This window comes from Mesorhizobium sp. CNPSo 4684 (assembly GCF_057784315.1).
In genome coordinates this window covers 165,697-219,971 of the sequence record NZ_JBWLUX010000003.1, presented here as the reverse complement: position 1 = coordinate 219,971, position 54,275 = coordinate 165,697, and the positions used below count along the sequence as shown (strand labels likewise).

The 54,275-nt window shown below is 62.0% G+C and carries 56 protein-coding genes (2 of these 56 only partly in view); 36 read left to right on the top strand and 20 right to left on the bottom strand.

Going from position 1 to position 54,275, the window contains the following annotated elements:
* The 5 genes from AC04SG_RS04160 to AC04SG_RS04140 all read left to right on the top strand — a co-directional run.
* Positions 1 to 974 carry the 3' portion of an RluA family pseudouridine synthase gene (locus AC04SG_RS04160; RefSeq protein ID WP_488550044.1) on the top strand. 7 nt of this gene lie to the left of the window's left edge, so only the last 974 of its 981 coding nucleotides appear in the window; its start codon lies beyond the left edge, outside the window; the stop codon is at positions 972 to 974.
* Positions 975 to 1,175 (top strand): hypothetical protein, encoded by a 201-nt coding sequence (locus AC04SG_RS04155; RefSeq protein WP_488550043.1) that lies wholly within the window; start codon positions 975 to 977, stop codon positions 1,173 to 1,175.
* Positions 1,172 to 2,095 (top strand): DMT family transporter, encoded by a 924-nt coding sequence (locus tag AC04SG_RS04150; RefSeq protein WP_488550042.1) that lies wholly within the window; start codon positions 1,172 to 1,174, stop codon positions 2,093 to 2,095. Before AC04SG_RS04155 ends, AC04SG_RS04150 begins: the two co-directional genes overlap by 4 nt.
* A gap of 60 nt (positions 2,096 to 2,155) precedes the next feature.
* Positions 2,156 to 2,947, top strand: coding sequence for an ATP12 family chaperone protein (locus tag AC04SG_RS04145; RefSeq protein WP_488550041.1), 792 nt, complete (start codon positions 2,156 to 2,158; stop codon positions 2,945 to 2,947).
* A gap of 180 nt (positions 2,948 to 3,127) precedes the next feature.
* Complete coding sequence (locus AC04SG_RS04140; RefSeq protein WP_488550040.1) at positions 3,128 to 5,014, top strand: MFS transporter; 1,887 nt, start codon at positions 3,128 to 3,130, stop codon at positions 5,012 to 5,014.
* Positions 5,015 to 5,112: 98 nt separating this feature from the next.
* On the opposite strand, the gene AC04SG_RS04135 is transcribed toward AC04SG_RS04140, so the two are convergent.
* Positions 5,113 to 5,310 carry a DUF2735 domain-containing protein gene (locus AC04SG_RS04135; protein WP_192254258.1) on the bottom strand — a complete coding sequence of 66 codons (198 nt, stop codon included), beginning with the start codon at positions 5,308 to 5,310 and terminating at the stop codon, positions 5,113 to 5,115.
* Between the two features lie 318 nt (positions 5,311 to 5,628).
* Between AC04SG_RS04135 and AC04SG_RS04130 the strand changes: the two genes are divergently transcribed.
* The gene (locus AC04SG_RS04130) at positions 5,629 to 6,669 is read left to right on the top strand and encodes a glutamine synthetase beta-grasp domain-containing protein (protein ID WP_192254256.1); all 1,041 of its coding nucleotides are present in this window, start codon (positions 5,629 to 5,631) and stop codon (positions 6,667 to 6,669) included.
* A gap of 133 nt (positions 6,670 to 6,802) precedes the next feature.
* Here AC04SG_RS04130 and glnA read toward each other — a convergent pair whose 3' ends face one another.
* Together glnA and AC04SG_RS04120 are read right to left on the bottom strand one after the other, a co-directional pair.
* Complete coding sequence (gene glnA, locus AC04SG_RS04125) at positions 6,803 to 8,212, bottom strand: type I glutamate--ammonia ligase (protein WP_112562341.1); 1,410 nt, start codon at positions 8,210 to 8,212, stop codon at positions 6,803 to 6,805.
* Positions 8,213 to 8,270: 58 nt separating this feature from the next.
* On the bottom strand, positions 8,271 to 8,609 hold the full coding sequence (locus tag AC04SG_RS04120) for a P-II family nitrogen regulator (protein WP_006205430.1): 339 nt from the start codon (positions 8,607 to 8,609) through the stop codon (positions 8,271 to 8,273).
* Positions 8,610 to 8,989: 380 nt separating this feature from the next.
* Between AC04SG_RS04120 and AC04SG_RS04115 the strand changes: the two genes are divergently transcribed.
* Together AC04SG_RS04115 and AC04SG_RS04110 are read left to right on the top strand one after the other, a co-directional pair.
* Positions 8,990 to 10,513 (top strand): NAD(P)H-hydrate dehydratase, encoded by a 1,524-nt coding sequence (locus AC04SG_RS04115; RefSeq protein WP_488550039.1) that lies wholly within the window; start codon positions 8,990 to 8,992, stop codon positions 10,511 to 10,513.
* Positions 10,510 to 12,510, top strand: a complete 2,001-nt coding sequence (locus tag AC04SG_RS04110; protein WP_488550038.1) for a hypothetical protein — start codon at positions 10,510 to 10,512, stop codon at positions 12,508 to 12,510. Before AC04SG_RS04115 ends, AC04SG_RS04110 begins: the two co-directional genes overlap by 4 nt.
* Before the next feature lie 26 nt (positions 12,511 to 12,536).
* Here AC04SG_RS04110 and AC04SG_RS04105 read toward each other — a convergent pair whose 3' ends face one another.
* Positions 12,537 to 14,069 (bottom strand): acyl-CoA carboxylase subunit beta, encoded by a 1,533-nt coding sequence (locus AC04SG_RS04105; protein ID WP_488550037.1) that lies wholly within the window; start codon positions 14,067 to 14,069, stop codon positions 12,537 to 12,539.
* 406 nt (positions 14,070 to 14,475) lie between these two features.
* On the opposite strand from AC04SG_RS04105, the gene AC04SG_RS04100 reads away from it, so the two are divergent.
* Positions 14,476 to 15,894, top strand: coding sequence for a DEAD/DEAH box helicase (locus AC04SG_RS04100; RefSeq protein WP_376775066.1), 1,419 nt, complete (start codon positions 14,476 to 14,478; stop codon positions 15,892 to 15,894).
* Positions 15,895 to 15,992: 98 nt separating this feature from the next.
* Here AC04SG_RS04100 and AC04SG_RS04095 read toward each other — a convergent pair whose 3' ends face one another.
* Positions 15,993 to 16,967: an alpha/beta hydrolase gene (locus AC04SG_RS04095; RefSeq protein WP_488550036.1), complete on the bottom strand. Its 975-nt coding sequence runs from the start codon at positions 16,965 to 16,967 to the stop codon at positions 15,993 to 15,995.
* 169 nt (positions 16,968 to 17,136) lie between these two features.
* Positions 17,137 to 17,958: an SDR family oxidoreductase gene (locus AC04SG_RS04090; RefSeq protein ID WP_488550035.1), complete on the bottom strand. Its 822-nt coding sequence runs from the start codon at positions 17,956 to 17,958 to the stop codon at positions 17,137 to 17,139.
* A 216-nt stretch (positions 17,959 to 18,174) separates the two neighbouring features.
* Here AC04SG_RS04090 and AC04SG_RS04085 point away from each other — a divergent pair, with 216 nt between their 5' ends.
* Together AC04SG_RS04085 and AC04SG_RS04080 are read left to right on the top strand one after the other, a co-directional pair.
* Positions 18,175 to 19,209 (top strand): cysteine synthase A, encoded by a 1,035-nt coding sequence (locus AC04SG_RS04085; RefSeq protein ID WP_488550034.1) that lies wholly within the window; start codon positions 18,175 to 18,177, stop codon positions 19,207 to 19,209.
* Entirely contained in the window at positions 19,209 to 19,952 is a 744-nt protein-coding gene (locus AC04SG_RS04080; RefSeq protein ID WP_488550033.1) for an alanyl-tRNA editing protein, read from the top strand. Before AC04SG_RS04085 ends, AC04SG_RS04080 begins: the two co-directional genes overlap by 1 nt.
* Positions 19,953 to 20,006: 54 nt before the next feature.
* On the opposite strand, the gene AC04SG_RS04075 is transcribed toward AC04SG_RS04080, so the two are convergent.
* Both AC04SG_RS04075 and AC04SG_RS04070 read right to left on the bottom strand, forming a co-directional pair.
* Complete coding sequence (locus AC04SG_RS04075) at positions 20,007 to 20,846, bottom strand: alpha/beta fold hydrolase (RefSeq protein WP_488550032.1); 840 nt, start codon at positions 20,844 to 20,846, stop codon at positions 20,007 to 20,009.
* A 34-nt stretch (positions 20,847 to 20,880) separates the two neighbouring features.
* On the bottom strand, positions 20,881 to 21,765 hold the full coding sequence (locus AC04SG_RS04070; RefSeq protein ID WP_488550031.1) for an Lpg1974 family pore-forming outer membrane protein: 885 nt from the start codon (positions 21,763 to 21,765) through the stop codon (positions 20,881 to 20,883).
* A 222-nt stretch (positions 21,766 to 21,987) separates the two neighbouring features.
* Here AC04SG_RS04070 and AC04SG_RS04065 point away from each other — a divergent pair, with 222 nt between their 5' ends.
* Positions 21,988 to 23,190 (top strand): cytochrome P450, encoded by a 1,203-nt coding sequence (locus tag AC04SG_RS04065; RefSeq protein ID WP_488550030.1) that lies wholly within the window; start codon positions 21,988 to 21,990, stop codon positions 23,188 to 23,190.
* Between the two features lie 7 nt (positions 23,191 to 23,197).
* Here AC04SG_RS04065 and AC04SG_RS04060 read toward each other — a convergent pair whose 3' ends face one another.
* Genes AC04SG_RS04060 through AC04SG_RS04050 form a run of 3 tightly spaced genes read right to left on the bottom strand, consistent with a single transcriptional unit; the run spans position 23,198 to position 25,318 of the window.
* Positions 23,198 to 23,986 carry a Stf0 family sulfotransferase gene (locus tag AC04SG_RS04060; RefSeq protein ID WP_488550029.1) on the bottom strand — a complete coding sequence of 263 codons (789 nt, stop codon included), beginning with the start codon at positions 23,984 to 23,986 and terminating at the stop codon, positions 23,198 to 23,200.
* Between the two features lie 34 nt (positions 23,987 to 24,020).
* Complete coding sequence (locus tag AC04SG_RS04055; RefSeq protein ID WP_488550028.1) at positions 24,021 to 24,887, bottom strand: alpha/beta hydrolase; 867 nt, start codon at positions 24,885 to 24,887, stop codon at positions 24,021 to 24,023.
* Complete coding sequence (locus AC04SG_RS04050) at positions 24,887 to 25,318, bottom strand: hypothetical protein (protein WP_488550027.1); 432 nt, start codon at positions 25,316 to 25,318, stop codon at positions 24,887 to 24,889. Before AC04SG_RS04050 ends, AC04SG_RS04055 begins: the two co-directional genes overlap by 1 nt.
* Positions 25,319 to 25,507: 189 nt before the next feature.
* Here AC04SG_RS04050 and sseA point away from each other — a divergent pair, with 189 nt between their 5' ends.
* The 4 genes from sseA (at position 25,508) to AC04SG_RS04030 (ending at position 28,203) form a co-directional block, all read left to right on the top strand.
* Complete coding sequence (gene sseA / locus AC04SG_RS04045) at positions 25,508 to 26,359, top strand: 3-mercaptopyruvate sulfurtransferase (protein WP_488550026.1); 852 nt, start codon at positions 25,508 to 25,510, stop codon at positions 26,357 to 26,359.
* A gap of 5 nt (positions 26,360 to 26,364) precedes the next feature.
* Positions 26,365 to 26,928, top strand: a complete 564-nt coding sequence (locus tag AC04SG_RS04040) for a GNAT family N-acetyltransferase (protein WP_352558829.1) — start codon at positions 26,365 to 26,367, stop codon at positions 26,926 to 26,928.
* A gap of 96 nt (positions 26,929 to 27,024) precedes the next feature.
* A complete protein-coding gene (locus AC04SG_RS04035; protein WP_488550025.1) occupies positions 27,025 to 27,594 on the top strand; it encodes an OmpA family protein in 570 nt (189 codons plus the stop codon).
* A 141-nt stretch (positions 27,595 to 27,735) separates the two neighbouring features.
* Positions 27,736 to 28,203: a DUF1203 domain-containing protein gene (locus AC04SG_RS04030; RefSeq protein ID WP_488550024.1), complete on the top strand. Its 468-nt coding sequence runs from the start codon at positions 27,736 to 27,738 to the stop codon at positions 28,201 to 28,203.
* Between the two features lie 442 nt (positions 28,204 to 28,645).
* On the opposite strand, the gene ald is transcribed toward AC04SG_RS04030, so the two are convergent.
* Entirely contained in the window at positions 28,646 to 29,761 is a 1,116-nt protein-coding gene (gene ald / locus AC04SG_RS04025) for an alanine dehydrogenase (protein WP_436260054.1), read from the bottom strand.
* A 156-nt stretch (positions 29,762 to 29,917) separates the two neighbouring features.
* Here ald and AC04SG_RS04020 point away from each other — a divergent pair, with 156 nt between their 5' ends.
* The gene (locus AC04SG_RS04020; protein ID WP_056588675.1) at positions 29,918 to 30,391 is read left to right on the top strand and encodes an Lrp/AsnC family transcriptional regulator; all 474 of its coding nucleotides are present in this window, start codon (positions 29,918 to 29,920) and stop codon (positions 30,389 to 30,391) included.
* On the opposite strand, the gene AC04SG_RS04015 is transcribed toward AC04SG_RS04020, so the two are convergent.
* Positions 30,388 to 31,056 carry a 5-formyltetrahydrofolate cyclo-ligase gene (locus tag AC04SG_RS04015; protein WP_488550023.1) on the bottom strand — a complete coding sequence of 223 codons (669 nt, stop codon included), beginning with the start codon at positions 31,054 to 31,056 and terminating at the stop codon, positions 30,388 to 30,390. The two genes, AC04SG_RS04020 and AC04SG_RS04015, sit on opposite strands and share 4 nt — an antisense overlap.
* Positions 31,057 to 31,238: 182 nt before the next feature.
* Here AC04SG_RS04015 and AC04SG_RS04010 point away from each other — a divergent pair, with 182 nt between their 5' ends.
* Positions 31,239 to 32,504 carry an NAD(P)/FAD-dependent oxidoreductase gene (locus AC04SG_RS04010; protein WP_488550022.1) on the top strand — a complete coding sequence of 422 codons (1,266 nt, stop codon included), beginning with the start codon at positions 31,239 to 31,241 and terminating at the stop codon, positions 32,502 to 32,504.
* A gap of 137 nt (positions 32,505 to 32,641) precedes the next feature.
* Entirely contained in the window at positions 32,642 to 34,621 is a 1,980-nt protein-coding gene (locus tag AC04SG_RS04005) for a bifunctional 2',3'-cyclic-nucleotide 2'-phosphodiesterase/3'-nucleotidase (protein WP_488550021.1), read from the top strand.
* Between the two features lie 29 nt (positions 34,622 to 34,650).
* On the opposite strand, the gene AC04SG_RS04000 is transcribed toward AC04SG_RS04005, so the two are convergent.
* A complete protein-coding gene (locus tag AC04SG_RS04000) occupies positions 34,651 to 35,901 on the bottom strand; it encodes a class I SAM-dependent methyltransferase (RefSeq protein ID WP_488550020.1) in 1,251 nt (416 codons plus the stop codon).
* Positions 35,902 to 36,177: 276 nt separating this feature from the next.
* Here AC04SG_RS04000 and AC04SG_RS03995 point away from each other — a divergent pair, with 276 nt between their 5' ends.
* The 6 genes from AC04SG_RS03995 to AC04SG_RS03970 all read left to right on the top strand — a co-directional run bounded on the left by AC04SG_RS03995 (position 36,178) and on the right by AC04SG_RS03970 (position 39,494).
* Positions 36,178 to 36,312 (top strand): hypothetical protein, encoded by a 135-nt coding sequence (locus AC04SG_RS03995; protein ID WP_281401903.1) that lies wholly within the window; start codon positions 36,178 to 36,180, stop codon positions 36,310 to 36,312.
* Between the two features lie 113 nt (positions 36,313 to 36,425).
* Positions 36,426 to 36,716: a Dabb family protein gene (locus tag AC04SG_RS03990; RefSeq protein WP_192254207.1), complete on the top strand. Its 291-nt coding sequence runs from the start codon at positions 36,426 to 36,428 to the stop codon at positions 36,714 to 36,716.
* Positions 36,717 to 36,962: 246 nt separating this feature from the next.
* The gene (locus AC04SG_RS03985; RefSeq protein ID WP_488550019.1) at positions 36,963 to 37,835 is read left to right on the top strand and encodes a VOC family protein; all 873 of its coding nucleotides are present in this window, start codon (positions 36,963 to 36,965) and stop codon (positions 37,833 to 37,835) included.
* On the top strand, positions 37,832 to 38,695 hold the full coding sequence (gene kdsA, locus AC04SG_RS03980; RefSeq protein WP_488550018.1) for a 3-deoxy-8-phosphooctulonate synthase: 864 nt from the start codon (positions 37,832 to 37,834) through the stop codon (positions 38,693 to 38,695). Before AC04SG_RS03985 ends, kdsA begins: the two co-directional genes overlap by 4 nt.
* Before the next feature lie 86 nt (positions 38,696 to 38,781).
* Positions 38,782 to 38,985: a dodecin family protein gene (locus tag AC04SG_RS03975; protein WP_352558853.1), complete on the top strand. Its 204-nt coding sequence runs from the start codon at positions 38,782 to 38,784 to the stop codon at positions 38,983 to 38,985.
* A gap of 143 nt (positions 38,986 to 39,128) precedes the next feature.
* A complete protein-coding gene (locus AC04SG_RS03970) occupies positions 39,129 to 39,494 on the top strand; it encodes a PRC-barrel domain-containing protein (RefSeq protein ID WP_192254199.1) in 366 nt (121 codons plus the stop codon).
* Positions 39,495 to 39,558: 64 nt separating this feature from the next.
* Here the strand turns inward: AC04SG_RS03970 and AC04SG_RS03965 are convergent, their stop codons facing one another.
* The gene (locus AC04SG_RS03965; RefSeq protein ID WP_488550017.1) at positions 39,559 to 39,681 is read right to left on the bottom strand and encodes a hypothetical protein; all 123 of its coding nucleotides are present in this window, start codon (positions 39,679 to 39,681) and stop codon (positions 39,559 to 39,561) included.
* Positions 39,682 to 39,789: 108 nt separating this feature from the next.
* Positions 39,790 to 40,938 (bottom strand): glycoside hydrolase family 19 protein, encoded by a 1,149-nt coding sequence (locus AC04SG_RS03960; RefSeq protein WP_488550016.1) that lies wholly within the window; start codon positions 40,936 to 40,938, stop codon positions 39,790 to 39,792.
* 517 nt (positions 40,939 to 41,455) lie between these two features.
* Here AC04SG_RS03960 and eno point away from each other — a divergent pair.
* The gene (gene eno, locus AC04SG_RS03955; RefSeq protein ID WP_488550015.1) at positions 41,456 to 42,730 is read left to right on the top strand and encodes a phosphopyruvate hydratase; all 1,275 of its coding nucleotides are present in this window, start codon (positions 41,456 to 41,458) and stop codon (positions 42,728 to 42,730) included.
* A gap of 93 nt (positions 42,731 to 42,823) precedes the next feature.
* On the opposite strand, the gene AC04SG_RS03950 is transcribed toward eno, so the two are convergent.
* Positions 42,824 to 43,420 carry a gamma carbonic anhydrase family protein gene (locus AC04SG_RS03950; RefSeq protein ID WP_488550014.1) on the bottom strand — a complete coding sequence of 199 codons (597 nt, stop codon included), beginning with the start codon at positions 43,418 to 43,420 and terminating at the stop codon, positions 42,824 to 42,826.
* Positions 43,417 to 43,935 (bottom strand): MarR family winged helix-turn-helix transcriptional regulator, encoded by a 519-nt coding sequence (locus AC04SG_RS03945; RefSeq protein WP_488550013.1) that lies wholly within the window; start codon positions 43,933 to 43,935, stop codon positions 43,417 to 43,419. Before AC04SG_RS03945 ends, AC04SG_RS03950 begins: the two co-directional genes overlap by 4 nt.
* Positions 43,936 to 44,134: 199 nt before the next feature.
* Between AC04SG_RS03945 and AC04SG_RS03940 the strand changes: the two genes are divergently transcribed.
* The 10 genes from AC04SG_RS03940 to AC04SG_RS03895 all read left to right on the top strand — a co-directional run bounded on the left by AC04SG_RS03940 (position 44,135) and on the right by AC04SG_RS03895 (position 53,257).
* Positions 44,135 to 44,458, top strand: coding sequence for an FtsB family cell division protein (locus AC04SG_RS03940; RefSeq protein ID WP_112561783.1), 324 nt, complete (start codon positions 44,135 to 44,137; stop codon positions 44,456 to 44,458).
* A 196-nt stretch (positions 44,459 to 44,654) separates the two neighbouring features.
* Positions 44,655 to 45,701: a pyruvate dehydrogenase (acetyl-transferring) E1 component subunit alpha gene (gene pdhA / locus AC04SG_RS03935; protein WP_112561782.1), complete on the top strand. Its 1,047-nt coding sequence runs from the start codon at positions 44,655 to 44,657 to the stop codon at positions 45,699 to 45,701.
* A 15-nt stretch (positions 45,702 to 45,716) separates the two neighbouring features.
* On the top strand, positions 45,717 to 47,102 hold the full coding sequence (locus tag AC04SG_RS03930) for a pyruvate dehydrogenase complex E1 component subunit beta (protein WP_488550012.1): 1,386 nt from the start codon (positions 45,717 to 45,719) through the stop codon (positions 47,100 to 47,102).
* Between the two features lie 18 nt (positions 47,103 to 47,120).
* Complete coding sequence (locus AC04SG_RS03925; RefSeq protein WP_488550011.1) at positions 47,121 to 48,494, top strand: pyruvate dehydrogenase complex dihydrolipoamide acetyltransferase; 1,374 nt, start codon at positions 47,121 to 47,123, stop codon at positions 48,492 to 48,494.
* A gap of 15 nt (positions 48,495 to 48,509) precedes the next feature.
* Complete coding sequence (locus AC04SG_RS03920; protein WP_488550010.1) at positions 48,510 to 48,923, top strand: hypothetical protein; 414 nt, start codon at positions 48,510 to 48,512, stop codon at positions 48,921 to 48,923.
* On the top strand, positions 48,920 to 49,561 hold the full coding sequence (locus AC04SG_RS03915) for an SGNH/GDSL hydrolase family protein (protein WP_488550009.1): 642 nt from the start codon (positions 48,920 to 48,922) through the stop codon (positions 49,559 to 49,561). The genes AC04SG_RS03920 and AC04SG_RS03915 overlap by 4 nt, the downstream gene beginning before the upstream one ends.
* A gap of 191 nt (positions 49,562 to 49,752) precedes the next feature.
* Complete coding sequence (gene lpdA, locus AC04SG_RS03910; RefSeq protein WP_488550008.1) at positions 49,753 to 51,201, top strand: dihydrolipoyl dehydrogenase; 1,449 nt, start codon at positions 49,753 to 49,755, stop codon at positions 51,199 to 51,201.
* A gap of 102 nt (positions 51,202 to 51,303) precedes the next feature.
* The gene (locus tag AC04SG_RS03905; RefSeq protein WP_192254179.1) at positions 51,304 to 51,561 is read left to right on the top strand and encodes a GlsB/YeaQ/YmgE family stress response membrane protein; all 258 of its coding nucleotides are present in this window, start codon (positions 51,304 to 51,306) and stop codon (positions 51,559 to 51,561) included.
* A 207-nt stretch (positions 51,562 to 51,768) separates the two neighbouring features.
* Positions 51,769 to 52,734, top strand: coding sequence for a lipoyl synthase (gene lipA / locus AC04SG_RS03900; protein WP_477238098.1), 966 nt, complete (start codon positions 51,769 to 51,771; stop codon positions 52,732 to 52,734).
* A 64-nt stretch (positions 52,735 to 52,798) separates the two neighbouring features.
* Positions 52,799 to 53,257 (top strand): type II toxin-antitoxin system RatA family toxin, encoded by a 459-nt coding sequence (locus AC04SG_RS03895; RefSeq protein WP_488550007.1) that lies wholly within the window; start codon positions 52,799 to 52,801, stop codon positions 53,255 to 53,257.
* Here AC04SG_RS03895 and AC04SG_RS03890 read toward each other — a convergent pair.
* Both AC04SG_RS03890 and AC04SG_RS03885 read right to left on the bottom strand, forming a co-directional pair.
* Complete coding sequence (locus tag AC04SG_RS03890) at positions 53,233 to 53,742, bottom strand: CinA family protein (RefSeq protein WP_192254175.1); 510 nt, start codon at positions 53,740 to 53,742, stop codon at positions 53,233 to 53,235. The genes AC04SG_RS03895 and AC04SG_RS03890 overlap by 25 nt on opposite strands.
* Positions 53,739 to 54,275 carry the 3' end of a bifunctional 2-C-methyl-D-erythritol 4-phosphate cytidylyltransferase/2-C-methyl-D-erythritol 2,4-cyclodiphosphate synthase gene (locus AC04SG_RS03885; protein WP_203278219.1) on the bottom strand. The gene runs 687 nt beyond the window's last position, so 537 of the gene's 1,224 nt are visible here — the last part of the coding sequence; its start codon lies off the right edge, out of view; its stop codon occupies positions 53,739 to 53,741. The genes AC04SG_RS03890 and AC04SG_RS03885 overlap by 4 nt, the downstream gene beginning before the upstream one ends.

The following is a 54,275-nucleotide window of genomic DNA, read 5'->3' as shown; positions in this document are numbered from 1 at the left end:
GCGTTGAACAGATCACAGTAGAGGCCGGCGAGGCGGGCATGCGGCTCGATCGCTGGTTCAAGACCCATTTCCCCGGCCTCGGGTTCGGCCACCTGCAGAAGTTGCTGCGCTCCGGCCAGATCCGTGTCGATGGCGGCCGGGTCAAGGCCGACAGCCGTGTCGAGCCCGGCCAGGTGGTGCGCGTGCCGCCGCTCGAGGTCGACAAGAAGGGCGAGAGCGCGCTTACCGGTCACTCGATCCGCAACCAGGGCGACGCCGATGTGCTGGCCAAGATGCTGATCCACGAAGACCCGAAGGTCTTCGTCTTCAACAAGCCGGCTGGCCTGGCCGTGCAAGGCGGCTCGGGCGTTACCCGCAATGTCGACGACATGCTGGAGGCATGGCGCAGCCAGAAGGGCGAGAAGCCGCGCCTGGTGCACCGGCTCGACCGCGACACGTCGGGCGTGCTGGTGGTTGCCCGCACCAGGCTTGCGGCGATGAAGCTTTCCGAGTCGTTTCGCGCACGTGAGACCAAGAAGACCTACTGGGCGCTGGTCAAGGGCGTGCCGCCCAAGCGCGAGGACAAGATCTCGACCTGGCTGATCAAGGAGCCGACCGAGGACGGTGATCGCGTGCGTGTGGCCGCCCATGGTGAAAAAGGCGCCGACCATGCCGTGTCCTACTACCGCATCATCGAGCAGGCGGCGCAGACGATGACCTGGCTGGAAATGGAGCCCTACACCGGCCGCACCCACCAGCTTCGCGTTCATGCCGCCTATGTTGGCTGCCCGATCATCGGGGACCCCAAATATTTCGAGGCCGACACCAATTGGGATTTCCCGGGCGGCATTCAAAACCGCCTGCATCTGCATGCGCGCCGCATCGTCATTCCGCACCCGGACAAGGGCGTCATCGACGTGACCGCGCCGATGCCGCCGCATATGCGCCAGAGCTGGAACCTGATCGGCTTCGACGACGCCAGTGCGGAGGACTGAATGAGAGAGTTCATTGCTCAGTTCATCTACTGGCTGCCACTTTTTGTGATTTTTATCGTCTGGCTGGCTTTCACCAGCGGCGCTGCCCGACGGCAGAGATCGATGGCCGAGATCGGCCGCGAGAACACTGAAGCGGTCAGGCAAAATACCGAGGCGCTGAAAGCCCTGTTGGCGAAGCTGGACAGTCAACCGAAACAATGACCGCCTCAATTGCATTGGATCGCCGCGACGCGGTCGATTTGGCGGCTGCTGCAATCATGGTCGGGCTGACCTTTTCCTGGGGGCTGAACTATGTCGCCGCCAAGATTTCCTATGCCGGCTTCGACCCTGTTTTCGTCTCGATCGCACGCTCGATCATTGGCGGGCTTTGTGTCCTCGGCTGGTGCTGGCTGCGCGGCATCAGGCTGTTCGTGGCCGACGGGTCGCTGGTCGCAGGCATCATTGTCGGCGTGCTCTTCGGCGTCGAGTTCCTGTGCCTCTATATCGGGCTGGAATACACGACCGTTGCCCGCAACACGCTGCTGGTCAACACCATGCCGTTCTGGGTCTTGATCGGCGGCCATTTCCTGCTCGGAGAGCGCATCAATGCGAGGAAGCTTGGCGGGCTCGTGCTTGCCTTTTGCGGCCTGGTGGCGGTGTTCTCCGACGGGATTGTCGGCGGCAACAAAGTGACTCTGATGGGCGATCTGCTCAGCCTCGGCTCCGGCATTCTGTGGGCGGCGACCAGCATCGTCATCAAACGCTCGAAACTGGTCGAGACCAGCGCCGAAAAACTGCTGCTCTACCAGCTGGCGGGCGCCGCCGCCGTCGGCTTCCTGGTGATACCGTTCGCCGGCCCGCCTATCCGTGACGTCACTGCCTTGTCGACATGGGCGCTGCTGTTCCAGGCCATCTATGTCGTTGCCTTCACCTATGTGTTGTGGTTCTGGCTGCTTCGGCGCTATCCGGCATCGGGCCTGTCGAGCTTCGCCTTCCTGTCGCCGGTGTTCGGTGTGCTGTGCGGCGCTGTTATTCTGGGTGAGGCGCCGACGGTCAGGATCTTTGTGGCGCTTGGGCTGATCGCCATCGGCCTGATCATTGTCAACCGGCCGGCGCGCAAGCAGGTTTTGACAAATTTATAGAGCATGATTGGTCCGAAAACCGCTTCACACTTTTCGGCGTCATGCTCTAAGGAGTTCGAGATGCGCGATATCCTCAACGACCTCGAAGCAGGCAAGCAGCTCTCCGATCCGGATCCGGTGCGCCGCGCGCAGATCCAGATGAAGACGCACCTGCCGAAGCGTTTCTACAAGGACGTTTCCGTCGTGCCGGTGGACGAGGGCTTTGCCGTGCATCTCGACGGCAAGCCGGTGCGCACGCCGGGCAAGGCGCTGTTGGCGCTGCCGACCGAGACGGCGGCAAAGTTGGTAGCCGGCGAATTCGACGCGCAAGGCGAGACCATCGATCCCGTCACGATGCCGGTGCTGCGTCTGGTCAACACCGCCATTGACGGCGTCGCCAGCGACCCGCAGGCGGTGCTGGAGGACGTGTTGCGTTTCGCGTCGTCCGATCTCACCTGCTACCGCGCCGACGCGCCGCAGGGACTGGTCGAGCGCCAGAACCAGCATTGGGATCCGGTCATCGACTGGGCGCGCAGCGCGCTCGGCGCTCGCTTCAACCTTGCCGAAGGGGTGATCCATGTCGAGCAACCGCGCGAGAGCATCGCCGTGCTCGGCGCCCATCTTGCCCAGCGCGCCGAGCCGCTGCGGCTGGCCGCCATCCATGTCATGACCTCGCTGACCGGGTCGGCGCTGCTGGCGCTTGCAGTCGACTACGGCGCGCTTGACGGCGAGGCGGCTTGGGCCGCCGGCCATGTCGATGAGGACTGGCAGATCGAGCATTGGGGCCATGACGCCGAGGCCGTGGCACGCCGCTCGGCCCGCAAGCGCGACATGATGGCGGCCGTCAGCCTGCTGGAAGCGCTCAAGGGCTGATCTCCGGTCTTTGCCGCACTGCACCTAATACGAAAGTCATAAACCCAATGTCGGTCTGCCTCCGGCTGCCGCTTTCTGTCATTTTTTACGCCGATGGCTGGGCTGAGTCGCGTTCAGAGGGAGCGCCGACGGTGACGCCCGGCATCGAAGACAGACGGGATCTCACGGGAGGACATTTCCATGGCAATGGCATCGACCGCCGGCGGAAGCAGCCGCGGCATGACGCGGGAGGAGAAGAAAGTCATCTTCGCTTCCTCGCTCGGCACGATTTTCGAATGGTATGATTTCTATCTCTACGGTGCGTTGGCGGCCGCGATCGGCACCACATTCTTCGCCACTTATCCTGAGGCGACGCGCAACATCTTCACATTGCTGGTTTTCGCCGCCGGCTTCCTGGTGCGTCCGTTCGGTGCGCTGGTGTTCGGCCGCATCGGCGATCTCGTCGGCCGCAAATACACATTTCTTGTCACCATCACGATCATGGGCCTGTCGACCTTCCTGGTCGGCCTGCTTCCCGGCTCGGCGAGCTGGGGCATCGCGGCGCCAATTATCCTGGTTGGGCTGCGCATGCTGCAGGGCCTGGCGCTTGGCGGTGAGTATGGTGGTGCGGCGACCTATGTCGCCGAACACGCTCCCGACGACCGCCGTGGCTTCTATACGTCGTGGATCCAGACGACGGCGACGCTTGGCCTGTTCCTGTCGCTGATCATCATCCTGGTCGTGCAGAATTCGCTGAGCAAGGAGGATTTCGCGGCCTGGGGCTGGCGCATTCCCTTCCTGGTCTCGGCCATCCTGCTCGCCATATCGGTCTGGATTCGCCTGTCGCTTGCCGAATCGCCGACCTTCCAGCGCATGAAGGACGAGGGCAAGGGCTCCAAGGCGCCTCTGTCGGAAGCTTTCGGCCAGTGGAAGAATGCCAAGATCGCCTTGCTGGCGTTGTTCGGCTTGACCGCCGGCCAGGCCGTGGTCTGGTACAATGGCCAGTTCTACGCGCTGTTCTTCCTGGCCAATGTGCTCAAGGTCGATCCGCAGTCGGTTAACATCATGATCGCAATCGCGCTGGCGCTCGGCTCGATCTTCTTCGTCGTGTTCGGCTGGCTCTCCGACAAGGTCGGCCGCAAGCCGATCATCATGGCCGGTCTGGCCTTGGCGATCGTCACCACCTTCCCGCTGTTTAAGGCGCTGACCTGGGCCGCCAACCCGGCGCTCGCCACCGCGCAGCAGAACACGCGGGCCACGGTGACCGCCGCACCGGGAGACTGCAAGTTCCAGTTCAATCCGACCGGAACACGCAAGCCTCTCACTTCGTGCGATATTGCGACCGACTTCCTTGCCAAGAGCTCCGTACCCTACGACATCATTACGACGGCGGCACCGGGAACCGCGGCCAGTGTGAAGATTGGCACCGAAACGGTGGCGTCCTATGATGCCGTGGCAGCTGCGGACAAAGCGGCTTCAAACGACGCTGCCTTCAAGAAGGCGGTCAACCTCGCGCTTCAGGACGGCGGCTATCCGCTGAAACGCGCTGCCGCCAAGGTTGCCGACCAAAAGCTCGACGCCTTTGTCGCGGCCAATCCCGAACTGAAACTCGACGCGGCCGCCATTCGCGCCGGTGAAAAAGCCACTGTCCCGCTCGCCCAGGCGGTCAAGGACAAGCTGTTGACGGCGGATGACGCCGCCGGCGCCACCGACGTGACGGTCTACAGTGTTCCAGCGGCCGGTGCGTTCTCGATGTTTGCCGACCCGGCAGCCGTCAACTGGGCAAAGGTCATCGGCATCCTGTTCATCCTGGTCCTCTACGTGACCATGGTCTACGGGCCGATCGCGGCGATCCTGGTCGAGATGTTCCCGACCCGCATCCGCTACACCGGTATGTCGCTGCCCTATCACATCGGCAATGGCTGGTTCGGCGGCCTGCTGCCGGCGATCGTGTTCGCGCTCAGCGCCTCCAAGGGCGATATCTATTATGGCCTCTGGTATCCGGTGGTGATCGCGGCGATGTCGCTGATCATCGGCATGATCTTCGTCAGGGATACGCTGGGAACCGACCTGCACACCAAGCAGTAGGTGCTGTTCCTGCGTTCAACAAAAAAACCGGCGCGAGCGATCGCGCCGGGTTTTTCTTTTGTTCGGGCCTGCTTTCAGCTTGCTAGCCCGGAAAACGGCTAGCTCTTGCGAGGCTGCTCGGCTTCCGCGATGGCGGCCTCATGGTACCAGGCCTCGCCATGACCCAAGGGATGATCGCGCAATGAGGCAAGCTCTGCCGCGAACTTGGCCTTTACGCCTAAATTTGAGGCAGCCGCACGCGCTGCCACCGGGAACATCAGGATTTTTGCCGACGGACGGGCTGACGTGATTTCCATTGTCGGTCTCCTTTCTTCTGGAGAGGCTTGTCGATTCATCTTTCCATCAAAGTAGGTCCTGCAATCCGTTTAGGCAAGATGCCTAAAGAAAGATCAGCATTTGCCTGTTATTTAAGCAAATTCTGCCTTTGATCGATCCCGGCGCATTGCTTAGGCGGCTTGGCTGAATCGCCGCGATGACAGGGCAATTTTGACGCACCCCGCGCAGCGGAAATGGCACATGACTTGCATTTTATCGACCGGCAGCCGGTCTGCCGGATGGCTCGGCGCGCGCCGGCGTCATCCAGCTTCGGTGATCAAGCAACGAGAGGCTTTAGAATGACGAAATACAAGCTCGAGTACATCTGGCTCGATGGATATACCCCGGTCCCCAATCTGCGCGGCAAGACCCAGATCAAGGAATATGCCGAGTTCCCGACGCTCGAGCAGCTGCCGCTGTGGGGTTTCGACGGGTCCTCGACGCAGCAGGCCGAAGGCCACAGCTCCGATTGCGTGCTGAAGCCGGTCGCCGTGTTTCCCGATCCGGCCCGCACCAATGGCGTGCTGGTGATGTGCGAAGTGATGATGCCCGATGGCGTGACGCCGCACGCCTCCAACAAGCGCGCCACCATCCTCGACGACGAAGGCGCCTGGTTCGGCTTCGAGCAGGAGTATTTCTTCTACAAGGACGGCCGTCCGCTCGGCTTCCCCGAGAGCGGCTACCCGGCGCCGCAGGGCCCGTACTACACCGGCGTCGGCTACTCCAATGTCGGCCCGGTCGCGCGCCAGATCGTCGAGGAGCATCTCGACCAGTGTCTCGCCGCCGGCATCAACCATGAAGGCATCAACGCCGAAGTGGCCAAGGGTCAGTGGGAATTCCAGATTTTCGGCAAGGGCTCGAAGAAGGCCGCCGACCAGATGTGGATGGCCCGCTATCTCCTGCAGCGCCTGACCGAAAAATACGAGATCGACATCGAGTATCACTGCAAGCCGCTCGGCGACACCGACTGGAACGGCTCGGGCATGCACGCCAACTTCTCGACCGCCTATATGCGCGAAGTCGGCGGCAAGGCCTATTTCGAAGCACTGATGGCTGCCTTCGACAAGAACCTGATGGACCACATCGCCGTCTACGGCCCGGACAATGACAAGCGCCTGACCGGCAAGCACGAGACCGCGCCGTGGAACCGGTTCAGCTACGGCATCGCCGACCGCGGCGCCTCGATCCGCGTGCCGCATTCCTTCGTCAACAACGACTACAAGGGCTATTTGGAAGACCGCCGCCCGAACTCGCAGGGCGACCCCTACCAGATCGCCTCGCAGATCCTGAAGACGATCGCGGAGGTTTCGACCAGCGCCCAGGTTTCGGCGGCGGCTTAAGCATTCGCTGAGGCGGAGGCTTGGTCTCCGCCTCGATCTGCTCTGGCGGCACCCGACGCCAGTCGTCTGAACAAACAAAAACCCCGGCGTCTGAACTGACGCCGGGGTTTTTGTTTGTCTCTGAACCGATCGCTCAGACCGAGTAGTACATGTCGTATTCGACCGGGTGCGGGGTCATTTCGAAGCGCATCACTTCGGCCATCTTGAGCTCGATGTAGGAGTCGATCTGGTCGTCGTCGAAGACGCCGCCGGCTTTCAGGAAGCCGCGGTCCTTGTCGAGGCTCTGCAGCGCTTCGCGTAGCGAGCCGCAGACGGTTGGGATCTTCTTCAACTCCTTCGGCGGCAGGTCGTAGAGATCCTTATCCATCGGTTGGCCCGGGTGGATCTTGTTCTTGATGCCGTCGAGACCGGCCATCAGCATGGCGGCGAAAGCGAGGTAGGGGTTCGCGCCCGGATCAGGGAAGCGGACCTCGACACGCTTGGACTTTGGCGACGAGCCGAACGGGATGCGGCACGAGGCCGAGCGGTTGCGCGCGGAGTAGGCGAGCAGCACCGGCGCTTCATAGCCAGGCACCAGGCGCTTGTAGGAGTTGGTCAGCGGGTTGGTGAAGGCGTTGATCGCCTTGGCGTGCTTGATGATGCCGCCGATGTAGAACAGGCAGCTCTCCGACAGGCCGGCATATTCGTTGCCGGCGAAGGTCGGCTTGCCGCCCTTCCAGATCGACTGGTGGACGTGCATGCCCGAACCGTTGTCGCCGAAGATCGGCTTCGGCATGAAGGTCGCCGTCTTGCCATAGGCATTGGCGACCTGGTGCACGACATACTTGTAGATCAACATCTTGTCGGCGTTGCGGACCAGCGTGTCGAACTTGATGCCGAGCTCGTGCTGGGCGGCCGCCACTTCGTGGTGGTGCTTTTCGACGCGCACGCCCATTTCGGCGAGCACGGTCAGCATTTCGGAGCGCATGTCCTGCGCGCTGTCGATCGGCGGCACCGGGAAGTAGCCGCCCTTGATACGCGGGCGGTGGCCGAGATTGCCGGTCTCGTAGTCGGTGTCGTCGTTGGACGGCAGTTCGGTGGAGTCCAGCTTGAAGCCGGTGTTGTAGGGATCGGCCTTGTACTTGACGTCGTCGAAGACGAAGAACTCGGCTTCCGGGCCGACAAAGATCTGATCGCCGATACCTTCGGCCTTCATGTAGGCCTCGGCCTTCTTGGCGGTGCCGCGCGGGTCGCGGTTGTAGGATTCACCGGAGACCGGATCGAGGATGTCGCACAGGATGACCATGGTCGACTGGGCGAAGAACGGATCCATGTGGACGGTGTCGGGATCGGGCATAAGCACCATGTCGGACTCGTTGATCGCCTTCCAGCCGGCAATCGAGGAGCCGTCGAACATGACACCGTCGGCGAACATGTCTTCCTCGACCTCGATGACATCCATCGTCACGTGCTGCAGCTTGCCCTTCGGATCGGTGAAGCGCAGGTCGACGAATTTCACGTCGTTATCCTTGATCTGCTTCATGATGTCTTTGGCTGTCGTCATATCATTTCTTCCCTGTGTGATGACGTTTCGAGGAGACGATAATCTGAAATCAGAAAGCTCAGACGGCGTCCATCCCTGTTTCACCGGTACGGATACGAACGACTTCCTCGATGTTGGAGACGAAGATCTTGCCGTCACCGATGCGGCCGGTCTGCGCCGCCTTGCGGATGGCTTCGATCGCGCCTTCGACCGCATCGTCGCCAAGCACGACTTCGATCTTCACCTTGGGCAGGAAGTCGACGACATATTCGGCGCCGCGATAGAGTTCGGTATGGCCTTTCTGGCGGCCGAAACCCTTGGCTTCGGTGACGGTGATGCCTTGCAGGCCGGCCTCCTGAAGCGCTTCCTTCACTTCGTCTAGCTTGAACGGCTTGATGATCGCTTCGATCTTTTTCATGTAAAAAGTGGCCTCCACTGCCAAAAAGACGGGTTGTGCGCCCCGCTTGCGCCTCCATCAAGCACGAATTGTGCCAATTTCAGCCCACGAGAAGCGGTTTCGCGCAATTCCAATGCCGCGCCGGGCCGGGATGTACATTCGCGTCATCCACTGCTTCGGAAGCGGCGCGGGTGTTTGGAGCCTACACATTGCTGCTCCTGACGTCTGCACGATTATTAGGCAGGTCGCGCATTTTGCGGGCGCGCGCGGATCCGTGGCGCCAGTTTGCGAAAGGATTGGCCGCACGCCATCTCGGCGGCTGGCCGTTTGCTTCGAACCCGAAACTGGACAATGCTCGACCGGGACAAAGAGGCCTTGGGCGAAATGCGGATTGGCAATTCATGAGCAACGAAGTCCTGTCGCCGGCCGAGATGGGCGAAGCCGACCGGCTGGCAATCGCCGCCGGTCCGTTCGATGGTTATCGCCTGATGCAGCGCGCTGGCGAAGCGGTCGCTGCCGTGGTCCTGGCGCGCTATCCCGCTTCGAGCCGCGTCCACGTGCTGTGCGGCCCCGGCAACAATGGTGGCGACGGCTATGTCGTGGCGCGGTTGCTTGGGGAAAGTGGTGTCGATGTCACGCTGTGGGTGTCCGGTGAGCCGAGGGCAGGCAGCGATGCGGCGATTGCCGCGGCCGAATGCTCGCTGGAGCGCCGGCCCCTGGCGACTTTCGTCGCTGAGCCGGGCTCGTTGATTATCGATGCTCTCTATGGCGCGGGGCTGTCCAAGGACCTCTCGGGTGATGCGGCGCGTGCCGTAGACATTGTCGCCGGCCTGTCTGTCGTTGCCGTCGATTTGCCTTCAGGTGTTTCCGGTGACAGCGGCCACATTCTCGGCGCGGCGTTTCGTGCCGACATCACCGTCACTTTCGCGCGCAAGAAACCGGGACATCTGCTGTTGCCCGGGCGCGAGCGATGCGGCGAGACCGTCGTTACCGACATCGGCATTGGCGACGACATCATCGCGCAGGTCGCGCCGCGCACATTCGAAAACAAGCCGGCGTTCTGGCTCGAGACGTTGCCGGTGCCGGCGGTCGATGCGCACAAATACAGGCGCGGCCATGTCGGCGTCTTCTCCGGCGGACCGTCGGCGACGGGCGCGGCGCGGCTGGCGGCGCTTGCCGCGGCAAGAAGCGGGGCAGGGGCGGTAACCGTGCTGTCGCCAGAAAATGCCATGCAGGTCAACGCCGCGCATCTGACCTCGATCATGCTGCGCAAGACCGACGCTGCAGAGGACGTGCACGACTTTCTCGGCGATCGCCGGTCGTCGAGCTTCGTCCTCGGCCCAGGCTTTGGTGTCGGTGACAAAGCGCGCGATTTCGTTCTCGCCGTGCTTGCCAGAAAACGGCAGGAAGGCGGTGTCGAGGGGCTGGTGCTCGATGCCGACGGGATCACGTCGTTCCGCAACGCAGCCTCGACGCTGTTCGACGCAGCCGGCAGGCCGGACGCCCCAGCACTGGTCATGACGCCGCATGAGGGCGAGTTCGGCCGGTTGTTCCCCGACACCGCTGGTGACAAAAGCCTCTCGAAGCTCACCAAGGCGCGTGCGGCCGCAGCCCGCGCCAATGCCATTGTCATCTACAAGGGCGCCGACACGGTGATCGCGGCGCCGGACGGCCGCGCGGCAATCAACGCCAACGGGGCGCCATGGCTTGCCACCGCCGGTTCTGGTGATGTGCTGGCAGGCATCATTGCCGGGCTCTTGGCGCAAAGCATGCCATGCTTCGAAGCAGCCTGCGCCGCGGTCTGGATCCATGCAGAAGCCGGCAGCCGCTTCGGTCAGGGGCTTATAGCCGAGGATCTGCCGCTGGCCCTGGTGCCGGTTCTGCGTGAACTGGTCGAGGCACGGCAGAAGGTGCTGATCGGATGAAGCTTTTCGCGCTTGTCGTTGCGGCCGTCATGGCGCTGTTCGCATCTCACAGCGCGCGCGCCGAGCAGCCGGTGACCATCGTCGACGATCCGGCGGTGCTCGCTGCCCTCGATGCCAAGGGTTTTGGTTTCGCCGGCATTTTCGCCGTCGATGGCAAGGACGATCTGAAATCGCTGTATAGCGAGGCGCCGGCCTATCATGCAATCGTAGACATGGTGGCGGCTGACATTGCGGCCCTGCGCGCCGAGATGAAGGCCGGCGGGCGCACGCTCTATGAGGTGACCGACGGCAATGTCGGCCGCATCATGGACATGCGCTGGCTGCATACCGAAGCCGCGCGCTTCCGCTTGGTCGGTGTCGTCAACCGGCTCGACCGGCGCGATTTCGCTGCGCTGCAAGGCGACAAGAGCTGCGGCGAGGTGCGCTTCATCTACCGCCTGGCCTACAGCTTTCGCAAGAACGGCAAGGTCCTGGCCTCGCGCCTGCCATTCAACTTCAGCGCCGTCTACAGCGTTGAGCCCGATGCCGATGGCGGCTGCGTCGGCGTTGCCGGGCGCTGGACGCCGCAGCTCGACGAAAACGTCGATGCCGGCTGGCTGGCCGGCGGGCCGCTGGAACCGGAGGAACTGACTTTCAAGCAGCTCGAGCTCAACGCGCAAGTGGTGCGCTTTCCCTCGGGACAGGAGACCGAGTTCGGCGGGCAGGCGGCCTATCTCATGCGGATTTTTGGCATCGATGGCGCTACCGTCAGCGAGAAGCCGCTGGAGAACACGCCTGATGTCGCACGGCTCTCGGACGATGCAGCGCTGAAGAAAAGGCTCGCCGATTATGTCAGCGCCAATGTCGCGGCGGTCGATCTCGGTGTCTACGAGATCCCCGACGAGTTTTTGGCGAAGAAGGTGATCTCGTGGTCGACCTTCGGCAGCGCCAGGCAGGCCAATCATCCATTTACGTCACTGTTCCAGCCGGCGGATTTCGCCGGCCTCGACTATGCGGCGCTGAAGCTGGTGCGCACGCCGGAGGCGATGGTCGAGCGGCTGGACAATGGCGCCTGCCAGGGCTGTCACCAGGCAGGCTCGACCGCCGGCTTTCACTTCATCGGCCTCGATGACAAGACGACATCGCCGCTCAACCGCATCGAGGTCGGCATCTCGCCGCATCTGCATGCCGAGATCCCGCGACGCCAGGCCTGGCTGCGTGCCACGCAGGAAGGCAAGGAGCCGAACCGGTACCGGCCGCTGTCCTTCGCCCCACCCGCGACGTGGAGCGATGCCGGCGATGTCGACTACCCGCCGGCCGAAATGGCGATGCCATGCCTGATGCCGGAGGATGCGAAACGCTTCGGCGCGACCTGGCAATGCGGCGGCGGCACCGTCTGCACGCCGCTGGCGACCGCCTCAGGCGTGCGCACCGCGTTGGCGCAGTGTCTGCTGCCGAAGGACAGCCCAAAGATGTTCTCCGGCCATCCCTGCCTGACCGGCTCGATCGCCAGCAACCCGTCGCAGCCCTTCAACGACCGCTACAAGATCACCGGCCAATTCGCCGCCTTCGCGCCGACTTTTTCGCGGACCGCCTATACCTGCAGGCCGCCGAAGATCGGTGTGCCGGCAGGCATCGCCTACAGGGCTTGCGACGACAAGGACCGCAGCTTCGCCGCCTTCAAGGCGGGCAAGCCGATGCCGTCCGAAATCTGCGGGATGGTCGGCGGCAAGAAATTCGACACCTGCGTGGCGACCAACAATTTCGACCAGTGCCTTGGCGGCGCGGTCAATCGCGGCAACCGTCCGGCATGCTCGGCCGATCATTTCTGCCGCGAGGATTACATGTGCCAGTCGCTGCCGCCGGACACGCCGGGTGCTGGCAAGGTGAAGGGCATCGGCTTTTGCTCGCCGACCTATTTCATCTTCCAGATGCGCATCGATAATCATGCAACGCCATGGGCAAGCGCTACCGTCGCCACAAGGGATGCGGGGTTCGGCGCGGCGGAAGAGGAGTAGGGTTTCTCAAGGGTTGTCTGGAAGTACTACAGCGGAATGTTGTCGTGCTTCTTCCAGGGGTTCTGCATGTCCTTGTTGCGCAGCATGCGCAGCGCACGCGCGATGCGGCGGCGGGTCGAGTGCGGCATGATCACCTCGTCGACATAGCCGCGTTCGGCGGCGACGAAGGGCGACAGGAAGCGATCCTCGTAAGCCTTTGTATGGGCTGCGATCTTTTCGGCATCGCCGATGTCCTTGCGATAGATGATCTCGACCGCGCCACGAGCGCCCATCACTGCGATCTGCGCCGTCGGCCAGGCATAGTTCATGTCGCCGCGCAGATGCTTTGAGGCCATCACGTCATAGGCGCCGCCATAGGCTTTGCGGGTGATGACGGTGATCTTCGGCACGGTCGCTTCGGCATAGGCGAACAGCAGTTTGGCGCCATGCTTGATCAGGCCGCCATATTCCTGCGCGGTGCCCGGCAGGAAGCCCGGAACATCGACGAAAGTGACGATGGGAATGGAAAAGCAGTCGCAGAAGCGCACGAAGCGCGCCGCCTTGCGGCTGGCGTCGGAATCGAGCACGCCGGCCAGCACCATCGGCTGGTTGGCGACGAAGCCGACGGTGCGGCCTTCGACGCGGCCGAAACCGGTGACGATGTTCTTGGCAAAGCTCTGCTGGATCTCGAAGAAATCGCCTTCGTCGGCGACCTTCATGATCAGCTCCTTGATGTCGTAAGGTTTGTTGGCGTTGTCCGGGATCAGCCGGTCGAGCGACAGATCGTGATCGGTGACCGACTGGTAGCATTCGATCTCGGGAAGCTCCGACGTGTTGGAGGCCGGCAGCAGATCGACCAGCCGACGCATCTGCAACAGCGCCTCGACGTCATTGTCATAGGCGCCGTCAGCGATCGAGGATTTGGTCGTGTGGACGGAGGCGCCGCCCAGGCTCTCGGCGGTCACCGTTTCGTTGGTGACGGTCTTCACCACATCCGGCCCGGTGACGAACATGTAGGAGGTGTCGCGGACCATGAAGATGAAGTCGGTCATCGCCGGCGAATAGACGTCGCCGCCGGCGCATGGGCCCATGATCACGGAAATCTGCGGGATGACGCCCGAGGCCAGCACGTTGCGCTGAAAGATCTCGGCATAGCCGCCAAGCGCCGCCACGCCTTCCTGGATGCGGGCGCCGCCGGCATCGTAGAGGCCAATGATCGGCGCCCGGTTGCGCAGCGCCATCTCCTGCACCTTGATGACCTTTTCGGCATGCGCTTCCGATAGCGAGCCGCCGAACACGGTGAAGTCCTTGGCGAAGAGGTAGACCGGGCGGCCGTTGACTGTGCCCCAGCCGGTGACGACGCCGTCGCCGGCGATCTTGGTCTTCTCCATGCCGAAGTCGGTCGAGCGGTGCTCGACATACATGTCGAACTCCTCGAACGAGCCCTCGTCGAGGAACACCTCGATGCGTTCGCGCGCGGTGAGCTTGCCCTTCTTGTGCTGGGCGTCGATGCGGCCCTGGCCGCCGCCCAAGCGGGCGATCTCGCGGCGGCGCTCGAGTTCCTTCAGGACATCCTTCATCGCTCGGTCCCCAGAAATGGAAGCTGCATTTGTGGTAATGGTGCCTGCAGGCGGGCGCAAGCGCCGCTTTCGCCCTCGATTTTGCTGCGCTGCAACATGACGCCCCTTGCATTCCGGGGCGAACTCAGCCATATGCAACCTATAGGCGCTTGGGCCGGAGATTCCGGCCTTCTCGACAAATGAGACTGGTTGCGTCTGTTTTCCCTCTTTCCGGTTGAACGGCAAGGTGGCGGAAAAGCCCCGTGGCATGATGCCTGCGGGCACGACAGCGCAGCCGAGTGGACGTTACCGTCCGCCCGCCTTGTCGTTTCATATCAAATTTTTCGACGGCAGGTTGCGCCCTGCCGCATCGATGTTTGCGGCTAAGGCCGCGTGAAAGAAGACTATTTTGACCAACGAAAACACTATGACCGGTAGCAACACTGTGACCGGCAACACTGCGGAACTCACCGGTTTCGCAGCCCTTGGAATCACCGGCGCGCTGCTCAAGGCGACCCATGGCGCCGGCTTCACCGAGCCGAAGCCGATCCAGACGCAGGCGATCCCGCCGCAGATGGAAGGCCGTGACATTTTCGGTATCGCCCAGACAGGCTCTGGCAAGACCGCGGCCTTCGCGCTGCCGATCCTGTCGAAGATCATCGCGCTCGGCACCAAGCGCCGGGCCAAGACCACCCGTGCGCTGATCCTGGCGCCGACGCGCGAGCTCGCCGTGCAGATCGAGGATACCATCAAGATCCTCGCCAAGGGCGCGCATGTCTCGACCGCTCTCGTGCTTGGCGGCGTTTCGCGCTTCAGCCAGGTGAAGAAGGTTGCGCCCGGCGTCGACATCCTGATCGCCACGCCCGGCCGTCTGACCGACCTGGTGCGCGAGGGTGACCTCATTCTCTCCGACACCAAATGGCTGGTGCTGGACGAGGGCGACCGCATGCTCGACATGGGCTTCATCAACGACGTCAAGCGCATCGCCAAGGCGACCGCGCCCGACCGTCAGACCGTCCTGTTCTCGGCCACCATGCCCAATGAAATCGCCGAGCTGGCGAAGGGCCTGTTGAAGAACCCGATCCGCGTCGAAGTCGCGCCGCAAAGCACCGCGGCGGCCGAGATCGTGCAAGGCGTCGTCTTTGCCCGCACCAAGCAGAAGCGCCAGGTGCTGTCGACCATGCTCGCCGACGCGGCGATGAAGTCCGTCATCATCTTTTCGCGCACCAAGCATGGCGCCGACCGGGTGACCAAGGACCTCGAGCGCGACGGCTTCAAGGCCGCCGTCATCCATGGCAACAAGTCGCAGAACGCCCGCCAGAAGGCGCTCAACGATTTCCGCGAGGGCTCGGTGCGCATTCTGGTGGCGACCGATATCGCGGCGCGCGGCATCGACGTTCCCGGCATCAGCCATGTGGTGAATTTCGACCTGCCGGACGAAGCGGAAAGCTATGTCCACCGCATCGGCCGCACCGGTCGCAACGGCATGGACGGCATTGCGATCACGCTTTGCGATCCTTCCGAAAACAGCAAGCTGCGCCAGGTCGAGCGCATCATCCGCAGCAAGCTGCCGATCGTTGCCGACCATCTCGGCAGCCCCGATCCGGTGCGCAATCCGGCTGAAAAGAACGAGCGCTTCGAGCCGGCCAACGATCGCAACGACCGCAATGGCCGTCGCGACGGCAGGCGCCCCGGTGGCCAGAACAACGGCTTCGGCAAGAAGCGTTTTGGTGACAAGCCGGCCTTTGCAGGTGCGGGCGAGCGCAAGCCGGAAGGCGCCAAGCCCTTCAAGGGCAACAACAAGCGCCGCTTCGGCGGCAAGCGGCCTGCGGCACGGGCTGCCTGATCGGACAATCGGCCAGGCGCGTCGCGCCTGGCTTGATTGCTGACTGAAGAAATGAGGACGGCCCGAGCAATGCTCCGGCCGTCCTTTTCGTTTTGCGGCTACTCGGTAATTGCCTTCACCCAGACCACAATGCGCTGCGCCAGGAATGCCGTGGTCGACGGCGACAGCGCGTCGCCGGCAATGACGTGGTTGTCGGAATCGCCATTGTCGTCGACCGGCACCAGTTCGCGCGCGGCGCCCCAGCGGCCGGCGATCTCGCGGGTGCGGTCTTCCCGCACCACGCTGTCTGAATCCGAGAAGATGAAGAGAGCCGGTATCGTCGCTTTTTCCACCGGTGCTGCGTAGGCAAGCTCGGTCAATGCTGCCATCGGCAGTACGGCCGCCATCGGATAGGTGTGCGTCCAGAGTTTCTCGTGCAGCGCGTTGCGGGTCGGAAAGCTGCGCTCCTTGCCGCCGACAAGCTCGGCGATCTGCCTGCCCCAGGGCATGGTCAGCAGTTCGGCGCCTGAAGCCCTGACGCCGAAATTCGGCGAGATGAACGCGATGGCGGCGACGCTGTCAGATGCGCCAGGCTCGGTCGCCGCCCATGCCGCCAGAGAGCCGCCGGTCGAGGTGCCGATGACGATCACCTTGTCGCCGATGGCCCGGCCGATGGCGAGCGCCTCCTCATAGTCGTTGATCCAGGCGTTGACGCTGCCTTGCGCCATTGCGGCGCCGTCCTGCCCATGGCCGGTGAGGCGGGTATAAAAGAGGTTGGAGTCGAGCTGGTCGGCGACCTCGTCGGCCAGCGGTCGAACCTCGCCCTTCGATGCCGAAAACCCGTGGATATAGACGATCGCCAGCGGCGTCTTGGCGTGAACCATCGGGTCGGCCCAGATGATTTCTTTCTCAAGCCCGTCGCGGATGTTGGGCACGGCCGCCTCTTCACGCGCCAGATAGGCCTGCGGATCATCGCCGATCGCTTTGGGATCGAAATGGATCTTGGTGTCGACGGGAACGCGCGGACCAAGCAGGACGGCCAGGATGAGGATGACGACGACGCCCAGCACCGCAAGCACGATCCGTCGCCCCATCGCAGACTCCACGCAACAAATCTCAACCTATGGCGGCCGCTGCACCCAAGCAACAGCCGGCCTGTGGACAGCTAGAGCAGTTCACCGTTCACGGAAACGGCGACCCGCTCTATCTCTTTGTTTTCGCAATTCCCAAGGGAAAACCGCTTACACTTTTCCCGGAATTGCTCTATTCGTTCGGCGGCTTGCGATCGAAATTCAGTGGCCGGCCTGTCCAGCGGGTCGCGGTGCTGATGAACCAGCGGCAGGCCGGTCTCGGCAGCAGCGCCAGCAGCTTCAGCCCCCAACTCAGCCGGCGCGGGAAGGTGACCTCGAAGCCGCCGGTTTCGATGCCGCGCAGCATGCGTCGCGAGGCGCGGTTGACCGGCATCAGTCCCGGCATCGGCAGCATGTTCTTTTCGGTCAGCGGTGTATCGATGAATCCCGGATTCATCACCTGGACGCGGACATTCATCTTGTCAAAATCGTATTTCAGCGACTCGGCCAGGATGTTGATCGCCGCCTTCGAACCGCCATAGGCCGCCGTGGTCGGCCAGCCGAAATAGGCGGTCACCGAGCCGACAAGCACGATATGGCCGCGCGCGCGGATACGCATGCGCTCCATCAGCGGGACGAGACCATTGATGATGCCGAAATAGTTGACCTCGAAGGATTGGCGAAAGTCGCGGACCCTAAGGTCTTCGCCGGGCGTGGCGATGTAGTTGCCGGCGTTGAAGACGGCGAGCACGATCGGGCCGAGATCCTTTTCGATCGCCGCCACAGTGCTTGCCATGCGCGGCTCGTCGGTGACGTCGCAAGGGTAGGCAACCACGCGTCCCGGCATCTGTGCCGTCTCGACGATGAGCGCGTCGATCGGATGCTCGTCAAGCGCGCTCACCGCGACGACAAAGCCCTTTGCCGCAAGGTCCTTGGCCAGAGCACGGCCGATGCCGCTGCTGCCGCCGGTGATCCAGGCGACGCCGTGCTTCGGGTTGGCCCGGTAAAGTGTCATTCTGCGCCCTGCCGATCTGTCATTAGTGCTCTAGCGGTGAAAAAATCGAATGAAAAGAGCGCTTTTCCGTACAAGGTTGAAATGATCGTCATCGCGCGCCATCCGGCGGCAGGAGATTGCAGTACCCGAAATGCGACTGGACCAGGCGAATTCTTGCCTTGAAACGCAAGCTTCTGGTTTCTAGGGTCTCGCCGCAGCTACATGAAGGAATCCCGGATGCCCCGTTCTGTGATCGAAGCGATCGGCAACACGCCCCTGATCCGCCTCAACAAGGCTTCGGAGCTGACCGGCTGCGAGATCCTGGGCAAGGCCGAGTTCATGAATCCGGGCCAATCTGTCAAGGATCGCGCTGGCCTGTTCATCATCCGCGACGCCGAACAGCGCGGGCTGTTGAAGCCGGGCGGCGTCATCGTCGAAGGTACGGCCGGCAATACCGGAATTGGCCTGACGCTGGTCGCCAAGGCGCTGGGCTATCGCACCGTGATCGTCATTCCCGACACGCAGAGCCAGGAGAAGAAAGACACGATCAAGGTGCTTGGCGCGGAATTGATCGAGGTGCCGGCGGTGCCTTACAAGAACCCCAACAACTATGTGAAACTGTCGGGGCGGCTGGCCGAGCAGATGGCGCGTTCCGAGCCGAACGGCGCGATCTGGGCCAACCAGTTCGACAATGTCGCCAATCGCGACGGCCATATCCGCACCACCGCGGAAGAAATCTGGACGCAGACCGGCGGCAAGGTCGACGGCTTCGTCTCGGCTGTGGGTTCGGGCGGCACGCTGGCCGGCGTCGCCTTCGGGCTGAAGGCCAAAAGCAAGGACGTCAAGATCGCGCTCGCCGATCCGCTCGGCGCCGCGCTCTACTCCTTCTACACCAGCGGCGAATTGAAGTCCGACGGCAGCTCGATCACCGAAGGCATAGGGCAGGGGCGCATCACGGCCAATCTCGAAGGGTTCACGCCGGACTTCTCGTTCCAGGTTCCGGATGAGGAAGCGCTGCCGATCGTCTTCGACCTGATCCAGGAAGAGGGCCTGTGCGTCGGCGGTTCGACCGGTATCAACATCGCCGGCGCGATCCGGCTGGCGTGCGAGCTTGGCCCGGGCCACACCATCGTGACCATCCTGGCCGACTACGGCACGCGCTACCAATCGAAGCTGTTCAACCCGGACTTCCTGCGCGAGAAGAAGCTGCCGGTACCGGGCTGGATGGACGAGCGCAGTACAATTTCAGTGCCGTACGAGAAGGTCGCCTGATGGCGCACAAGACCGAAACGCTGTTTCGCGACGACGCCTATCTGACGACGGCCGAAGCCACGGTGGTCGCGATCAACGAGCGTGGCGGCATCATTCTCGACCGGACGATCTTCTACGCGACATCGGGTGGCCAGCCCGGTGACACCGGCACATTGGAGCGCGCCGACGGCAGCCCCATTGCCATTGCCGCCACCATCACCGGCGAGACCAAGGACGAGATCATCCATGTGCCGGCGCCGGAGCAGCCGGTGCCCGAAATTGGCAAGCGGGTGAAACTCGCCATCGACTGGGAGCGGCGGCATCTTCTGATGCGCATGCACGCCGCCTGCCATCTGCTCACCGTCGTCTGCCCGTTTCCGATCACCGGTGCCGCGGTTTCCGAGGATGACAGCCGTGTCGACTTCGACGCTCCGGATGCCGGCTTCACCAAGGAAGATGTTACCGCCGGGTTGATGGAGCTTGTGCTTGCCGATCATCCGATCTTCATCAGGCTGATCACCGACGAGGAACTGGCGGCCAATCCGGGCCTGGTGAAGTCGAAGAATGTCCGCCCGCCGCTCGGCACTGGCAAAATTCGCCTGGTCTGCATCGGCGACAATGCTTCGGTCGACAGCCAGCCCTGCGGTGGCACCCACGTCAAAAGCACCGGCGAGATCGGCGAGATCCACATCGGCAAGATCGAAAAGAAGGGCCGCGAGAACCGGCGTTTTCGCATTCGCTTCGGACCGATGCCGGCGAATTAGGGTCAAACAGTACCTGGCCTCTATATTGCTTAGGCGGTCCTAAGACACCTTGGCTTAGCCAAGGTGTCGGAAACTGGAAGGCGGTCGCTCCACCCACGCTTCGATCTGCTCGGTGACGAACCTGGCTGCCTGATGGTGGATGAAGTGGCCCGCTCTGGGCAAGGCAATCACGGCGGTAACGTTGTCGACTTCTCGGAAGGTCCCGTCAAAAGCGCTGGCCGGCACATAGGGATCGTCGGTGCCGAACAGCACAAGGGTCGGCGCCTTGACCAAAGGCAGTTGGCTCAGATCCGGCACTCTGCCAAGCGGTATGTTGGCCCTGTAGTAGCCCAGCATCGCTTCCGGATCGGATCGCCTGAGCGAATCAATCAAGGCTTGCTTGTCCTGTGGATCGGTGACCCAGGTGGCGAGTTCATCGATGTCCAGCCTCTGGGCAGCGCCTGGGACCTGGAAGCGGCGTATGTATCCGGTGATCTCGGCATTGGCCGGATCGGCAATAGCACGCAGATGGTTGCGGGGGTGAGGCGTCGACAGCAGGACGAGATGGCGCACGACCTGCGGCACGCGCATAGCCAGCCACCATGCGATGATCCCGCCCCAGTCATGGCCGACAATCGCGGCCTGGGTCAGCTTTTCCGCCGCAAGAACGGCCAGCACGTCGTTGACCAAATGCGTCAGCACATAGTTGCCGTAGCCCTGTGGCGCATCGCTTTGTCCGAAGCCGCGCAGGTCCGGCGCGATCACGCGATAGCGGCCGCAAAGCGCTTGCATCTGCCGGCGCCAACCCATTCCGTGATCGGGAAAGCCATGCAGGAAGACGATCGGCGGGCCAGAGCCCGCCGCCGTGTAGTGCAATTTGACGTTGCCGTTGACCGCGATCCTGGATTCGAACATCGCGCCCAAGCTCACCGCGTGCCGGCTAATACCGTCACATTTTGACTTCGAGACGAAGGAACGGGCCGTGGAAGGTCTGGGTGGTGCTGTCCGCATTGATAAGCAGATTGTGCCACTGCTCGATCTTGTAGCCGGCCGTAAAGGTCGCGCCTTCGAGGGGCATCCAGCTCAGGCCGGCCGAGGCGTCGAGATTTGTCACTGTCTGGTTCTCGGACTCGCTCCCCAACGGGACAGAGCCGTGTTCACCCGTTGTGAAGTCGTATTTGAATCCCGCGCGGTTTTCACGGCGGCCCCACATGACGGAGCCGGAAACAGCGCCTGTCAGCCCCCAGGTTTCGTTCAGCGGGTAGTATGCCTCGGCGCCGACACGCGGGCCAATGCCCCAATATTCCGACGATCCTATCTTATCGACGGTGCCGCCCTTGTCGGCTGGATCGTCCGGGTTGAAGCCTTCGGAGGCAACAACTCTTTCATCCGAATGCACCAGACGCAGACCGCCAAAGAAGCGGATATCGGCGGCCTGAACCTTGACGTGCTTACCGACGTCGAAATCGAACGCCTGGAAACTGTAGTCGTCGCCGTAGCCTATGGTCAAAAAGCCTTGCGGTATCTGGCCACTCTCTTCCCAGGAACGGTTCTTGCCCAAGTGAAACGCACCTGCAAGGCGCCAGTCCATGTCCGACGAAATCTGCTTGGTCAGGGCGATCGAACCTGAGAAGTCACCGTTGCTATTTCCGAGCTTGTCGGTGCCGCCGGTCTTGTCGTCCTCATGGACATTGTTTTGAAAGAACGCGCCCTCGAAGGCGATTTTGACGCGTGAATCGATGACCGACTGGTCTGTGGCCTTCGCATCCTCTGCATGCGCGGCAATCACGCCCACCGAAGTCACCGAAGCGGCGGATGCCGCAACAGTCGCCAATAGTTTACCCGGTGCCCTAGCCCGCATCTACTTAACCCCGCCCAGAATCTTGCCCTAAAACCCAGCATTACAGACATACCCTAACGGCATATTGCAGCAAGTCCGGCCAGCAACTTTGCGCTGTAGTGTTGCGGCTTTGCCACGGTGCCTCGGTAGCGCGGGTGGACAGATGTGGTAAGCGTCGCTCCAGGGCTGACCGAGCCGCGGCTGACAGGGGGTTTGGTGGACAATCCAGCGCAAATCGAAAGCGTGCTCAACAACCTTGTCTATGCGCTTTTCGCCCAGAGCGGGCAGGTGGGGCCGAACGGGAGAGCCCGAGATCTCGGCAATCTGACTGTCTTCGACGATCCCGAGGCCGTCGACGTCATCGTCAAGGCGCCGGAGCTCTTCCGAAAGAACTTCTCCCTGATCTCGGCCCTCGGGTTTAGCCGCTTCAACACCAATGACGAGGACTGGTCTGTCCGGCGCGCCATCACCCAGGATATTTACCTGGCGGCCGCCAGGCCGGCGCAGCAGCATCCAGTGGCGGAAATCTATGCTGCAGGTCTTTCCGGCACCGAGGCTACGCTAACTGCGATTCAGCATGCCCTGTTCGCTGCGTCGATGACGATATTTTACCGGGCTTTCGGCCTTGTTCCCGATATGGCGGCTACACTCTTGCTGCTCGACAGGGTGCGCGATGTGTTGAGGCGTCTCCAATATTATTCCTGGGTGACTCCGACGACCGCCGAACGCGCGAATGCTATCCAGGATGCCCGCGCGGTGATTGCCGATTTCGCATCGCTGCTGATGGCGGATTCCCGGGCGGCGGCCGAGATGGACCGCTTTAGAAGCGAGGCCCGCGACGTTGAAGGCTTTTCGCCGGTGGAAGAGTTCGTCATGAATTTCTTCGCCGGCGTCGAGACAACGGTAACGACCGCACTTTGGGTGATCGATCGGCTGGGGGCCAACCAGCAGGTGCAGGAGCGCATCCATTCCGAGGTCCTCTCAGGCGACGCGCATACGCCGTACACCGATTGCTTGATTAACGAGACGATGCGTTATTTCCCTCCGATACCGTTTCTGACCCGCGAAGTGGGCGCTGACACGACACTCGACGGCCGAGATTTACGCGCCGGGCAGCTGATCATGGTGTCGATCATCGGCGTGCACCAGCATCCAGCCTTCTGGGAAAACCCGCGTACCTTCGACGCCAGCAGGAAGGAATTCATCGAGAACAGCTTCGACCGACGGGCTTTTATTCCGTTCCTAACCGGACCGCGCATGTGTGGTGGCGCGCGTCTCGGCCGGCTGGAAGTCAAAGAGGCTGTTCTCGCGGTAATCCGCCAGTTCGCCTTCAGCCGTGCTGACGATGTGATCAGGTTCGACTATGGGTTGGCGCTACGGCCGGCGGAGGGGGCTTCGATCAGTGTTTCGCGTAGATGACTCAAGGTCAGGCATGTTCCTGCCAGAACCGCCGGATATAACCCCCGAATTGCCTTCCGATCATGGTCTTGAACTCGACATCATGCACATAGCGCTTGCTTGTCGATATGGCTTTTGACTTCAGCGCGAAGCCTGGGAACCAGGTGCTCATTGTGGCGGATGCGTTTTCCTGCTGGTCCGCGATAAAGTCCTCGTAGAACACATGAGCCACCCTGCGGCGATCAACAGTGTTCAGGTAATTTTTCCACCTGATTTCTCTATCGAAAATATACTGCGCGGTGTCTCGGACAACTTTCTCGCTCAAAGTTGTCACCGTGGGAATCCCAGGCAGCTTCTCCTGACTGTCGAACGGCTGGCCCGTGTGGAGCATCGAAAGCAGGCTGATGGTCTGATCTACCTTGTTTCGCCTCGAGAGGAAAACGTAGAACGAGTTGTCGTCGTCATCGCCGATTGAACTGCGTGCGAATGGCAGGTTCTCATAGAAGATCTTGGCGCTGAAAACGCCGTTCTCGGTCCGTTTCTCCAAGAGATGGCGACCGTAGGCCGGCGCCTGCTGATTGAGTTTTTCAACGTCCATTGTGCCGTCGATCGACCACCGTCTCATCAACGGCAAGGCATACTGCCACTGAAAATACTCGGTGGGTATTCCCAGACCGAGTTGCTGAAGGACCCGACAATAGGAATGCCCGGCCGTTCGCGGCGTCGTGCAAACCAGGATCTTGGCGGGATCTTCGACCAAGCTTTGGCGGTCATAGGTCTCGGCGATAAACTTGCTGTATAAATCGTCGAATTGCATCTACGGAATCACCCCCGCCACGACAGATCCAGTTTCAGACGGCAGACAGGAAACCAAGGATGAGCAGGGCTTGGTCCAACGTCATCAGCGACGGCGGATTGCCCGCATCGATATTGTCTAAAAGTCCCAGATCTGGCCGGATCACCCGCGTCCGGTCAATGGCCTGCCTGTCGATGAAATGGCTGTCACGGCCGTACATCAGCAGAATGCGGGCGTCGATTCTTGCCGCGATCGGAAAAAGATCATATTCGCGTCCGGTCATGGCTCCGAAATTCCCAGTCGTGGCCGGGTCGTAGGCCAACCGGAAACCATCCTGACTGGCCGCGATCCTGTTCTCGACATAGCGGTTAAATACCGCTTCCTCGACCGGGCCCATGACGGCCCTGGTGGCGCTCAGATAATTCTTCGCCGCTGCGCGGGTCTCGAACGCAAGCGTACTTTCCTTCATGACTTCGTTTCTCATCGCGTCGACCTTCGGCCCGCCGAGCATTGGCACGTCGTTGAGAACGATTTTCGCGGCCTTGGAGCGTGTCATGTGCAGAAACAGAAGCAAAATCGTGCCGCCCCACGAAGTACCGATGAAGTGGTTCTCCGTACCAGCGAACTCACCGAGTGCACGCAGGCATTTGGAGTAGAGGTTGATGTCGTATCCTGAACCCAGATAGGCGCTGCGTCCGCGTCCCAACAGGTCCGGGCAGATCACCAGGAAGCCGTTGCGGCACAGGAAAGTGGCGAGGTAGTCAAAGTCGGCGCCGTTGCCGGTGAAGCCGTGCAGGCAGAAGACTGTCGCACGCGGCGTGCCGGCAGGCCGCCAGATGCGCACAAACATTGCGGCATAGCGGTCATCCAGCCGGATGAGTATCTCTTGCGTCAGCGCCTCGGCGGATTCGACCGATTGCATCAGACGTCGCGCTTGCGGACGGCTCGCTTGACCGAGCCGCGGTTGTCGATGAAGTCGCGTTTCCAGAATACTGATTTGTCGAGGTTGATGAGTTTGGCTTTTTTGATCAGCGGCAGGATATGGGACGAGGATCGCGTCGCCAGCACCGTCACCGCTGTGGCATCGCCATCGGGGAAGGGATTAAGCGGCCCGCCATTTATTGCCCAGGCCTCGGCTATCTCGCGGCTGGTCTGGATCCAGCCGACATAAGCGACGATGGCATCGTCGATCGAACCGATCATGTGTGTCTGCTGATCCAGCTGGTAACGAAGCGTCTTCACCATCAGGCCGAACTCATAGCCGTCGAAAGGCGGGTAGTGCGCAATGAAGTTGGAGACAAGTCCGAGCGAAAGCGGATTGCTGGGAATACGAGAAAACAGAAGATTGCTCATGCCGAGATTATTGACCCCGCCCACCCCAGATCATAACGATCATCCGTACTCGCCACGAAACATGAAAACAATCGGAATCAAGGGACTGCGGCGGCTGACTATGTCGCGTATCCAAACCGAATGTCGCGCGCTCGGAACGCATCCAGATTGTCAAGCCAAACAAGTTTTGCCCGAAGCAGGAGAAAAAGAATGGCCGATGACAGCCCTTTCACCGTCGATGCGGACTGGTTGCAGAGCCGGCTTGGTGAGCCCGGCCTGACGATCGTCGATGCGTCCTGGTATCTGCCGGCGCAAAAGCGCGATGCGCGCGCCGAGTATGAGGCGGCGCATATTCCGGGCGCGCGCTTCTTCGATCACGATGCGGCCTCGGACCCGGATGCCAAGCTGCCACACACGCTGCCGTCGCCGCAGCATTTCGCGCAATATGTCGGCACGATGGGCATTTCGGCCGACGACACCATCGTCGTCTATGACGGCCCAGGTTTCTTCTCGGCGCCGCGCGCCTGGTGGATGTTCCGCGTCATGGGCGTGTTCCAGGTCTATGTGCTGGACGGCGGCTTCGACCGCTGGAAGGCGGCGGGCCGGCCGGTGACGGCGGAACCGACGAAGATCGCGCCGAATGTGTTTTATGCCGATTTCGATGCCGCCCGGGTCGCCAGCCTCTCCGACATGCGCCGCATCGTCGAAACGAAAGAGAGCCAGGTTGCGGACGCCCGTGGCGCCGGCCGCTTCACCGGAACCGAACCCGAGCCGCGCGCCGGTGTCCGCTCCGGTCACATGCCTGGCGCGCGCAACCTGCCTTATACGGCGCTGTCGCAAGATGGCGAGCTGTTGTCGAAGGATAGGCTGCGCAAGGCCGTTGAGGATGCCGGCATCGACCTGTCGAAGCCTGTCGTCACCTCGTGTGGCTCTGGCATCACCGCGGCTGTCGTCACGCTGGCGCTGGAGACGCTTGGCCACACCGACAACAGGCTCTACGACGGCTCATGGACCGAATGGGGCGGGCTGGCCGATACGCCCGTTGCAACGGGCAAGGAATGATGGCGATGGAAAACGGCGTGTTGGACGACATCGAGGTTACGGTGACGTTTCTGGAAATGCATGTACCACCGGCCTATTCGCCGCCGGTGCCCTACAACAAGCAGATCGCGCTGTTGAAGACCAAGGACATTCCGCTGCATTTCTACCGCTACCTGATGGATCGGGTGGGGCGCAAATGGCATTGGGTCAATGTGCTGCGGCTGGACGATGACGAGCTTGCGGCCGGCATTCACCGCGAGGACCGCGACATCAGGGTGCTTTATCTCGACGGCGCGCCGGCGGGGTTCTTCGACCTCAAGCCGCATCTGCCGGAAGAGGTCGAGCTCGCTTATTTCGGCATGATGGAGCATGCGACCGGGCAAGGCATCGGCCGCTGGTTCCTGGGCGCGGCGATCGCCGCCGCCTGGTCCTACGGGCCGAAACGGGTGACGGTGCAGACCTGCACGCTCGACCATCCGGCCGCCTTGCCGCTCTACCAGAAGCTCGGCTTTGCGCCGGTGGCGCAAAAGAAGGAGACCGTGCATCCGCTGCCTTTTGCCGAGCGCTCGGCCAGCGTCATGCGGCCCTAATCTCTCCGAAAGATGAACCAGCCGTTCATCGGCGCTTCAGGCTGCCTTTGCCATGGTGGCGTCAACACTGATGGGGCCGTTGCCGAGGAGAAAGATATGCTGAGCCGACGTACATTTGCCGCAGCGCTGATTGCAGTGCTTGCGGTGCCGACCCTTGGGCCGACCTTGGCCGCCGCACAGGCGGCCACGCCATCGGCGGCAACGATCGAGCGACAGCTCGACGCGGCGCCCCGGGTGAAATTGCGCCCGAACCAGCGCGTGACCATCCGCGAATTCAAACGGCGGCCGGATCTGAGGCGCCAGGCGCGCTCGATCGAGATCCAGTCGATCAATTTCGCCTTTGGCTCGGCGGCCATTTCCAGTTCGCAATACGGCAAGATCGAGAACATCGCCGACGCGCTGGAGCGCATCCTGCGCCGCGATCCCCGCGCCCGTGTGCTGATCGAAGGCCACACCGATGCGGTTGGCTCCTTCCAGTCGAACCAGGTCCTGTCGGAGCAACGCGCCGCCTCGCTGAAGCGCACGCTGGTGCGCGAATTCGGCGTGCCGGGCTATGCGCTGGAAACTGTCGGCTACGGCGAGGAATTCCTGCTGGTGCAGACCCAGGACGAGAACTGGCGCAACCGTCGTGTGACGCTGCGCCGCTTCGACGATTTCATCCGCTGACCAGGACAGGTTTCTGAAGCGTTTCAGCAGTCCGGCTTGAAATGGCCGGGCTGCTGGCCGTCTCACAGCCTTGGCAGGAATCGGGTGGGAGGCACCTGCGTGGCAGCATATTCTCAGGTCAAAGACACCGGAGATTCAGCCATGACCGTTCAGTTCAAAGCCTTGCCGACAGAAGACGTCAGAGCGCTGCAGCGCGGCGGTCCGGACGCCTATGGGCAGACGCCCGAACGCAGGATTTCCGATGGTGACGGCGTGCCTTGCCGGCATTGCCTGAGAAACGTCGCCGCAGGTGATGGCTATCTGATCCTGGCCTACCGGCCGTTTCCTGAGTTGCAGCCCTACGCCGAGACCGGACCCATCTTCCTGCATGCGCAGGAGTGCGAACGTGCCGCCGACACAGAAGCGCTGCCGGATATGCTGGAAAGCAGTGACTATATCGTGCGCGGCTATGGAGTGGATGACCGCATCGTCTATGGCAGTGGCGGCGTCATCCCGACGGACGCGATTGCGGCGCGGGCGAAGACGCTGTTTGAGCGCGATGACATCGCCTATGTCCATGTCCGCTCTGCACGCAACAATTGCTATCAGTGCCGCATCGAGCGCGCGTGACGGCGACGCAAAAAAATGCCCGCCGGTCGTCTGGCGGGCAGTTGGGAGCCGTGTGACGGATGCTGCCGCCGAAGAGGTCTGCATAGGAGACATCAGGCGTTCGGGAGGCAACTGGGGCCGTCAAGTTGGCGATATCTGTCTGCGCAGGTTATTCGATTGCCTGATGTGAAGCACTTCACACAGCGCCCAGCGATCGTCGGACATGGCGGTACCGGTTGAGAGCTGTCGCACTCCCGTCGTATTCATACGCTAAGAGAGAGATGTCGATGGATTTGCCGACCGCGGATGAACCGGCGGGAATCTCGACGACTGAGGAAGCGGGGCTTTGGCTCCGCTTTTTTGTTGTCTGCCAGCCTGTTCAATTCCGACGTCAGGATCTTGGACAAAGAAAAACCCGCCGGTACAACCGGCGGGTGAAGGAGGCAGAACAGATTAAGTCAGGTCAGGCGGCCAGGACCGCCTTGGGTTCTACCAGCTCGTAGCCGAGAGCCTCGGCGACGGCGCGATTGGTGATCTTGCCCCTGTGGACATTCAACCCGTTGCGCAAATGATGGTCGTCAACAAGCGCCTTCAGGCCCTTGTCGGCGAGCTGCAGGCCGTAATGCAGCGTCGCGTTGTTGAGCGCGTGCGCCGAAGTGACCGGCACGGCGCCAGGCATGTTGGCGACGCAGTAATGGATGACGCCATCGACCTCGTAGGTCGGATCGGCGTGGGTGGTGGCGTGCGAGGTCTCGAAGCAGCCGCCCTGGTCGATGGCGACGTCGACCAGCACCGAGCCCTTCTTCATGCCCGACAGCATTTCGCGGGTCACCAGCTTGGGTGCCGCCGCGCCCGGGATGAGCACAGCGCCGACGACGATGTCGGCGGAGAAGCATTCTTCTTCCAGCGCCTCGACAGTCGAATAACGGGTGTGGACACGGCCGGCAAAGAGGTCGTCGAGCTGGCGCAGGCGCGGGATTGAACGGTCGATGATGGTGACGTCGGCGCCAAGGCCGGCGGCCATGCGGGCGGCATGCAGGCCGACGACGCCGCCGCCGAGCACTGTGACTTTACCGGGCAGCACGCCGGGCACGCCGCCGAGCAGCACGCCGCGGCCGCCATTGGCCTTCTGCAGCGCCGTGGCGCCGGCCTGGATCGACAGGCGGCCGGCGACTTCCGACATCGGCGCCAAGAGCGGCAGGCCGCCGCGGTCGTCGGTCACGGTCTCATAGGCGATTGCCGTGACGCCGGAGGCGAGCAGACCCTTGGTCTGCTCGGGATCGGGAGCCAGGTGAAGATAGGTGTAGAGGATCTGGCCATCGCGCAGCTGCACCCATTCATTGGGCTGCGGCTCCTTGACCTTGACGATCATGTCCGACTTGGCGAACACATCTGCGGCGGTCTTGGCAATGGTGGCGCCGGCGGCGCGATAGGCATTGTCATCGGCGCCGATGCCGGCGCCGGCGCCGGTTTCGACCAGCACCTCATGGCCATGCGCGACATATTCGCGGACAGAGCCCGGCGTCAGGCCGACGCGGTATTCGTGGTTCTTGATTTCCTTGGGGCAACCGACGCGCATTCTTCTTCTCCTGATCCGGCCCTTGGGGCTCGTTCCCTTTATCAATGTAGTCAACCACGAATCGTTGCGCGGATGTTTGCGAATGCGCTTGCGCGCCGTGGTGCGTTTCGATAATCGTTGCGCCAAATTGCAGGATTTTCGCAGGAATCACGAAAAATGCCGCTCGACAGGATCGATATCGCCATTCTTGAGACTTTGCAGAAGGATGGGCGCATACCCAATGCGGCGCTCGCCGAGCGGGTCGGCCTGTCGCAGTCGGCCTGCTCGCGGCGCCTCGACAATCTGGAGAAATCCGGGACCATTCGCGGCTATCACGCCCGGCTTTCGAATGCAGCGCTCGGGCACCAGATGACGGCGATCGTGCACATCTCGTTGTCGGGGCAGTTTGAAAAGACGCTGTCGGATTTCGAGGCGGCGATCAAGCGCTGCCCGAATGTACTGTCCTGTCATCTGATGTCAGGCGAATACGACTACATCCTCCGCATCGCCGCCAAGGACCTGGTCGACTATGAGCGCATCCACAAGGAATGGCTGTCAGCGATGCCGCATGTGACCAAGATCAATTCGTCGTTTGCCTTGCGCGAGATCGTCGATCGCACGGCCATGGGGATGAAGCCGGAAATGGCTTAGGCCGAAGCCTCGGTCACCAACTGGTCCATCGGGATGTCGTGCGGCTGCGGGTAGATGGTCGCGATCCGCTGCAACCCGTAGCCGACGCCGATGACCAATGGCTTGAACGGCATTGCCGCCAGCGTGCGATCGAAGAAGCCGCCGCCATAGCCCAGGCGGTAGTTTTGCGGATCGATGCCGACGATCGGCGAAATGACGATGTCGGGAAGCACCGGATCGCCTTCGGCGGGGATCGGGATATTCCAGACGCCTTTTTCCAGCCGGTCGCCAGGAACGTAGGCGCGGAAGATCAGCGGCTGGCCCTTCTCGATGACGATGGGGAGCGCCGTGCGGCCACCGCGTTCATTGACCGACGCTATCCAAGGCCGCAGGTCCGGTTCGCCGCGAAACGGCCAGTAGAGGCTGACCATGCGGCCGGCAATGTCGCCGATCACCGCGTCGAGACCTTCGGCGATACTTTGCGACATCGCCGTCCGCATGTCGGCGGAAACCGCCAACCGCGCCGCGATCAGCCGTTCGCGCTCAGCCTTGCGCCAACGTCGTACGTCGGTCCAGTCGGTCAATGGCGCGCGAAAGCCCGGATCGAGTTCGTGCACGAAGCAAGGCGGCGAAGAATATTGCGCCGGGCCTTCGCCGTCTTTCGCGCCCTGACTATCGTTGGCCATGCCTCACTCCCGTGGTTCCTTCCCCTGCGAGGCTATACCCGTCTGAGCCTGCCGACATGGGCATTCGCGACATTGGAGGGCGAGTCCGGGGCAGCCTTGATGCATGGCAGTCTTGCGCTCCACGACATTGTTGCGGTGCACAAAAATCACTAGATAAGGACGCTGAAGACGAGGTGAGTGCGATGAACGAAACGGGCCATCATGTCGTTGTCGTCGGTGCGGGATTCGGCGGTCTCGAACTGACCCGGGCACTGGCCGGTGCGCCGGTGCGCATCACCATCATCGACAAGCGCAACCACCACCTTTTCCAGCCGCTGCTCTACCAGGTGGCAACCACATCGCTGGCGACCTCGGAAGTTGCCTGGCCGATCCGTCATCTCCTGCGCAAGCGCAAGGATGTGACGACGCTCCTGGGCAATGTCACCGGCGTCGATCGTGCCGGCAAACGCGTGCTGCTCGAGGACGGCAGTTCGGTTTCCTATGACACGCTGGTGCTCGCCACCGGAGCGCGCCACGCATATTTCGGCCATGACGAATGGGAGCCTTTCGCGCCCGGGCTGAAGACGCTTGAGGACGCTACCACCATTCGCCGGCGCATCCTGCTTGCCTTCGAGCAGGCCGAGCGCGAGACCGATCCGGCCACGCGCCAGGCGCTGCTGACGCTGGTTATCGTCGGCGGCGGCCCGACCGGCGTCGAGCTTGCCGGCACCATTGTCGAACTCGCGCATGAGACGCTGCGCGGCGAATTCCGCACCATCGACACGCGGCAAGCGCGTGTGGTGCTGGTCGAGGCCGGCGACCGCATCCTGGCCAATTTCGCGCCGGTACTGTCCGACTATGCGCGCAAGGCGTTGGAGCGGCGGGGCGTCACGGTCGAACTCGGCCGCGCCGTCACGCGGCTGGATGCCGAGGGCGTCGTCTTTGGCGACACGCATCTGCCGGCAAGGACCATCCTCTGGGCCGCCGGCGTCGCCGCTTCGCCCGCGGGAGAATGGCTGGGCGCGCCGGTCGACCGGGCGGGCAGGGTGATGGTCGAACCCGATCTGACCGTGCCGGACAGTCCCGAGATTTTTGTCATCGGCGACACCGCGCATGTGTTGCGGCCGGATGGCAAGCCGGTGCCAGGCGTGGCGCCCTCCGCCAAGCAGGAGGGCAAGCATGTCGCCGCGACGATCAAGGCACGGCTGGCAGGCGATAGCGCGCCGCGTCCTTTCCGCTACAAACATGCCGGCGACCTGGCGACGATCGGCAAGTGGGCAGCCGCGATCGATTTCGGCTGGATCAAGCTTACCGGCTGGTTCGCCTGGTGGCTGTGGGGTGTGGCGCACATCTACTTCCTGATCGGCTTCCGCAACCGGCTGTCGGTATCGCTTAGCTGGCTATGGATATATTTCACCGGCCAGCGCAGTGCGCGGCTGATCACCCAGGGCGACGACGACAAGGGCTGAGGTCTTCTCTTCGGCCACGGCAATTCATCCAGCCGTCACCTTTTGCTGATCGACTGACTTCCCGATGGACATGGCCGGTTTTCGGCGCGAAGGTTTCGGCGGGGCTGGAATATTCACGTCGCTGGGAAGGAAAACCAATGTCGCCTTTGCTCCACCCCGTCTCCCGTCGCGGTTTTCTTGCCGGCGCCGCTGCCAGCGGAGCGCTGATCATGCTGCATCCGTTCTCCGCCCGCGCTGAGGCCAATCAGGCGCATCTGAGGATCATGGAGACGACGGACATCCACGTGAATGTCCTGCCTTACGATTACTACGCCGACAAAGCGAACGACACGATGGGCCTGTCGCGGACGGCCTCGCTGATCGCTGCGGTGCGCCAGGAAGCCACCAATGCGATGCTGATCGACAATGGCGACCTTTTGCAGGGCAATCCGATGGGCGACTACATCGCCTACGAGAAGGGACTGAAGGACGGCGACCTGCATCCGATCATGAAGGGCATGAACCTGCTCGGCTATGAATGTTCGACGCTCGGCAACCACGAGTTCAATTACGGCCTGTCGTTCCTGGACAAGGTTCTGGCCGGGGCCAATTTTCCGTTCGTCTGCGCCAATCTGATCCGCGGCACCGAGCTCGCCGCCAACCCGCGCGACGACAAGCTCTATCTCAAGCCGTACGTTATCCTGGACAAGAAGATCAAGGACGGGTCGGGCGCAGAGCAGCCGATCAAGATCGGTATCATCGGCTTCGTGCCGCCGCAGATCATGGTCTGGGACCTGAAGAACCTGGAAGGAAATGTCCGGACGCGCGACATTGTCGAGGCGGCCAAGGCCTGGGTGCCTGAGATCAAGGAGGAGGGCGCCGACATCGTCATTGCGCTCTCGCATTCGGGCATCGATATCAAGCAAGGCGACGGAATGGAGAACGCCTCGTTCTTCGTTGCCGGCGTCGAGGGCATCGATGCGGTGTTCACCGGCCATCAGCATCTCGTCTTCCCCGGCAAGAAGGATTTTCAGGCGCTTGATGGGGTCGACACGGAGAAAGGCACGCTGCAGGGCAAGCCGGCGGTGATGGGCGGCTTCTGGGGCTCGCATATGGGCCTGATCGACCTGCTTCTGGAACGCGACGGATCGACATGGCGCGTGGTTTCGGCGACCTCGGAGGCACGGCCGATCTACGAACGCGTCGACAAGGCAAACAAGCCGACGGTGGCGGACGACCAGCGCATCGTCGATGCGCTGAAGGCGGACCATGAGGCGACACTTGCCTATGTCCGCCGTCCGGTCGGCAAGACCTCGGCGCCGCTCTATTCCTATTTCGCGCTGGTGGCCGACGATCCGTCGGTGCAGATCGTCAACCAGGCGCAGAGCTGGTATCTCAAGGACATTCTGAAGAGCACGCAGTGGAAGGATGTGCCGCTGCTGTCGGCGGCAGCGCCCTTCAAGGCCGGCGGGCGCAACGGGGCCGACTACTACACCGACGTGCCGGTGGGCGACATCGCCATCAAGAACGTCGCCGATCTCTATCTCTATCCGAATACGGTGCGCGCGGTTGAGATCACCGGGGCGCAGGTCAAGGAATGGCTGGAAATGTCGGCCGGCATTTTCAAGAAGATCGAGGCCGGGAAGGCCGACCAAGCGCTGATCGACACCGAATTCCCGTCCTACAATTTCGATGTGATCGACGGCGTCAGCTACAAGATAGACCTGTCGCAGCCGCCGAAATACGATGCCAAGGGTGGCGTCGCCAATGCCGGCTCCAGCCGCATCGTCGACCTCAGCTTCGATGGCAAGCCCATTGATCCAGCATCGAAATTCGTCGTCGCCACCAACAATTACCGCGCTGGCGGTGGCGGCAATTTCCCTGACATCAACGCCTCGAAGATCATCTACGAAGCGCCGGACACCAACCGCGATGTGATCGTGCGCTATGTCGTCAGCGAGGGCACGATCAATCCGTCGGCCGACGACAATTGGTCGTTCACGCCGCTGCCCGGAACCAGCGTCTTGTTCGAGACCGGTCCCAAGGCGAAGGATTTTATTTCAGGGGTGAAATCGCTCAAGATCGAGCCGGTCGGCGAGGGCGAAGCCGGGTTTGCGAAATACCGCATCCTGCTTTGAGGGAACGGGCGGGCAAATACCCGCTCGCACTACGCCTTGTAGACCACCTGGCGCACGTCGATGTAGCTGGCTCTGAAGCCGGCTTCGCAATAGTGGAGATAAAACTCCCATAGCTTCTTGAAGCGGTCGTCGAAGCCGAGCGGGACCATCTTTTCCCACGACTGCCAGAAGCGGTTGCGCCATTCGGCCAGCGTGCGAGCATAGTCGTCCGGAAAGACGCGCTCGCACAGATGGGCGAGACCATGGTCTTTGCCCAGCGACTTCAGGATCGACGGCGTCGGCAGCATGCCGCCCGGGAAGACATAGCGCTGGATGAAATCCGGCCGCGCGCGATAGGTGTCGTAGGCGGCTTCGTTGATGGTGATGATCTGCAGGCCGGCGGTGCCGCCGGGTCTCAGGCAGGCCTTCATCTTGCCGAAAAACACCGGCCAGTATTTTTCACCGACCGCCTCGAACATCTCAATCGACGCGATTCGGTCGTAAGTGCCTGTTTCGTCGCGGTAATCCTGCAGCTTGATGTCGACCTTGTCGGCAAGCCCCGCCTTCTGGATGCGCTCCTTGGCAAAGTCGTGCTGTTCGCGGCTGATGGTCAGTCCCGTGACGCGGCAGCCGATCTCGCGCGCGGCAAATTCGGCAAAACCGCCCCAGCCGCAGCCGATCTCCAGCACATGGTCCTTTTTGCCGATGCCGGTGTCCTTGGCCAAAGCGCGATATTTGGCGGCCTGCGCACTTTCCAAATCGTTGGCGCCGGTGGCATAGAGCGCCGACGAATAGGTCATGCTGGGATCGAGCCATTGCTTGTAGAAGGCATTGCCGAGGTCGTAATGCGCCGAAATGTTGCGCTTCGAGCCGGTGCGGGTGTTTTCGTTGAACCAGTGGCGGATGCGCTGGACGGTGTTGATGAGCCAGTTGGCGCCGCCGGCGACGCGTTCGCCGATGGCCGAGTTAACGACGAATAGTTCGAGAAAGCTGGTCACGTCAGGGCTTTCCCAGTCGCCATCCATGTAGGATTCGGCAACGCCGATGGTGCCGCCGGAAAAGGCGCGGCCGGGCAGGCGCCAGTTCTTCAGCACCAGTTCGGCGTCGGGACCGGGCGCATTGCCACCGACAAGAACGGCGCGGCCGTCTGGCATCCTTACCTTGAGCGAGCCGCGCGGCAGTTTCATCGCCGCCGACAGCACCATGCGCGCCTTGGCCGGCAAGCCTTTGACGATCTCGGCGAAGTTGAGCTCGTCCAGCCTGATGGCGTCGCCGACGCCCTTGTGTTCCCTAGCAGCCATCCCACATCCCCCTGGACTTCCGCGGGGACGGCGCAAGATCTGCCGGCCTCCACATCCTCCACATTTCATTCGCAAGCGCAAATCATTCGCAGGCGCGAACGCCGCTGCCCGCGTGGATTTTCGCCACAATCTTCCATGGCATTGGCCGAAACTTCAAGAGGCAAGCTTTGTGCGGCACTGACCCAGGTCGCCGGCCTGAGGCCAGAATCCGCGGGACAGCACGGCCCTCGGAGAAATCACTATGGTTCCGAACAGACACATACGTTAGCTTCAGTCATGCGTTACGTCGTCGTCATCATGGCCATCGCCTTTTTCCTGATCTGGGACGGCCTCTATAATCAGGGCCGCTATCTCGACACGACGGTCAGGGAGATGTCGCGCATCGTGCGCTACGTCACCGGCGGGGGCTAGTTTTGCACCTCTGCAAAGTCGCCTCCCGGCGCTGCCGGGCGCGACATTGTGGCGGTTGACGCGACGGTTCCGCTCACACAAAACATGCCGGCAAATCGAACGTGGAGGCAGGCGTGATCCGGCATATCGTTTTCTTCAGCGCACGGCGCAAGGACGATGTCGAGGCTGTGCGCACGGGCTTGCTCAACCTGGGCAATATCCCGCATTCAAACCTCTTCGAGGTGACGCTCAACACCAAGGTCGACCCGCTGTCGGACGCGATCGACGTGGTCGTCTATGCCGAGTTCGAGGACGAGGCGGCCTTGGCCGCCTACAAGGCGCACCCGCTCTATGCGGAGACAACCAGCCGGGTCAAACCATTGCGCGAATTGCGCTATTCGGCCGATGTCGTGGCGGTGGCCTGATCAGCCGGCAAGAGGCCTCGCCTTCTTCACAGCCGGAATTCATACATCGACGTGCGCGAGCAGCCGAAGCCTGCCTTGAACGGCTCGTCGCCAATGGTGAAATCGAATGAGGTGCCGCGTCCGCTGCCCACGCCGCCATGACAAGGTCAAGTGCGACGCGGCCGCGCGGGCGGACGCCATCGCGATCCGGGCGCCACCGGCGGAAACGCTTGAACCAATTTCCGGAATGATGCACACCGCGCCGGCATGACCAGCGCAACCCATCCGCTTGACCATCTGGTGCTGCCGACGGCGAGCCTCGCCTTGGCGCGGGCGCGGCTGACGTCGCTTGGCTTCATCGTCGCGCCAACCGGCATACACCCCTTCGGCACCGAAAATTGCTGCGCCTTCTTCGCCGACGGCACCTATCTCGAACCGCTGGCGATCGGCGACGAACAGACGGCAGCGCGCGCGATTGCCGACGGCAATGTCTTTGTCGCGCGCGATCGCCTCTACCGTGCCAGCCTGGGCGACGAGGGATTTTCCGCCGTAGTGCTGGGCACCGGCGACGCCGATGCGGACCATGCACGTTATGTCTCGGCCGGCCTGTCGGCCGGAGACGTGTTGAGTTTTTCCCGCGCCTTCACCGACGCCGCCGGGAAGAGCGATATGGCGTCGTTCAAGCTGGCTTTCGCCTCCGGCTCTGGGGCAACAGACGCCTTCCTGTTCGCCTGCGAGCGGATCAACGCGCCCAAAATCGATCGCACGGCGTTGCAGGGCCATGCCAATGGCGTGACCGGCATTGCCGAAATCGTCGCGGTCAGCGACGCGCCTTCTACACAGGCTCTGCTGATCTCGGCAGTGGCTGGCTCGAAGCAAGAGAGCGGCGCGGTCTTCGATCTGTCGAATGCGTGTCTGACCGTTCTCGATCCTGCGGCTTTCACCGCGCGCTTCAAGATTGCGGCCGGCGCGCCGACGAAACTTCGTTTCGCGGCGATCGTCTTTTCGGTCCGCAGTGCCGATGCCACGGCAAGCCTGCTTGCACACAACTCCATCGAGCACGATATAGCGGGCAATGATATTGTCGTGCAGCCGGCATCCGGACAGGGCGCGGCTTTCATCTTCCGGGAGATCCCATGAGCAAGCCGCAAGCGTCCAATTCGATGGCGCCCAATTCGGCGGTAACCGTCGGCAACGTCGTTTTCGACAACAATGCGGCTCTGGCGCTGATTGCCGGCCCATGCCAATTCGAATCGCGCCAGCACGCCTTCGACATGGCCGGCGCGCTGAAGGAACTGACCGGCAAGCTCGGCATCGGCCTCGTCTACAAGACCAGCTACGACAAGGCCAACCGCACCTCACTCTCGGCAACGCGCGGCGCCGGGATGGATGCAGCACTTCCGGTCTTCGACGAGTTGCGCAAGGAATTTTCGCTTCCCATCCTAACCGACGTCCACACCGAGGAGCAGTGCGCGATCGTCGCGCCGCATGTCGATGTGCTGCAGATCCCGGCCTTCCTGTCGCGTCAGACCGACATGCTGGTCGCGGCCGCCAAGACCGGCAAGGTGATCAACGTCAAGAAGGGCCAGTTCCTCGCCCCCTGGGACATGAAGAACGTCGTCGCCAAGATCACCGGGTCCGGCAACCCCAATGTGCTCACCACCGAGCGCGGCGCTTCCTTCGGCTACAACACGCTGGTGTCGGACATGCGCGCTTTGCCCGTGATGGCCGAGATCGGCGCGCCGGTGATTTTCGACGCCACCCATTCGGTGCAGCAGCCGGGCGGGCAGGGCGGTTCTTCCGGCGGCGAGCGTCGCTTTGTCGAAACGCTGGCGCGCGCGGCCGTTGCTGTCGGCGTCGCCGGCGTCTTCATCGAGACCCACCAGGATCCGGACAATTCGACCTCGTCAGACGGTCCGAACATGCTGCCGCTGAAGGACATGCCGGCTCTGCTCGAAAGACTGATGGCGTTCGACCGCATCGCCAAGAACGCTGGCTGACCGGCCACGGTGACGGCCAGCTTGTAGTCGGCAAAGGCCGGCTGTAGGCTCCTCCTTGCAAATGAGCGTCTTGGCAGGAGGAAGCCATGTCTGTCGCCCGCGTCACCGAAATCACGTCGTCGTCGGAAAAGAGCTTTCAGGACGCCATCGAGATGGGAATTGCGCGCGCCGCAAAGACCCTGAAGAACGTCGAAGGCGCCTGGATCCAGGACCAGAAGATCGTCGTCGAGGACGGCAAGATCGCGGCCTATCGCGTCAACATGAAGGTGACTTTCATCCTCGCGGAGTAAGCGCCTGCCAACTCCTTGTTGGAGCATGATCTTTTCCGAAAACCGGTTCCCACTTTTCGGGATCATGCTCTGAAAAAATCGGGAACTTTAGCCCGCGCCCCTCATTGTCAAAGTACGATCAACGACAATAAGGAGCATCAGACATGACCACCCAGACAGGCCATACCGAAGCCATCGCCGCTTCGCGCGTCATCGGCACGTCGGTCTACAACACCGAAGGCAGGAACATCGGCAGCATCGAGGACGTCATGCTCGACAAGACGTCGAACGGCATCATGTTCGCGGTTATCGGCTTTGGCGGTTTTCTCGGCATTGGCGAGAAGTATCACGCCATTCCATGGGCGAGCCTCGACTATGACGAGGACAAAGGCGGCTACGTCGTGCCGTTCTCCAAGGACCAGCTGAAAGCGGCTCCAGCCTATTCGATCAATGAATTGGCCGGCGCCGATGGCGAGGCCGCACGTGACGCTTCCTATGACTACTACAAGGTCACGCCCTATTGGCATTGATGCGGGCGCTGACGCCTGACGTGAAAAGGCCCCCGAGGGGGCCTTTTCAATCGATGGATGGCCCCTATTCGCCGGCGTAAAGCGTCGACAACTGCGTTGCGGCCTTTGGCGGCTGCTGGTTGTCGCATGACGTCAGGAACGCCGCCGCGATCAAGAACAAACTCACGATACCGCTCAACTCAGACATGGCGAAACTCCTCCTGTTTCGCCCCGCGCGGCATGATCCTAATCGACGCCCCGAATGTTGCTCGTGAATTATCGTGACGCCATGTTGTCGAACGTGATCAAGGCGTGCTCAACCGAGCAGTCCCGCATTCTTCACTGCCTTGAAAATCTTCTCGTGCCAGGCAATCCGGTCCGCCTCGCCATTGGCCGGCGTGGTCGAATTGGCATTGCCGACGTTGATCGCGCGCGAGATCTTTTTGATCAGACCGGAATCGGCAAAGGCATTGCAGCCTGACTCTTTCCATTCGGCGCAAGCTGCGAGCAGCGAAATCTGCGGGTCCTCGATCAGGCCAGGATGGTTGGCGAGGTCGACCTTGGCGAGCTTGCCTTTGGCCGTGTACGCGTCGCGCCCCGTGGTCTGGAACGTGCCGCCACCGCGGAAATTGAAGCCGTCCAATGTTCCTTTCACATTGCCCATCCGCCCGCCATACGCCCAGTCGCCCAGCGCTTCCGGCTTGCGCAGCAGATTGTCCTTGATCCACTGATCGGTCTTGCTGGCGGCTCGCGATTTCCACGCCTTCCGGATCGCGGCCACGGTCGTGTAGGTCAGGGACTCGCGAATGAGGGTGAAGCCACCGGTTTCCATCGCTGCCTGTGCGAAGAAATGCATCAGCCGATCATAGTTGTTGCACACGCCATGATCGCCGAGTGTTTTGAGGCCTTTGTCGGAGGTAAAGGCGCCGATGTAACCGTCATAGATCGCCCGCCTGGAACCGCTTGCCGGTCTCGGCGCGAATTTCTGGAAGACCGCTGCGGGCAAGCCCTTCTTCGGATCGCCCGCAATCGCTTCGAGCATGCTCTCGACGCTCTCGGTCGACAGCACCGGTTCGCCTTCGATGACGACCGAAGCTTTGGGAATTGGCTTGCCGTTGGTTTTCGGGAAACCACTGCCGGCAAAGGCTTTCAGATCGTCGATGAGGGCGATCACCCGGGTTCGGCTCTCCGTGAAGTCCATGTCGGAAAGCGGACCGCTCACCTTCTTCGTCGGATTGATGCATCCGACGCTGGATAGGAAATTGACGCCTGGATGAATAAGGATTTCGGTGCGCTTGTTGGTCTTAAGCAGTTCGAGTCCAGGTTTGGGTGGCGTCTTGCCGCTGGTGTAACCGATCGTCACATACTTGCCTCCGGCCTGTGTCGCCAGCGGGTAGGTGCCGGGCTCGATGCGCCTGCCGTTGTCTTCTTTGGAATTGTCGCCAGGGCCGCGAGATTCACACACGAACCCCGATAAACCCGTGACTGCCGTGCCGTTGTGAAAGACTTTATAGGTTCCAACCGTCCTGCGCCTGGTACCCCTCATATGTTCGACTTGCCGGCTAATAAGAAGTTCCCAGCCATTACCTGAAATTGTTGCCATTCCCACCTCTCCAAAGAGTTAGTCTTGTTTCCTTCATTCAAACAGTGCGCGTTGGAGATGCGACCCTAACATCTTCGATGTCTCTGCATTGTGATGTTTGTCACGTTGGTGGCTGACTCTTTTGAAGCATCGGCTGGAGTTTGTCTGCCGCCTGGTATTTCGTGACGAAGGCATTGCCGCGATAAAGGGGAGGGGCGCGCCTCATGCGGCGCCAGACATATGAGGTCAGGTCGGGCTGTTGCGTTCAGATGGCGTCGCCCATGCCCCAGGCTGGGGCATGGGCGAATGTCACTATTATTTCATGCCATTCCCAATTGCCTTTTACGGCACTTTGGCTAAGAGGGGCGCGACGCTTAATCGATCAATCGGGGACATCGCAATGACCGCCATCGTCGACATTATCGGGCGTGAAATCCTGGACAGCCGTGGAAATCCGACCGTCGAGGTCGACGTCGTTCTCGAAGACGGCTCGATGGGCCGCGCCGCGGTGCCGTCCGGCGCCTCGACCGGCGCCCATGAAGCCGTCGAACTGCGCGATGGCGGCGCCCGCTATCTCGGCAAGGGCGTGCTCAAGGCAGTCGAGGCCGTCAATGGCGAGCTGTTCGAGGCGATCGGCGGCATGGAAGCCGAAAACCAGATCCATATCGACCAGACCATGATCGAGCTTGACGGCACCCCCAACAAGAGCCGGCTCGGCGCCAACGCTATTCTTGGCGTGTCGCTGGCAGTGGCCAAGGCGGCCGCGGAAGCCGCCGGCCTGCCGCTCTACCGCTATGTCGGCGGCACCAAGGCGCATATCCTGCCGGTGCCGATGATGAACATCATCAATGGCGGCGCGCACGCCGACAATCCGATCGACTTCCAGGAATTCATGATCCTGCCGGTCGGTGCGCCGACGCTGCGCGAAGGCGTGCGCTGGGGTTCGGAAATTTTCCACACGCTGAGGAAGAAGCTCAAGGATGCCGGCCACAACACCAATGTCGGTGACGAAGGCGGTTTTGCCCCGAACCTGAAGAGCGCGCCGGTGGCGCTCGATTTCATCATGGAATCGATCGAGAAGGCCGGCTTCAAGCCGGGCGAAGAGATCGCGCTCGGCCTCGATTGCGCGGCGACCGAATTCTTCAAGGACGGCAATTACGTCTATGAAGGGGAGAAGAAGACCCGCGATCCCAAGGCGCAGGCCAAGTATCTGGCCAAGCTTGCCGCCGACTACCCGATCATCTCGATCGAGGACGGCCTGGCCGAGGACGACTGGGAAGGCTGGAAGTACCTGACCGATCTGATCGGCAAGAAGACGCAGCTGGTCGGCGACGATTTGTTCGTCACCAACACGGCGCGTCTGCGCGACGGCATCCGCATGGGCGTTGCCAATTCGATCCTGGTCAAGGTCAACCAGATCGGCTCGCTGACCGAGACGCTCGACGCCGTCGAGACCGCGCACAAGGCCGGCTATACCGCTGTGATGTCGCATCGCTCGGGTGAGACCGAGGATTCGACCATCGCCGATCTCGCCGTCGCCACCAATTGCGGGCAGATCAAGACCGGTTCGCTGTCGCGCTCAGACCGCATGGCCAAGTACAACCAGCTGATCCGTATCGAGGAAGAGCTCGGCAAGCAGGCGCGTTACGCCGGCAAGTCGGTGGTGAAAAGCTGATCTGCGCGTCCTCGGTCAGGCCCTTGGGCAAGATTTGGGCGACATGCACCAGCGAGCTTGAACCGGAACGCTTTCTGCTGCGGCGGAAAGCGCTCAAGCGTTTCCCGTGCGATGTACGCCTAGCCCCACCGAGAGATTTGCAGTGATTTTCTGCATTGCATCCGGCGCGTTTCGGTCGACACCGTAGACGAAGCCTGGGAAATCGAGCGGTTTCTGGTGAGACCAGATGGCCTCATGCTGGTCCGGAGGCAGGAGCTGAGCCGGATCGCCCACGGCAATCCAGCCGATCGGTACGACCGTGCCAGGTTCGAGGCGGGTGCGCAGGTGAACGATGCCATTGATGCGGACTTCCGATCCGCGCCCTATGTGCGCACCATGGAAAACCGCCGCACCTGTAGCGATAAAAACTTCATCGCCGACCTCTGCACCAACCATGTGGCTGTTGGGGCCTACGAGGCAATAATTCCCGATAGTACAAGGATGACTTGCCGTGGCCCGGATCACCGCATTTTCCAACACGATACAGTTGCGGCCAATGCGGATCGATCCGCCAGACTCCGCCACAAGGCGGGCGCCATGCATGACCCGGCTGCCGGCGCCAATGACGACATCGCCGGATATTGTGGCATCCGGAGCGGCCCAAGCATCGGGATCGATGGCAGGCGAATGCCCCGCATAGGAAATGATCATCGCTCGCTCTCCTTTCTCTCGATCTCAGCTGCTCGGCGGCCGATCGGGCAAATTTTGGGTCCGCAAAGATCATGCTCGCAGAGGCGACAGGTTGTTCTCGCGAAAGGACGGGAAGTGGTCGCGCCCGCAAGAATCTCGTCCAGCATGGAAACAAAGCGCCGCCGCTCATCCGGTTGCAGCACAGACAGCAATCCGTCGAGCGCGGCGAGCCGGAGAGCCTGCATTTCCCTTACCTGTGCGTGGCCAGTCTCCGTCAGCGTCAGCGGAGTGACACGACCCTCCGGTTTGCCGCGCCCTATCAGCGCCTGCCGTTCCAGCCCGTCGATCAAACGCACGGCAGTCGGTTGACTGACGCCGACGACCTCGGCGAGCTCCGTCGTCGTCAACCCCGGTTTGAAGTGCAGCATCGACAGCACCGCCGCCGCGCTCGGTGAAAGCTCTCTCAAGGACGCTTCCGTCCTGTCGCGAATCATGGCGCCGAGCGCGCCGAGTTTGTTGGCGTCTAACAATTGCATAGCGTATGCATATATTACTTCAGGAGAACGTCAACTGCTTTTCGCGCATGCAAGCTGCGACCGCAAAGGATGGAGAAGAAAAATCGACGAGGTGGACGCAACCTGCCGGGTGGGTCATTTCCCGCTCGCAAAATCCCAGGGTCCGTAACCGTCCATTAAGCACAATCGGGCGAGATAAGGAGGTCAAAGGATTGCGACCATGTGGACACGCCAGCACAAGCAGAGAAACACCGGCCGGCTGATCATCCCGTCGCTTTGCGTGGCGTTCCTGGCGTATTTCGGCTTCCATGCCTATCATGGCGAGTTCGGCATCTATTCCAAATACCAGCTCGAAGCGCAGACCGTCGAATTGCAGGCCAAGTACGATGCCATCAAAGCGCGCCGGGTCGATCTGGAGCGGCGCGTCCAGCTGATGCATGAGGGCACGCTTGAGAAGGATATGCTTGACGAGCAGGCGCGCAGGGCGCTCAATCTGTCTCAGGCGGATGAAATTACCATCATGCTGCCGACTAACTCGAAATAACCTGAGTTCAGTTAATCACTGTTATTTCCAATGATTTTAATCGCTTAGACGCATGACAGCCATGCATTTTTCAGCATGGCGAAACGCTTTCTCGCGTGTTAGCCTCTTTCAAATCGGTGGGGAGAGCTGATCTCCCTCGGAGCAGATTTTCGTGCTGCTCTCGTGTCCGCAAAGAGACGCCAACAGGGAGTGATGCATGGCCACCGCCGCCAAAAAAGCGCCTGCCAAATCCGTCAAATCGACATCCGCCAAATCCACGGGGCTTTCCGCCCCCAAACCAGCCGAATTCACCAAGGACGAGGAGCTAGCCGCCTACCGGCACATGCTGCTCATCCGCCGCTTCGAGGAAAAAGCCGGCCAGCTCTACGGCATGGGCTTCATCGGCGGCTTCTGTCACCTCTATATCGGCCAGGAAGCGGTCGTCACCGGCATGAAGATGGCGCTGATCGACGGCGACCAGATGATCACCGCCTATCGCGACCACGGCCACATGCTGGCGATGGAGCTGTCGCCGCGCGGCGTCATGGCCGAGCTGACCGGTCGCCGCGGCGGCCTGTCGAGGGGCAAGGGCGGCTCCATGCACATGTTCTCCAAGGAGAAGCATTTTTACGGCGGCCACGGCATTGTCGGCGCGCAGGTGTCGCTCGGCACGGGCCTCGCCTTCGCCAACCGCTACCGCGACAACAACAATGTGTCGCTGACCTATTTCGGCGACGGCGCGGCCAACCAGGGCCAGGTCTATGAAAGCTTCAACATGGCCTCGCTGTGGAAGCTGCCGGTGATCTACATCATCGAGAACAACCGCTACGCCATGGGCACGTCGGTGTCGCGCTCGTCGGCCGAAACAAATTTTTCGCACCGCGGCGCCTCGTTCAAGATCCCTGGCATCCAGGTCGATGGCATGGATGTGCGTGCGGTCAAATCCGCCGGCGATCAGGCGACCGAATGGTGCCGTGCCGGCAACGGACCGATCATCCTCGAAATGCAGACTTATCGCTACCGCGGCCATTCGATGTCCGATCCGGCGAAATACCGCTCGAAGGAAGAAGTGCAGAAGATGCGCTCCGACCATGACCCGATCGAGCAGGTCAAGGCGCGGCTGACGGCCAAGAAGTGGGCAAGCGAGGACGAGCTCAAGAATATCGACAAGGAGGTCCGCGACATCGTCGCCGACGCCGCCGAATTCGCCCAGCACGACGCAGAGCCGGATCCGTCCGAGCTCTGGACCGACATCGTATTGTAACGGGAGGGCAAGGACATGCCGATCGAAATTCTCATGCCCGCTCTCTCGCCGACCATGGAAGAGGGCAATCTTTCCAAGTGGTTGAAGAACGAGGGTGACAAGGTTGTCGCCGGCGACGTGATCGCCGAGATCGAAACCGACAAGGCGACGATGGAAGTTGAGGCCGTCGATGAAGGCACGCTGGCCAAGATCGTGGTTCCGGCCGGCACCGAAGGCGTCAAGGTCAACGCGGTGATCGCCGTGCTTGCGGTCGACGGCGAAGACGTCGACAAGGCCGGCGAAGGCATCGGCGAGGAGCCCCCCAAGGCTGAAGTAGCCGCGCCGGCGCCTGCTGCGGCCAAGAGTGAGGCCGCGGCACCTGTCTCGGCCGCGCCGAAAACGGAAGTCGCCGCCGATCCGGATATTCCGGCTGGCACCGAGATGGTTTCAACCACGGTGCGCGAAGCCTTGCGCGATGCCATGGCCGAAGAAATGCGCCGCGACGGTGATGTCTTCGTCATGGGCGAGGAGGTCGCCGAATACCAGGGCGCCTATAAGATCACGCAAGGCCTGCTGCAGGAATTCGGGCCACGCCGCGTCGTCGACACCCCGATCACCGAACACGGTTTTGCCGGCGTCGGCGTCGGTGCGGCAATGGCCGGCCTGAAGCCGATCGTCGAGTTCATGACCTTCAACTTCGCCATGCAGGCGATCGACCAGATCATCAACTCCGCTGCCAAGACGCTCTATATGTCGGGTGGCCAGATGGGCGCGCCGATTGTCTTCCGCGGACCGAACGGGGCCGCCGCCCGCGTCGGCGCCCAGCACTCGCAGTGCTACGCCGCCTGGTACAGCCATATCCCCGGCCTGAAAGTGGTGATGCCGTATACGGCGGCGGACGCCAAGGGCCTGCTCAAGGCGGCGATCCGCGATCCGAACCCGGTCATCTTCCTCGAAAACGAAATCCTCTACGGCCAGTCCTTCGACGTTCCGAAGCTGGACGATTTCGTGCTGCCGATCGGCAAGGCGCGCATCCACAAGCAGGGCAAGGACGTCACCATCGTGTCGTTCGGCATCGGCATGACCTACGCGATCAAGGCCGAAGCCGAACTGCGCGGGATGGGCATCGATGCCGAGATCATCGATCTTAGGTCCATCCGTCCGCTCGACCTCGACACTGTCATCGCCTCGGTGAAGAAGACCAATCGCCTGATCGTGGTGGAGGAAGGTTTCCCGCAAAGCTCGGTCGGCGACCACATCGCCAACCAGGTGTCGCAACGCGCCTTCGATTTCCTCGACGCGCCGGTCATCACCATCGCCGGCAAGGACGTGCCGATGCCCTATGCGGCGAACCTCGAAAAGCTGGCCCTGCCCAATGTCGGCGAGGTCATCGAGGCGGTCAAAGCCGTCACGTATCGCTGAGCCGGTCGGGAGGACATCATGCCAATCAACATCACCATGCCGGCGCTCTCGCCCACTATGGAAGAGGGCAATCTTTCCAAGTGGTTGGTCAAGGAAGGCGACAAGGTCTCGCCGGGTGACGTGATCGCCGAGATCGAGACCGACAAGGCGACGATGGAAGTCGAGGCCGTCGACGAGGGAACGGTTGCCAAGCTCGTCGTTCCCGCCGGCACCGAAGGCGTCAAGGTCAATGCGCTGATCGCCATTCTGGCTGGTGAAGGCGAGGATGCCGGTGCCGCGGCGAAGGGTGGCGGCGATGCCGCGCCCAAGGCTGAGGCTCCGAAAGCCGATGCGCCAAAGGCCGAAGTGCCGAAGCCGGCAACCGCTGCCGCGGCGCCTGCGCCGGCGAAAGCAGAAGCCGCGCCAGTTGCTAACGGTCACGCCGCAGGCGAGCGTACTTTCGCCTCGCCGCTGGCTCGGCGCATCGCCAAGGATGCCGGCGTCGATGTGTCCGCCGTGACCGGCACCGGCCCGCATGGCCGCGTCGTCAAGGCCGATGTCGAGGCGGCGATTGCCGGTGGCGGCGCCAAGGCGGCACCGGTCGCGAAAGCAGCACCTGCCGGCGCTCCGGCGCCTGCAGCTCCGACTGCGGCTCCCAAGGCAATGTCGGACGAGCAGGTGCTGAAACTGTTCGCCGAAGGCTCTTACGAGCTCGTCCCGCACGACAATATGCGCAAGACCATCGCGCGGCGGCTGGTCGAGGCGAAGTCCACTATCCCGCATTTCTACCTGACGCTCGACTGCGAGCTCGATGCGCTGCTGGCGCTGCGCACGCAATTGAATGCCGCCGCTCCGACGAAGAAGACCGACAAGGGCGAGGCTCCCGTCTACAAGCTCTCGGTCAACGACATGGTCATCAAGGCGATGGCGATGGCGCTGATGGCGGTGCCGGATGCCAATGCGTCGTGGACCGACAGCGCCATGGTCAAGCACAAGCATGCCGATGTCGGCGTTGCCGTGTCGATCCCCGGCGGCCTGATCACGCCGATTATCCGCCACGCCGACGAAAAGACGCTGTCCACCATCTCCAACGAGATGAAGGATCTGGCGAGCCGCGCCCGCAGCCGCAAGCTGAAGCCCGAGGAGTATCAGGGCGGCACCACGGCTGTCTCCAATCTTGGCATGTTCGGCATCAAGGACTTTGCCGCCGTCATCAACCCGCCGCATGCGACGATCCTGGCGGTGGGTGCCGGCGAGCAGCGCGCGGTGGTCAAGAATGGCGAGATCAAAGTCGCCAACGTCATGTCGGTAACGCTGTCGACCGATCACCGCGCCGTCGACGGTGCGCTCGGCGCCGAACTCCTGGTCGCCTTCAAGCGCATGATCGAAAACCCGATGGGCATGCTGGTCTAGGGAAGGAAAAGGGCGGTGCGGACATTCTTCACCAGCCTTTTTGCCCTGATCCTTTCCGGCCTGGCCGGCGGGCTGGTGGCGATGTGGCTCGCAATCGCCACCAATGCGGACTCGGAATACATCCTTGTCTTCATGCTGTCGGCGCTGGTCGCCATCGTCCTGACGGTCGTATTCTTCATCGCCCAGTTCATGTCGGATCCGCAAAGGACGGTAAATCTCACGGCGCTTGTTGCGGTGGCCTTCTTCGTGGTCATCGGGATTGGCCTGATTGCCTGGACCTTCTCGCAGCCGCCGGGAAAAGCCCAGTGGTCAGGCGATTTTCGCTTTGGCGCCGGCCTGGTTTTGCCTGGCATCGCTACCGTGCTGGTGCAGTGGTTGTTCGTGAGATGGCGCGTGCGGTGCGGGCTTAAGGCGGAGGTAAGTGCATGAAGACGATCCTCTGCTACGGCGATTCCCTGACCTGGGGCTATGACGCGGCGAGCCTCGGCCGCCACGCCCTGGAAAACCGCTGGCCGAGCGTGCTCAAGGCGGCGCTGGGCGACGACGGTATCGAAGTCATTGCCGAGGGCCTGAACGGCCGCACCACGGCCTTCGATGATCACCTGGCCGGTGCCGACCGCAATGGCGCCAGGCTTTTGCCGACGATCCTGACCAGCCATGCGCCGATCGACCTGATCGTCATCATGCTCGGCGCCAATGACATGAAGCCGTGGATCCACGGCAATCCGGTGGCGGCCAAGCAAGGCATGCAGCGCTTGATCGACATCGTGCGCGGCCATGACTATCCGTTCGACTGGGACGCGCCCCAGATCCTGCTCGTGGCGCCGCCGGCGGTCAGCCGCACGGACAATGCCGAATTCAAGGAAATGTTTGCCGGCGGCGATGAGGCCTCGAAGCGGCTGGCGCCGCAATATTCCGCGCTTGCCGACGAGGCCGGCTGCGGCTTTTTCGATGCCGGAACCGTGGCCACGACCACGCCGCTCGACGGTGTCCATCTCGATGCGGAAAACACGCGCAACATCGGCCAGGCGCTGGCGCCGCTGGTGCGCGTGATGCTGGAACTGTGACCCGCGAAGATGGACAGCGCGGCCCTGATCATAGGACTCTGGTTGGCCGTCAATTGGCGAGGTCGGCCGGGTCTGCTTCTTGCCGCAGGAATACTTCTCGGAGTCTGGATATCTCACGCACTTGCGACTTTGGTGCTCTATTTAGCCGACATGCTTTCAGCTGAGGCCTCGTTTCAATAGGAACTGCAAAAATGGCTGAGAATTACGACGTCATCATCATCGGCTCCGGCCCCGGCGGCTATGTCACGGCGGTGCGTTCCGCCCAGCTCGGCTTCAAGACGGCGATCGTCGAGCGCGAGCATCTCGGCGGCATCTGCCTCAACTGGGGCTGCATCCCGACCAAGGCGCTGCTGCGCTCGGCCGAGATCATGCACTATTCCGATCATCTCAAGGACTATGGCCTCAAGCTCGAAGGCGGCAAGGTCAGCGCCGATACAGCCGCCGTGGTCGACCGCTCGCGAAAGGTGTCGCTGCGGCTGAATGGCGGCGTCGCCTTCCTGATGAAGAAGAACAAGGTCGACGTCATCTGGGGTGAGGCCAAGCTGTCGAAGCCCGGCGAGATCGTCGTCTCCAAGACCGCCAAGAAGCCGATGGAGCCGCAGCCGCCGGTGCCGAAGGGCGTCAAAAGCGAGGGCACCTACACCGCCAAGCATATCATCCTCGCCACCGGCGCTAGGCCGCGCGCGCTGCCCGGCATCGAGCCGGACGGCAAGCTGATCTGGACGTATTTCGAGGCGATGGTGCCGAAGGAAATGCCGAAGTCGCTGCTGGTGATGGGCTCCGGCGCCATCGGCATCGAGTTCGCCTCCTTCTACCGCACCATGGGCGCGGAAGTGACCGTGGTCGAGCTGTTGCCGGCGGTGATGCCGGTCGAGGACGCCGAGGTCTCGAAATTCGCGCAGAAGCAGTTCGAGAAGCAAGGCATGAAAATCATCCTCGAAGCCAAGGTGACCAAGGTCGAGAAAGGTGCGAACTCCGTCACGGCGCATGTCGAGATGAAGGACGGCAAGGTCGAGAAGATCACCGCCGACCGCATGATCTCGGCCGTCGGCGTGCAGGGCAATATCGAGAATCTCGGGCTCGAGACGCTCGGCGTGAAGACTGACCGCGGCTGTGTCGTCGTCGACGGTTACGGCAAGACCAATGTGCCCGGGATTTACGCCATCGGCGATGTCGCCGGACCGCCGATGCTTGCCCACAAGGCCGAGCATGAAGGCGTGGTCTGCGTCGAAAAGATCGCCAACTTCCCTGGCGTGCATGCGACAGACAAGCTGAAGATCCCGGGCTGCACCTACTGCAACCCGCAGGTCGCCTCGGTCGGTCTGACCGAAGCCAAGGCCAAGGCCGAAGGCAAGGATATCCGTGTCGGCCGCTTCCAGTTCGGCGCCAACGGCAAGGCGATCGCGCTTGGCGAGGACCAGGGTTTCATCAAGACCATCTTCGACAAGAAGACTGGCCAGCTGCTCGGTGCGCATATGGTGGGCGCCGAAGTGACCGAACTGATCCAGGGTTTTGTCGTGGCGATGAACCTGGAAACGACGGAAGAAGAGCTGATGCACACCATCTTCCCGCATCCGACGCTGTCGGAGATGATGAAGGAAAGCGTGCTCGACGCCTATGGGCGCGCGCTCAACGCATGATAAATTGCTGCCGCGAGACTCAGACGCATGCGCCGGAGGAACCTTGCGGCAAGGCAGTTCGTTTCCGGATGCATTTTCACCTGACACTGGAGGAGTTGGCATATGGACGTGAATGGCGTGGGCTGGGTTGCAGCCATCATCATCGGCGGCCTGGCCGGGTGGCTGGCCGAGATGGTCATGAAGAGCAACACCGGCATCTTGATGAACATCATTATGGGCATTGTCGGCGCGGTGGTGCTCAACGCCATTCTCAGGGCTCTCAACATCGAGCCCTTCGGCGTCGGCTGGCTCGCTTATCTGATCACCGGCTTCATCGGCGCCTGCCTGCTGATCTTTGCCGGGCGGCTCATTCGCCGATAAAACGGCCCGCCGTTTTATCTCCTTGTTTTGACGCAATTCCGGACGGAAAACCGCTTCACACTTTTCCTGGAATTGCTCCGGAACTCGCTATGCGAAAAAGGCTGTGGCGGCATGCACTGCTGCAGCCTTTTTCTTTGCCCCGAAAAGTCTTAAGTGACGTTCTAACGGCGAACACCGACGGGCGGACGCCAACAAGTCAGGTTTGAGATGGTTACTGTTCTCGACACGATCGCCAATGCGCCGCGCCTGCGGCATCCCGAAAAGGCGCACAAGCCCGACCAGGATGTGCTGCGCAAGCCCGACTGGATCCGCGTCAAGGCGCCGGTGTCCAAGGGCTATGCCGAGACGCGCGAAATCGTGAAGTCGCATAAGCTGGTCACGGTGTGCGAAGAGGCCGGCTGCCCCAATATCGGCGAGTGCTGGGAAAAGAAGCACGCCACCTTCATGATCATGGGCGAGATCTGCACGCGCGCCTGTGCCTTCTGCAATGTCGCCACCGGCATTCCGACCGCGCTTGATGCTGATGAGCCGGCGCGCGTCGCGCATGCTGTCAAGCAGATGGGGTTGACCCATGTCGTCATCACCTCGGTCGACCGCGACGATCTTGCCGATGGCGGCGCGCAGCACTTCGCCGAGGTCATCCGCGCCATCCGGGCGGCAACGCCTTTGACCACGATCGAAATCCTGACGCCCGACTTCCTGCGCAAGGACGGCGCGCTGGAGATCGTCGTGGCGGCCAAGCCCGACGTCTTCAACCACAATCTCGAAACCGTGCCGTCGAACTATCTGACGGTGCGGCCGGGTGCCCGCTATTTCCACTCGATCCGGCTCTTGCAGCGGGTCAAGGAGCTCGACCCGTCGATCTTCACCAAGTCCGGCATCATGGTTGGTCTCGGCGAGGAGCGGAACGAGATCCTGCAGTTGATGGATGATTTGCGTTCGGCAAATGTCGACTTCATGACCATCGGCCAGTATCTGCAGCCGTCGAAGAAGCATCACCCGGTGATCCGCTTCGTCACGCCGGAGGAATTCAGCTCCTTCGCGACGATCGGCAAGACCAAGGGTTTCCTGCTGGTGGCGTCGAGCCCGCTGACGCGTTCCTCGCATCACGCCGGCGACGATTTCGCCAGGTTGCGGGCGGCGCGCGAGGCGCAGCTCAAAAAAGCCAGCTAATCCTGCTTTAAGTGATGCATGTCGTTTTCTCAAAACCGGGGCCACTTTTGAGCGACATGCATTAATGCCGAAATTCGAAGCCACTCGCCGCGTTGCCCACACGCCGGAGCAGATGTTTGCGCTGGTCGCCGATATCGAGACCTATCCTGAATTTCTGCCACTGTGCGAGGCGCTGACGGTGCGCTCGCGCAAGGACCGTGACGGCCGCACCATTCTCGTTGCCGATATGAGCATCGGCTACAAGGCGATCCGCGAGACCTTTACGACGCAGGTGCTGCTGAGGCCGGACGAGAACACCATCGACGTCAAATACATCGATGGGCCGTTCAAATATCTGAGCAATATCTGGCGCTTCGATCCGGCCGACGGCGGCTGCGAAGTTCATTTCTTCATCGATTACGAGTTCAAGAGCCGCATTCTCGGTGCACTGATGGGCACCATGTTCGACCGCGCCTTCCGCATGTTTTCCGAAGCGTTCGAGAAGCGCGCCGACGTCATCTACGGAACGACGCCCATCTCGTGAGTGTCGCCGAGCGCACGCAGGCCGATCTCCAGCGCATGCCTGACCGTCTCGCGGCGGATGAAGTCACGGCCATTGTCGGCAAACATATTGAGCTCTGCTGCCACCGGCCCACCCCTGAGCGCCACTCCGAACCAGACCAGGCCGACCGGTTTTTCCGGCGAACCGCCGCCCGGGCCGGCAATGCCGGTGACGGCAAGCGCCAGCCCGGCGCGCGAGCGCGCCAACGCACCCGCAGTCATCTCCAGAACCGTTTCGCGCGAGACGGCGCCGTGCGCTTGAAGCGTGGCCGCCGAGACGCCGAGCATCTCCATCTTGGCTTCGTTGGAATAGGTGATGAGGCCGCGATCGACCACGGCCGACGAGCCGGCAATGTCGGTGAGGGCGGCAATGATCATGCCGCCGGTGCAGCTTTCGGCGGTCGCCAACATGATGCCGCGCTGCTGGCAGGCCTGGAGCAGGGCGTTGGCGAGATCGCTACTGCTCATGCCGGCACGTCCCCGGGGAAGACGACGCTGGCGGTGGCGATGGCGGCAATGCCTTCCTCGCGGCCGACAAAGCCGAGTTTTTCATTGGTCGTCGCCTTGATCGAGATGCGGTCGCTGGAAATGCCCAGCATCGCCGACAAGGCCTTGGTCATGGCGTCGCGATGCGGGCCGACGCGCGGCGCTTCGCAGATCAGCGTGATGTCGGCATTGGCGATGCGGCCGCCGCGCGCGCGCACCAGTTTCGCCGCATGTTCGACAAAGATGCGCGATGCCGCTCCCTTCCATTGCGGATCGGAGGGCGGGAAATGCGTGCCGATGTCGCCGGCGCCGCAGGTGGCAAGCAGCGCGTCGGTCAGCGCGTGCAGGCCGACATCGGCATCCGAATGTCCCGACAGCTTTTTGCCGTGCGGAATGGCGACGCCGCACAGAGTGACATGGTCGCCGGGTTCGAAGGCATGCACGTCATAGCCATTGCCGGTGCGGATGTCGGGAAAACGTTCGCCGGTAAGCCGCTGATCGGCCATCGCAATATC

Excerpts from the sequence above, each read along its gene's own strand:
- kdsA (WP_488550018.1), top strand. The coding sequence starts at position 37,832 with ATGAGCAAGCCGCAAGCGTCCAATTCGATGGCGCCCAATTCGGCGGTA.
- lpdA (WP_488550008.1), top strand. The coding sequence starts at position 49,753 with ATGGCTGAGAATTACGACGTCATCATCATCGGCTCCGGCCCCGGCGGC.
- AC04SG_RS03930 (WP_488550012.1), top strand. The coding sequence starts at position 45,717 with ATGCCGATCGAAATTCTCATGCCCGCTCTCTCGCCGACCATGGAAGAG.
- AC04SG_RS04145 (WP_488550041.1), top strand. The coding sequence starts at position 2,156 with ATGCGCGATATCCTCAACGACCTCGAAGCAGGCAAGCAGCTCTCCGAT.
- AC04SG_RS04115 (WP_488550039.1), top strand. The coding sequence starts at position 8,990 with ATGAGCAACGAAGTCCTGTCGCCGGCCGAGATGGGCGAAGCCGACCGG.
- AC04SG_RS03925 (WP_488550011.1), top strand. The coding sequence starts at position 47,121 with ATGCCAATCAACATCACCATGCCGGCGCTCTCGCCCACTATGGAAGAG.
- AC04SG_RS04050 (WP_488550027.1), bottom strand. The coding sequence starts at position 25,318 with ATGAGCAATCTTCTGTTTTCTCGTATTCCCAGCAATCCGCTTTCGCTC.
- AC04SG_RS03995 (WP_281401903.1), top strand. The coding sequence starts at position 36,178 with ATGCGTTACGTCGTCGTCATCATGGCCATCGCCTTTTTCCTGATCTGG.
- AC04SG_RS03905 (WP_192254179.1), top strand. The coding sequence starts at position 51,304 with ATGGACGTGAATGGCGTGGGCTGGGTTGCAGCCATCATCATCGGCGGC.
- sseA (WP_488550026.1), top strand. The coding sequence starts at position 25,508 with ATGGCCGATGACAGCCCTTTCACCGTCGATGCGGACTGGTTGCAGAGC.
- AC04SG_RS04130 (WP_192254256.1), top strand. The coding sequence starts at position 5,629 with ATGACGAAATACAAGCTCGAGTACATCTGGCTCGATGGATATACCCCG.
- AC04SG_RS04035 (WP_488550025.1), top strand. The coding sequence starts at position 27,025 with ATGCTGAGCCGACGTACATTTGCCGCAGCGCTGATTGCAGTGCTTGCG.
- AC04SG_RS03975 (WP_352558853.1), top strand. The coding sequence starts at position 38,782 with ATGTCTGTCGCCCGCGTCACCGAAATCACGTCGTCGTCGGAAAAGAGC.
- AC04SG_RS04075 (WP_488550032.1), bottom strand. The coding sequence starts at position 20,846 with ATGTTCGAATCCAGGATCGCGGTCAACGGCAACGTCAAATTGCACTAC.
- AC04SG_RS04085 (WP_488550034.1), top strand. The coding sequence starts at position 18,175 with ATGCCCCGTTCTGTGATCGAAGCGATCGGCAACACGCCCCTGATCCGC.
- AC04SG_RS04105 (WP_488550037.1), bottom strand. The coding sequence starts at position 14,069 with ATGAAGGATGTCCTGAAGGAACTCGAGCGCCGCCGCGAGATCGCCCGC.
- AC04SG_RS04110 (WP_488550038.1), top strand. The coding sequence starts at position 10,510 with ATGAAGCTTTTCGCGCTTGTCGTTGCGGCCGTCATGGCGCTGTTCGCA.
- AC04SG_RS04135 (WP_192254258.1), bottom strand. The coding sequence starts at position 5,310 with ATGGAAATCACGTCAGCCCGTCCGTCGGCAAAAATCCTGATGTTCCCG.
- AC04SG_RS04080 (WP_488550033.1), top strand. The coding sequence starts at position 19,209 with ATGGCGCACAAGACCGAAACGCTGTTTCGCGACGACGCCTATCTGACG.
- AC04SG_RS04040 (WP_352558829.1), top strand. The coding sequence starts at position 26,365 with ATGGAAAACGGCGTGTTGGACGACATCGAGGTTACGGTGACGTTTCTG.
- AC04SG_RS04060 (WP_488550029.1), bottom strand. The coding sequence starts at position 23,986 with ATGCAATTCGACGATTTATACAGCAAGTTTATCGCCGAGACCTATGAC.
- AC04SG_RS03945 (WP_488550013.1), bottom strand. The coding sequence starts at position 43,935 with ATGCAATTGTTAGACGCCAACAAACTCGGCGCGCTCGGCGCCATGATT.
- AC04SG_RS03890 (WP_192254175.1), bottom strand. The coding sequence starts at position 53,742 with ATGAGCAGTAGCGATCTCGCCAACGCCCTGCTCCAGGCCTGCCAGCAG.
- AC04SG_RS04010 (WP_488550022.1), top strand. The coding sequence starts at position 31,239 with ATGAACGAAACGGGCCATCATGTCGTTGTCGTCGGTGCGGGATTCGGC.
- AC04SG_RS04015 (WP_488550023.1), bottom strand. The coding sequence starts at position 31,056 with ATGGCCAACGATAGTCAGGGCGCGAAAGACGGCGAAGGCCCGGCGCAA.
- AC04SG_RS04005 (WP_488550021.1), top strand. The coding sequence starts at position 32,642 with ATGTCGCCTTTGCTCCACCCCGTCTCCCGTCGCGGTTTTCTTGCCGGC.
- ald (WP_436260054.1), bottom strand. The coding sequence starts at position 29,761 with ATGCGCGTCGGTTGCCCCAAGGAAATCAAGAACCACGAATACCGCGTC.
- AC04SG_RS04100 (WP_376775066.1), top strand. The coding sequence starts at position 14,476 with ATGACCGGTAGCAACACTGTGACCGGCAACACTGCGGAACTCACCGGT.
- AC04SG_RS03895 (WP_488550007.1), top strand. The coding sequence starts at position 52,799 with ATGCCGAAATTCGAAGCCACTCGCCGCGTTGCCCACACGCCGGAGCAG.
- AC04SG_RS04055 (WP_488550028.1), bottom strand. The coding sequence starts at position 24,887 with ATGCAATCGGTCGAATCCGCCGAGGCGCTGACGCAAGAGATACTCATC.
- AC04SG_RS04140 (WP_488550040.1), top strand. The coding sequence starts at position 3,128 with ATGGCAATGGCATCGACCGCCGGCGGAAGCAGCCGCGGCATGACGCGG.
- AC04SG_RS04150 (WP_488550042.1), top strand. The coding sequence starts at position 1,172 with ATGACCGCCTCAATTGCATTGGATCGCCGCGACGCGGTCGATTTGGCG.
- AC04SG_RS03950 (WP_488550014.1), bottom strand. The coding sequence starts at position 43,420 with ATGATCATTTCCTATGCGGGGCATTCGCCTGCCATCGATCCCGATGCT.
- lipA (WP_477238098.1), top strand. The coding sequence starts at position 51,769 with ATGGTTACTGTTCTCGACACGATCGCCAATGCGCCGCGCCTGCGGCAT.
- AC04SG_RS04030 (WP_488550024.1), top strand. The coding sequence starts at position 27,736 with ATGACCGTTCAGTTCAAAGCCTTGCCGACAGAAGACGTCAGAGCGCTG.
- AC04SG_RS04155 (WP_488550043.1), top strand. The coding sequence starts at position 975 with ATGAGAGAGTTCATTGCTCAGTTCATCTACTGGCTGCCACTTTTTGTG.
- AC04SG_RS04000 (WP_488550020.1), bottom strand. The coding sequence starts at position 35,901 with ATGGCTGCTAGGGAACACAAGGGCGTCGGCGACGCCATCAGGCTGGAC.
- AC04SG_RS04090 (WP_488550035.1), bottom strand. The coding sequence starts at position 17,958 with ATGACACTTTACCGGGCCAACCCGAAGCACGGCGTCGCCTGGATCACC.
- AC04SG_RS03915 (WP_488550009.1), top strand. The coding sequence starts at position 48,920 with ATGAAGACGATCCTCTGCTACGGCGATTCCCTGACCTGGGGCTATGAC.
- eno (WP_488550015.1), top strand. The coding sequence starts at position 41,456 with ATGACCGCCATCGTCGACATTATCGGGCGTGAAATCCTGGACAGCCGT.
- AC04SG_RS03965 (WP_488550017.1), bottom strand. The coding sequence starts at position 39,681 with ATGTCTGAGTTGAGCGGTATCGTGAGTTTGTTCTTGATCGCGGCGGCG.
- AC04SG_RS04120 (WP_006205430.1), bottom strand. The coding sequence starts at position 8,609 with ATGAAAAAGATCGAAGCGATCATCAAGCCGTTCAAGCTAGACGAAGTG.
- AC04SG_RS03940 (WP_112561783.1), top strand. The coding sequence starts at position 44,135 with ATGTGGACACGCCAGCACAAGCAGAGAAACACCGGCCGGCTGATCATC.
- AC04SG_RS04020 (WP_056588675.1), top strand. The coding sequence starts at position 29,918 with ATGCCGCTCGACAGGATCGATATCGCCATTCTTGAGACTTTGCAGAAG.
- pdhA (WP_112561782.1), top strand. The coding sequence starts at position 44,655 with ATGGCCACCGCCGCCAAAAAAGCGCCTGCCAAATCCGTCAAATCGACA.
- AC04SG_RS04095 (WP_488550036.1), bottom strand. The coding sequence starts at position 16,967 with ATGGGGCGACGGATCGTGCTTGCGGTGCTGGGCGTCGTCGTCATCCTC.
- AC04SG_RS03970 (WP_192254199.1), top strand. The coding sequence starts at position 39,129 with ATGACCACCCAGACAGGCCATACCGAAGCCATCGCCGCTTCGCGCGTC.
- glnA (WP_112562341.1), bottom strand. The coding sequence starts at position 8,212 with ATGACGACAGCCAAAGACATCATGAAGCAGATCAAGGATAACGACGTG.
- AC04SG_RS03985 (WP_488550019.1), top strand. The coding sequence starts at position 36,963 with ATGACCAGCGCAACCCATCCGCTTGACCATCTGGTGCTGCCGACGGCG.